This window comes from Pseudomonas sp. PLB05, from assembly GCF_021106615.1.
Taxonomy (GTDB): Bacteria; Pseudomonadota; Gammaproteobacteria; order Pseudomonadales; family Pseudomonadaceae; genus Chryseomonas; species Chryseomonas benzopyrenica.
In genome coordinates this window covers 57,016-112,580 of sequence record NZ_JAJOHO010000005.1, presented here as the reverse complement: position 1 = coordinate 112,580, position 55,565 = coordinate 57,016, and the positions used below count along the sequence as shown (strand labels likewise).

The 55,565-nt window shown below is 65.1% G+C and carries 55 protein-coding genes and 1 tRNA gene (2 of these 56 only partly in view); 29 read left to right on the top strand and 27 right to left on the bottom strand.

What is annotated here, in order from left to right; all coding sequences use genetic code 11:
- Positions 1-151: the beginning of an AsmA family protein gene (locus LRS53_RS20575; RefSeq protein ID WP_231357146.1), read on the bottom strand. 2,075 nt of this gene lie to the left of the window's left edge; only the first 151 of its 2,226 coding nucleotides appear in the window; the start codon lies at positions 149-151; the stop codon falls past the left edge of the window.
- 296 nt (positions 152-447) lie between these two features.
- Here LRS53_RS20575 and LRS53_RS20570 point away from each other — a divergent pair, with 296 nt between their 5' ends.
- The 9 genes from LRS53_RS20570 to LRS53_RS20530 all read left to right on the top strand — a co-directional run bounded on the left by LRS53_RS20570 (position 448) and on the right by LRS53_RS20530 (position 7,881).
- Entirely contained in the window at positions 448-2,112 is a 1,665-nt protein-coding gene (locus LRS53_RS20570) for an OFA family MFS transporter (RefSeq protein ID WP_017639564.1), read from the top strand.
- 144 nt (positions 2,113-2,256) lie between these two features.
- Positions 2,257-2,850: an imidazoleglycerol-phosphate dehydratase HisB gene (gene hisB, locus LRS53_RS20565; protein ID WP_007159790.1), complete on the top strand. Its 594-nt coding sequence runs from the start codon at positions 2,257-2,259 to the stop codon at positions 2,848-2,850.
- Positions 2,850-3,488 carry an imidazole glycerol phosphate synthase subunit HisH gene (gene hisH / locus LRS53_RS20560; RefSeq protein ID WP_007159789.1) on the top strand — a complete coding sequence of 213 codons (639 nt, stop codon included), beginning with the start codon at positions 2,850-2,852 and terminating at the stop codon, positions 3,486-3,488. The genes hisB and hisH overlap by 1 nt, the downstream gene beginning before the upstream one ends.
- Complete coding sequence (locus tag LRS53_RS20555; protein WP_231357145.1) at positions 3,488-3,745, top strand: DUF2164 domain-containing protein; 258 nt, start codon at positions 3,488-3,490, stop codon at positions 3,743-3,745. Before hisH ends, LRS53_RS20555 begins: the two co-directional genes overlap by 1 nt.
- A 31-nt stretch (positions 3,746-3,776) precedes the next feature.
- The gene (gene hisA, locus LRS53_RS20550) at positions 3,777-4,514 is read left to right on the top strand and encodes a 1-(5-phosphoribosyl)-5-[(5-phosphoribosylamino)methylideneamino]imidazole-4-carboxamide isomerase (RefSeq protein ID WP_027597481.1); all 738 of its coding nucleotides are present in this window, start codon (positions 3,777-3,779) and stop codon (positions 4,512-4,514) included.
- Positions 4,515-4,524: 10 nt separating this feature from the next.
- Positions 4,525-5,307 carry an imidazole glycerol phosphate synthase subunit HisF gene (hisF, locus tag LRS53_RS20545; protein WP_007159785.1) on the top strand — a complete coding sequence of 261 codons (783 nt, stop codon included), beginning with the start codon at positions 4,525-4,527 and terminating at the stop codon, positions 5,305-5,307.
- 29 nt (positions 5,308-5,336) lie between these two features.
- Entirely contained in the window at positions 5,337-6,095 is a 759-nt protein-coding gene (locus LRS53_RS20540; RefSeq protein WP_231357144.1) for a substrate-binding periplasmic protein, read from the top strand.
- Between the two features lie 49 nt (positions 6,096-6,144).
- Positions 6,145-6,906 (top strand): substrate-binding periplasmic protein, encoded by a 762-nt coding sequence (locus LRS53_RS20535; RefSeq protein ID WP_173149748.1) that lies wholly within the window; start codon positions 6,145-6,147, stop codon positions 6,904-6,906.
- A 213-nt stretch (positions 6,907-7,119) separates the two neighbouring features.
- On the top strand, positions 7,120-7,881 hold the full coding sequence (locus tag LRS53_RS20530) for a substrate-binding periplasmic protein (RefSeq protein WP_064306834.1): 762 nt from the start codon (positions 7,120-7,122) through the stop codon (positions 7,879-7,881).
- Between the two features lie 24 nt (positions 7,882-7,905).
- On the opposite strand, the gene LRS53_RS20525 is transcribed toward LRS53_RS20530, so the two are convergent.
- The 4 genes from LRS53_RS20525 to LRS53_RS20510 form a co-directional block, all read right to left on the bottom strand.
- Positions 7,906-8,661: a divergent polysaccharide deacetylase family protein gene (locus LRS53_RS20525; RefSeq protein ID WP_231357143.1), complete on the bottom strand. Its 756-nt coding sequence runs from the start codon at positions 8,659-8,661 to the stop codon at positions 7,906-7,908.
- Between the two features lie 2 nt (positions 8,662-8,663).
- Positions 8,664-10,007: a S41 family peptidase gene (locus LRS53_RS20520; RefSeq protein ID WP_231357142.1), complete on the bottom strand. Its 1,344-nt coding sequence runs from the start codon at positions 10,005-10,007 to the stop codon at positions 8,664-8,666.
- 29 nt (positions 10,008-10,036) lie between these two features.
- Positions 10,037-11,320, bottom strand: a complete 1,284-nt coding sequence (locus LRS53_RS20515; RefSeq protein WP_017639554.1) for a murein hydrolase activator EnvC family protein — start codon at positions 11,318-11,320, stop codon at positions 10,037-10,039.
- 133 nt (positions 11,321-11,453) lie between these two features.
- Entirely contained in the window at positions 11,454-12,065 is a 612-nt protein-coding gene (locus tag LRS53_RS20510) for an NAD(P)-dependent oxidoreductase (RefSeq protein ID WP_231357141.1), read from the bottom strand.
- 183 nt (positions 12,066-12,248) lie between these two features.
- Here LRS53_RS20510 and LRS53_RS20505 point away from each other — a divergent pair, with 183 nt between their 5' ends.
- From LRS53_RS20505 to secB, 3 genes are read left to right on the top strand one after another with little or no spacing between them, the layout of a single operon-like run.
- Positions 12,249-12,668 (top strand): rhodanese-like domain-containing protein, encoded by a 420-nt coding sequence (locus LRS53_RS20505; protein ID WP_017639552.1) that lies wholly within the window; start codon positions 12,249-12,251, stop codon positions 12,666-12,668.
- A gap of 41 nt (positions 12,669-12,709) precedes the next feature.
- Entirely contained in the window at positions 12,710-12,964 is a 255-nt protein-coding gene (gene grxC, locus LRS53_RS20500) for a glutaredoxin 3 (RefSeq protein WP_184288855.1), read from the top strand.
- A 27-nt stretch (positions 12,965-12,991) separates the two neighbouring features.
- On the top strand, positions 12,992-13,456 hold the full coding sequence (gene secB / locus LRS53_RS20495) for a protein-export chaperone SecB (protein ID WP_007159775.1): 465 nt from the start codon (positions 12,992-12,994) through the stop codon (positions 13,454-13,456).
- 75 nt (positions 13,457-13,531) lie between these two features.
- Here secB and rarD read toward each other — a convergent pair whose 3' ends face one another.
- The 5 genes from rarD to LRS53_RS20470 all read right to left on the bottom strand — a co-directional run bounded on the left by rarD (position 13,532) and on the right by LRS53_RS20470 (position 18,881).
- On the bottom strand, positions 13,532-14,452 hold the full coding sequence (gene rarD, locus LRS53_RS20490; protein WP_231357140.1) for an EamA family transporter RarD: 921 nt from the start codon (positions 14,450-14,452) through the stop codon (positions 13,532-13,534).
- A 295-nt stretch (positions 14,453-14,747) separates the two neighbouring features.
- The gene (locus LRS53_RS20485) at positions 14,748-15,722 is read right to left on the bottom strand and encodes a serine/threonine protein kinase (protein ID WP_231357139.1); all 975 of its coding nucleotides are present in this window, start codon (positions 15,720-15,722) and stop codon (positions 14,748-14,750) included.
- A 110-nt stretch (positions 15,723-15,832) separates the two neighbouring features.
- Positions 15,833-17,722, bottom strand: a complete 1,890-nt coding sequence (locus tag LRS53_RS20480) for a PhoX family protein (protein WP_231357138.1) — start codon at positions 17,720-17,722, stop codon at positions 15,833-15,835.
- Positions 17,723-17,788: 66 nt separating this feature from the next.
- On the bottom strand, positions 17,789-18,502 hold the full coding sequence (locus LRS53_RS20475) for a ComF family protein (protein ID WP_231357254.1): 714 nt from the start codon (positions 18,500-18,502) through the stop codon (positions 17,789-17,791).
- An 82-nt stretch (positions 18,503-18,584) separates the two neighbouring features.
- A complete protein-coding gene (locus tag LRS53_RS20470) occupies positions 18,585-18,881 on the bottom strand; it encodes a hypothetical protein (protein WP_007159771.1) in 297 nt (98 codons plus the stop codon).
- Between the two features lie 112 nt (positions 18,882-18,993).
- On the opposite strand from LRS53_RS20470, the gene LRS53_RS20465 reads away from it, so the two are divergent.
- Together LRS53_RS20465 and LRS53_RS20460 are read left to right on the top strand one after the other, a co-directional pair.
- Positions 18,994-19,695: an alpha/beta fold hydrolase gene (locus LRS53_RS20465; RefSeq protein ID WP_184288847.1), complete on the top strand. Its 702-nt coding sequence runs from the start codon at positions 18,994-18,996 to the stop codon at positions 19,693-19,695.
- Between the two features lie 70 nt (positions 19,696-19,765).
- Complete coding sequence (locus LRS53_RS20460; protein WP_231357137.1) at positions 19,766-20,353, top strand: cupin domain-containing protein; 588 nt, start codon at positions 19,766-19,768, stop codon at positions 20,351-20,353.
- Here the strand turns inward: LRS53_RS20460 and LRS53_RS20455 are convergent.
- Complete coding sequence (locus LRS53_RS20455) at positions 20,350-20,772, bottom strand: DUF1810 domain-containing protein (protein WP_173149736.1); 423 nt, start codon at positions 20,770-20,772, stop codon at positions 20,350-20,352. The genes LRS53_RS20460 and LRS53_RS20455 overlap by 4 nt on opposite strands.
- A 71-nt stretch (positions 20,773-20,843) precedes the next feature.
- Positions 20,844-22,178, bottom strand: coding sequence for an MFS transporter (locus LRS53_RS20450; protein ID WP_017639543.1), 1,335 nt, complete (start codon positions 22,176-22,178; stop codon positions 20,844-20,846).
- A gap of 164 nt (positions 22,179-22,342) precedes the next feature.
- Between LRS53_RS20450 and LRS53_RS20445 the strand changes: the two genes are divergently transcribed.
- The 12 genes from LRS53_RS20445 (at position 22,343) to LRS53_RS20390 (ending at position 37,364) form a co-directional block, all read left to right on the top strand.
- Entirely contained in the window at positions 22,343-22,666 is a 324-nt protein-coding gene (locus tag LRS53_RS20445) for a thioredoxin family protein (protein WP_231357136.1), read from the top strand.
- 146 nt (positions 22,667-22,812) lie between these two features.
- Complete coding sequence (locus LRS53_RS20440) at positions 22,813-24,618, top strand: phenylacyl-CoA dehydrogenase (RefSeq protein ID WP_017639541.1); 1,806 nt, start codon at positions 22,813-22,815, stop codon at positions 24,616-24,618.
- A gap of 187 nt (positions 24,619-24,805) precedes the next feature.
- Positions 24,806-26,575: an acyl-CoA dehydrogenase C-terminal domain-containing protein gene (locus LRS53_RS20435; RefSeq protein ID WP_231357135.1), complete on the top strand. Its 1,770-nt coding sequence runs from the start codon at positions 24,806-24,808 to the stop codon at positions 26,573-26,575.
- Positions 26,576-26,933: 358 nt separating this feature from the next.
- Entirely contained in the window at positions 26,934-27,092 is a 159-nt protein-coding gene (locus LRS53_RS20430) for a YqaE/Pmp3 family membrane protein (protein ID WP_231357134.1), read from the top strand.
- 258 nt (positions 27,093-27,350) lie between these two features.
- Positions 27,351-30,887, top strand: a complete 3,537-nt coding sequence (locus LRS53_RS20425; protein WP_231357133.1) for a response regulator — start codon at positions 27,351-27,353, stop codon at positions 30,885-30,887.
- A 3-nt stretch (positions 30,888-30,890) separates the two neighbouring features.
- A complete protein-coding gene (locus LRS53_RS20420; RefSeq protein ID WP_231357132.1) occupies positions 30,891-31,709 on the top strand; it encodes a CheR family methyltransferase in 819 nt (272 codons plus the stop codon).
- A 1-nt stretch (position 31,710) separates the two neighbouring features.
- Positions 31,711-32,298, top strand: coding sequence for a chemotaxis protein CheB (locus tag LRS53_RS20415; RefSeq protein WP_017639537.1), 588 nt, complete (start codon positions 31,711-31,713; stop codon positions 32,296-32,298).
- Complete coding sequence (locus tag LRS53_RS20410) at positions 32,291-33,487, top strand: hybrid sensor histidine kinase/response regulator (RefSeq protein WP_064306820.1); 1,197 nt, start codon at positions 32,291-32,293, stop codon at positions 33,485-33,487. The genes LRS53_RS20415 and LRS53_RS20410 overlap by 8 nt, the downstream gene beginning before the upstream one ends.
- Positions 33,488-33,583: 96 nt before the next feature.
- Entirely contained in the window at positions 33,584-34,402 is an 819-nt protein-coding gene (locus LRS53_RS20405) for an NAD-dependent epimerase/dehydratase family protein (RefSeq protein WP_231357131.1), read from the top strand.
- Between the two features lie 11 nt (positions 34,403-34,413).
- Positions 34,414-35,292: an SMP-30/gluconolactonase/LRE family protein gene (locus LRS53_RS20400; protein WP_231357130.1), complete on the top strand. Its 879-nt coding sequence runs from the start codon at positions 34,414-34,416 to the stop codon at positions 35,290-35,292.
- Between the two features lie 172 nt (positions 35,293-35,464).
- Positions 35,465-36,724, top strand: coding sequence for an acyltransferase family protein (locus LRS53_RS20395; protein ID WP_231357129.1), 1,260 nt, complete (start codon positions 35,465-35,467; stop codon positions 36,722-36,724).
- Positions 36,725-36,782: 58 nt separating this feature from the next.
- Entirely contained in the window at positions 36,783-37,364 is a 582-nt protein-coding gene (locus LRS53_RS20390; RefSeq protein ID WP_231357128.1) for a DUF4337 domain-containing protein, read from the top strand.
- Between the two features lie 97 nt (positions 37,365-37,461).
- Here LRS53_RS20390 and LRS53_RS20385 read toward each other — a convergent pair whose 3' ends face one another.
- From LRS53_RS20385 to rpsU, 5 genes are all read right to left on the bottom strand, one after another.
- Positions 37,462-38,229, bottom strand: coding sequence for a nuclease-related domain-containing protein (locus LRS53_RS20385; RefSeq protein WP_231357127.1), 768 nt, complete (start codon positions 38,227-38,229; stop codon positions 37,462-37,464).
- Between the two features lie 151 nt (positions 38,230-38,380).
- A tRNA-Ile gene (locus LRS53_RS20380) sits at positions 38,381-38,457 on the bottom strand.
- Between the two features lie 103 nt (positions 38,458-38,560).
- Positions 38,561-40,414, bottom strand: coding sequence for an RNA polymerase sigma factor RpoD (rpoD, locus tag LRS53_RS20375; protein ID WP_231357126.1), 1,854 nt, complete (start codon positions 40,412-40,414; stop codon positions 38,561-38,563).
- Between the two features lie 76 nt (positions 40,415-40,490).
- Positions 40,491-42,398: a DNA primase gene (gene dnaG / locus LRS53_RS20370; protein ID WP_231357125.1), complete on the bottom strand. Its 1,908-nt coding sequence runs from the start codon at positions 42,396-42,398 to the stop codon at positions 40,491-40,493.
- Between the two features lie 325 nt (positions 42,399-42,723).
- Positions 42,724-42,939, bottom strand: coding sequence for a 30S ribosomal protein S21 (gene rpsU / locus LRS53_RS20365; RefSeq protein WP_007159750.1), 216 nt, complete (start codon positions 42,937-42,939; stop codon positions 42,724-42,726).
- Positions 42,940-43,144: 205 nt separating this feature from the next.
- On the opposite strand from rpsU, the gene tsaD reads away from it, so the two are divergent.
- Complete coding sequence (tsaD, locus tag LRS53_RS20360; protein ID WP_064306811.1) at positions 43,145-44,170, top strand: tRNA (adenosine(37)-N6)-threonylcarbamoyltransferase complex transferase subunit TsaD; 1,026 nt, start codon at positions 43,145-43,147, stop codon at positions 44,168-44,170.
- 45 nt (positions 44,171-44,215) lie between these two features.
- On the opposite strand, the gene plsY is transcribed toward tsaD, so the two are convergent.
- Entirely contained in the window at positions 44,216-44,785 is a 570-nt protein-coding gene (plsY, locus tag LRS53_RS20355) for a glycerol-3-phosphate 1-O-acyltransferase PlsY (protein ID WP_231357124.1), read from the bottom strand.
- Positions 44,786-44,895: 110 nt separating this feature from the next.
- Here plsY and folB point away from each other — a divergent pair, with 110 nt between their 5' ends.
- Both folB and folK read left to right on the top strand, forming a co-directional pair.
- Entirely contained in the window at positions 44,896-45,249 is a 354-nt protein-coding gene (folB, locus tag LRS53_RS20350) for a dihydroneopterin aldolase (RefSeq protein ID WP_007159747.1), read from the top strand.
- Entirely contained in the window at positions 45,246-45,779 is a 534-nt protein-coding gene (gene folK / locus LRS53_RS20345; protein ID WP_231357123.1) for a 2-amino-4-hydroxy-6-hydroxymethyldihydropteridine diphosphokinase, read from the top strand. Before folB ends, folK begins: the two co-directional genes overlap by 4 nt.
- Before the next feature lie 423 nt (positions 45,780-46,202).
- Here folK and LRS53_RS20340 read toward each other — a convergent pair whose 3' ends face one another.
- From LRS53_RS20340 to pdxA, 9 genes are all read right to left on the bottom strand, one after another.
- Entirely contained in the window at positions 46,203-47,330 is a 1,128-nt protein-coding gene (locus LRS53_RS20340) for a multifunctional CCA addition/repair protein (RefSeq protein WP_231357122.1), read from the bottom strand.
- 52 nt (positions 47,331-47,382) lie between these two features.
- Positions 47,383-48,924, bottom strand: a complete 1,542-nt coding sequence (locus LRS53_RS20335) for a SpoVR family protein (protein WP_231357121.1) — start codon at positions 48,922-48,924, stop codon at positions 47,383-47,385.
- A complete protein-coding gene (locus tag LRS53_RS20330) occupies positions 48,921-50,192 on the bottom strand; it encodes a YeaH/YhbH family protein (RefSeq protein WP_231357120.1) in 1,272 nt (423 codons plus the stop codon). The genes LRS53_RS20335 and LRS53_RS20330 overlap by 4 nt, the downstream gene beginning before the upstream one ends.
- A gap of 76 nt (positions 50,193-50,268) precedes the next feature.
- Positions 50,269-52,191, bottom strand: coding sequence for a PrkA family serine protein kinase (locus tag LRS53_RS20325; RefSeq protein ID WP_231357119.1), 1,923 nt, complete (start codon positions 52,189-52,191; stop codon positions 50,269-50,271).
- Between the two features lie 365 nt (positions 52,192-52,556).
- Positions 52,557-52,886 (bottom strand): thiosulfate sulfurtransferase GlpE, encoded by a 330-nt coding sequence (gene glpE, locus LRS53_RS20320; protein ID WP_017640351.1) that lies wholly within the window; start codon positions 52,884-52,886, stop codon positions 52,557-52,559.
- Positions 52,883-53,704, bottom strand: coding sequence for a symmetrical bis(5'-nucleosyl)-tetraphosphatase (locus tag LRS53_RS20315; RefSeq protein ID WP_231357118.1), 822 nt, complete (start codon positions 53,702-53,704; stop codon positions 52,883-52,885). The genes glpE and LRS53_RS20315 overlap by 4 nt, the downstream gene beginning before the upstream one ends.
- An 8-nt stretch (positions 53,705-53,712) precedes the next feature.
- Positions 53,713-54,099 (bottom strand): Co2+/Mg2+ efflux protein ApaG, encoded by a 387-nt coding sequence (apaG, locus tag LRS53_RS20310; RefSeq protein WP_093254953.1) that lies wholly within the window; start codon positions 54,097-54,099, stop codon positions 53,713-53,715.
- A gap of 34 nt (positions 54,100-54,133) precedes the next feature.
- The gene (gene rsmA, locus LRS53_RS20305) at positions 54,134-54,925 is read right to left on the bottom strand and encodes a 16S rRNA (adenine(1518)-N(6)/adenine(1519)-N(6))-dimethyltransferase RsmA (protein WP_231357117.1); all 792 of its coding nucleotides are present in this window, start codon (positions 54,923-54,925) and stop codon (positions 54,134-54,136) included.
- 292 nt (positions 54,926-55,217) lie between these two features.
- Positions 55,218-55,565, bottom strand: the final stretch of a protein-coding gene (pdxA, locus tag LRS53_RS20300; protein WP_231357116.1) for a 4-hydroxythreonine-4-phosphate dehydrogenase PdxA. 648 nt of this gene lie beyond the right edge of the window; only the last 348 of its 996 coding nucleotides appear in the window; its start codon lies off the right edge, out of view; its stop codon occupies positions 55,218-55,220.

The following is a 55,565-nucleotide window of genomic DNA, read 5'->3' as shown; positions in this document are numbered from 1 at the left end:
GGTCGACGTTGGCCTTGTCGCGCGCCAGCTGGCGGAGCTCGTCCTTGTAGTCGTTGGGATCGACCAGATGGGTGAGGGCGAAGCCTGCGGCGACCAGCAGAAGCAGCAGGCCGACGAGGACTATACCCAGCACTTTGGCGAAAGCTTTCATGACGAGGAAATTCCTGTTCCGGCGGGCGATGGCGCGACTGGCCAGTATAGGGGCTTGGGCTGGCCGCGATGACATCGAGGTGTCGGCCCTGTGACAGCGGTGGTACTCGCCCGTTTCGTCGGCGGTCTTGCACCGCCCGTACCCTGGTAAATGAGCAGGGGTGGCAGTACGCCAGGGTGCGCTTTAATGTCGCGCACCTCTGGTCGGTTGACGCCGTTTCTTTGACTCGTTTACGGGGAAGCGTGCAGGGAATGTCTACCGGCCTGGACGCTATACACTAGAAAAGGGCTGAACCCATGAGCACTACTCTCACCGCTGGCGGCGCCGCTTCGGCACGTCCGGCTTTCCTGTCCAAGGAGCGCATCGTCGCCCGGCCCGGTTTCAACCGCTGGCTGGTCCCGCCGGCCGCTCTAGCTATCCACCTGTGCATCGGCATGGCCTATGGCTTCTCGGTCTTCTGGCTGCCGCTGTCCAAGGCGATCGGCATCACCGCCGCCGTGGCCTGCCCGGTCGAGATGGGCTTCTTCGAACAGATCTTCAGTGCCACCTGTGACTGGAAGATCTCCCAGCTCGGCTGGATCTACACCCTGTTCTTCATCTTCCTCGGCTGCTCGGCCGCCCTGTTCGGTGGCTGGCTGGAGCACGCCGGTCCGCGCAAGGCCGGCGTCGTCTCGGCGCTGTGCTGGTGCGGTGGTCTGCTGATCTCCGCCCTGGGCATCTATACCCACCAGATCTGGATGCTGTGGCTGGGTTCGGGCGTAATTGGCGGTATCGGTCTGGGCCTGGGCTACATCTCGCCGGTGTCGACCCTGATCAAGTGGTTCCCGGACAAGCGCGGCATGGCGACCGGCATGGCCATCATGGGCTTTGGTGGCGGCGCCATGGTGGGTGCACCCCTGGCCGATGCCCTGATGCGGCACTTCGCGTCGGCCACTGAAATCGGTGTTTGGCAGACCTTCCTGGTCATGGCGGTGATCTACTTCGTGTTCATGATGAGCGGCGCCCTGGGCTACCGCGTGCCGCCGACCGGCTGGAAGCCCGCCGGTTGGACGCCGTCCACCAAGAAGGCCGGCAGCAACATGATCACCAATCGCCACGTCCACGTGAGCAAGATCTGGGGCATCCCGCAATTCTGGCTGGTCTGGGCCGTGCTCTGCCTGAACGTGACCGCCGGCATCGGCATCATCGGCATGGCTTCGCCGCTCCTGCAGGAAGTCTTCGGTGGTCGTCTGCTGGGCAACGGCCTGGCCTACGGTGAACTCAGCGCCGATCAGCTCAAGCAGATCGCCGCCATCGCCGCCGGCTTCACCGGTCTGCTGAGCCTGTTCAACATCGGCGGGCGTTTCTTCTGGGCATCCTTTTCCGATTACATCGGTCGCAAGATGACCTACTTCGTCTTCTTCACCCTGGGTTTCGTGCTCTATGCCATCGTGCCCTGGACCGGTCACCTGGGCAGCGTGGCGCTGTTCGTCTTTGCCTTCTGCCTGATCCTGTCCATGTACGGCGGTGGTTTCGCCACCGTGCCGGCCTACCTCGCCGACCTGTTCGGTACCCAGATGGTCGGCGCCATTCACGGTCGCCTGCTCACCGCCTGGGCCGCCGCCGGCGTCTTCGGTCCGGTGCTGGTCAACTATCTGCGCGAGTACCAGCTGAGCATGGGCATCCCCCGCGCCCAGGTGTACGACATCACCCTGTACATCCTGGCTGGTCTGCTGGTGCTGGGCTTCCTCTGCAACCTGATGGTGCGCCCGGTGGCCGACAAGCACTTCATGACCGAGGCCGAACTCGCCGTCGAGCGCGCCAATGGCCACGACAGCAATGCCGGCAGCGCCCAGGTGCTGGAGTGGAGCGCCGATCCCAAGACCAAGCCGCTGGCCATCGCCGCCTGGCTGGCCGTGGGCATCCCGCTGGCCTGGGGGATCTGGATCACCCTGCAAAAGACCGCCGCGCTGTTCAGCTGAGTCACAGCCGAATCAAGCGGTAACGGGGCGTCCCCACGCGGGCGCCCCTGGCGGTGGGACGCCTCGTCCCGCCGCGCTTTCGATCCAGTCCTCGCGCCCCTATAATATCGGCCCTTTCGCCCACCGATTTTCGCGGAGCAGGCTATGGCCGAACGCAAGGCAACCGTCGAGCGCAACACCCTGGAAACCCAGGTCAAGGTATCCCTGGATCTGGACGGCACGGGCGCAGCGCGCTTCGACACCGGGGTCCCCTTCCTCGAGCACATGCTCGACCAGATCGCCCGCCACGGGCTGATCGACCTCGATATCCACTGCCGCGGCGACCTGCACATCGACGACCACCACACGGTGGAAGACATCGGCATCACCCTCGGTCAGGCCTTCGCCAAGGCGGTCGGCGACAAGAAGGGCATCCAGCGCTATGGCCATGCCTATGTGCCCCTGGACGAGGCCCTGTCGCGCGTCGTCATCGACTTCTCCGGCCGACCCGGCCTGCACTGGAACGTGCCCTTCACTCGCGCCACCGTGGGCCGCATGGACGTCGACCTGTTCCTCGAATTCTTCCAGGGCTTCACCAACCACGCCCAGGTGACCCTGCACGTCGACAACCTGCGCGGGGTCAATAGCCACCACCAGATCGAAACCGTGTTCAAGGCCTTTGGCCGCGCCCTGCGCATGGCCCTTGCCGAAGATCCGCGCATGGCCGGTGTCATGCCCTCCACCAAGGGGTGCCTGTGATGCAGACGGTAGCCGTCATCGACTATGGCATGGGCAACCTGCACTCCGTGGCCAAGGCCCTGGAGCATGCCGGTAGCCACCAGGTGCTGGTGACCGGCGATCCTGCGGTGATCCGCGAGGCGGACCGCATCGTCCTGCCCGGCGTCGGCGCCATCCGCGACTGCATGGCCGAGATCCGCCGCCAGGGCATCGATGAACTGGTCCGCGAAGTCAGCCAGGATCGTCCCTTCCTCGGCGTCTGCGTCGGCATGCAGGCGCTGATGCAGCGCAGCGAAGAGAACGGCGGGGTGGACTGCATCGGCCTGTTCCCCGGCGCCGTGCGGCGTTTCCCGGGTGGCATGCAGGAAGAGGGCGAGACCCTCAAGGTGCCGCACATGGGCTGGAACGAGGTCAGCCACGTGCTCGACCATCCGCTCTGGCACGGCATTCCCGATCGCGCCCGCTTCTATTTCGTGCACAGCTTCTATGTCGAGGCCGGCAATCCGCGCCAGGTGGTCGGTCGCGGCCATTACGGCCTGGACTTCGCCGCGGCGCTGGCCGACGGCTCGCGCTTCGCCACCCAGTTCCACCCCGAGAAGAGCGCCGACTGCGGTCTGCAGCTCTATGCCAACTTCCTCGCCTGGGATGGCCGCTGGTAATGGCGCGCAAGCCGCCCGCGCCGCTGGTCAGGCTCGAACCCGAGCAGACCCAGCGCCTGGTCACGGCCTTGCAGACCCTGCTGGACGATCGCTTCGAGGTCCGCCTGGGGCGGTTCGAAGTCGAGGAACTGCTGGATTTCTTCGCCCGCGAGTGCGGGCCGCTGTACTACAACAAGGCGGTTGCCGACGTGCAGACCCTGCTCAGGGAACGTGTCGACAGCCTGGAAAGCGACATCTGGACGCTGGAAAAGCCCTAGATCGCCCTCACCCCCGAGCCAAGGTATTGCCATGCTGATCATCCCCGCCATCGACCTCAAGGACGGTGCCTGCGTCCGCCTGCGCCAGGGGCGCATGGAAGATTCCACCGTGTTCTCCGACGATCCCGTGGCCATGGCCGCCCAGTGGGTCGACGGCGGCTGCCGTCGGCTGCACCTGGTGGATCTCAACGGCGCCTTCGAGGGCCAGCCGGTCAATGGCGAGGTGGTCACCGCCATCGCCAAGCGCTATCCCGGCCTGCCGATCCAGATCGGCGGCGGCATCCGCTCGCTGGAGACCATCGAGCACTATGTGCGTGCCGGCGTCAGCTACGTGATCATCGGCACCAAGGCGGTCAAGCAACCGGAATTCGTCGCTGAAGCCTGCCGCGCCTTCCCGGGCAAGGTCATCGTCGGCCTGGACGCCAAGGACGGCTTCGTCGCCACCGATGGCTGGGCCGAGGTCAGCGAACTGCAGGTCACCGACCTGGCTCGCCGTTTCGAAGCCGACGGCGTCAGCGCCATCGTCTACACCGACATCGCCCGCGACGGCATGATGCAGGGCTGCAACGTCCCGGCCACCCGCGCCCTGGCCGAAGCCACCAGCATCCCGGTGATCGCCTCCGGCGGCATCCACAACCTGGGCGACATCCAGAACCTGCTCGACGCCCGCAGCCCGGGCATCATCGGCGCCATCACCGGCCGGGCGATCTACGAGGGCACCCTCGACGTCGCCGAGGCCCAGGCGCTGTGCGACAACTTCAAGGTCTGAGGACTCAGTCATGGCGCTGGCGAAACGCATCATCCCCTGCCTGGACGTGGACAACGGCCGCGTGGTCAAGGGCGTCAAGTTCGAGAACATCCGCGATGCCGGTGATCCGGTGGAGATCGCCCGTCGCTACAACGAGCAGGGCGCCGACGAGATCACCTTTCTCGACATCACCGCCAGCCATCAGGGCCGCGACACCACCCTGCACACCGTGGAACGCATGGCCAGCCAGGTGTTCATCCCGCTGACCGTGGGCGGCGGCGTGCGCACCGTGCAGGACATCCGCAACCTGCTCAACGCCGGTGCCGACAAGGTCTCGATCAACACCGCGGCGGTCTTCACCCCCGAGTTCGTCGGCGAAGCCGCGGCGCGCTTCGGTTCCCAGTGCATCGTGGTGGCCATCGACGCCAAGCGCGTCAGCGGCCCCGGCGAAACCCCGCGCTGGGAGATCTTCACCCATGGCGGGCGCAAGCCCACCGGCCTCGACGCCGTGGCCTGGGCGCAGAAGATGGAAGGCCTGGGCGCGGGCGAGATCCTGCTCACCAGCATGGACCAGGACGGCATGAAGAACGGCTTCGACCTGGGCGTGACCCGCGCCGTCAGCGAGGCGGTGGGCATCCCGGTGATCGCCTCCGGCGGCGTCGGCAATCTGCAGCACCTGGCCGACGGCATTCTCGAAGGCAAGGCCTCTGCGGTGCTGGCCGCGAGCATCTTCCATTTCGGCGAATGCACCATTCCCGAGGCTAAACGGTACCTGGCCGAAAAAGGGATTGTGATACGCTCCACAAAATCTTAAGCACCGGCGGTGCCGGCAGGGAGAGGGGCGTGCGCAAGGGAATCTGGGCCTGCTTGGCCGGTTTGCTGCTGGTATCCACCACGGTCAGGGCGGAGCTTCCGGCGGGTTATCAGCTGACGCTGCTGACGGAAAACTTCCCGCCCTACAACTTCTCCGTCGATGGCAAGAACTTCGCCCGCGAGGGCGAGCTCAAGGGCATCGCCGTCGACATGGTGCGCGAGATGTGCCAGCGCGCCGGCATCTCCTACAACCTCACCCTGAGATTTCCCTGGGAGCGGATCTACGGCATGGCCCTGGATCAGCCCGACCACGGCGTCTTCGTCACCGCCCGGCTGCCGGAGCGCGAGGCCCTGTTCAAATGGGTCGGTCCCATCGGCCCGGACGACTGGGTCCTGCTCGGTCGCGCCGACAGCCACCTGCAGCTGCGCAGCCTGGACGATGTCCGCAAGCAGCAGCTCAGGATCGGCGCCTACAAGGGCGACGCCATCGCCGAGAGTCTCGTTCAGCAGGGCTTCCAGCCGGATCTTGCGCTGCGCGATCAGGAAAACGTGCAGCGCCTGGTCAAAGGACAGATCGATGTCTGGGCCACCGGTGATCCCGCCGGCCGCTATCTGGCCCGCCAGGAAGACGTGACCGGACTCAAGATGCTGCTGCGCTTCAACAGCGGCGAGCTGTTCCTGGCGCTGAACAAGCAGACCCCCGACGAGGTGGTACAGAAGCTGCAGAAGGCCCTCGACGAGATGCGCCAGAGCGGCGCGGTTCAGACCATCTTCAATCGTTATCTGTGATCCCGGCGGGCCGAGCGATCGGCGCGGACGGTCGCCTGAGGAGAGAGCTATGCGCAAGTCCTGGTTGGCCATCGCCGCCGTACTGTTGAGTTGCACCCTCGGCCTGGAGACAGCCCGGGCGGAATTGCCAGCGGGCTATCGCGTGGTACTGCTGACCGAGAACTTCCCGCCCTTCAACATGGCGGTGGACGACAAGAACTTCGCGCGTGACGATGCCATCGACGGCATCAGCGCCGATCTGGTGCGCGAGATGTTCAAGCGCGCCGGGATCGACTACAACCTCTCGCTGCGCTTTCCCTGGGATCGCATCTACAACCTGACCCTGGAAAGCCCCAACTACGCGCTGTTCTCCGTGTCGCGCACCGAGTCCAGGCTGCCGCTGTTCAAGTGGGTCGGGCCGCTGGGCAAGACCCGCAAGGTGTTCATGGCGCTGGCCGGCAGCACCCTCAAGGTGCCAGACCTGGCCACGGCAGCCCGGCTGCGCGTCGGTGCCTACAAGAATTCCGCTGTGAGCCTGATGATTCAGGAAAAGGGCATCGTCCCCATCGATGCCCTGCGTGATCAGGAGAACATCGCCAAATTGCAGAAGGGTGAGATCGACGTCTGGGCCACCACCGACGTGGTCGCCCGTTACCTGGCCAAGCAGCAGGGCGTCAGCAACCTGCAGACCCTGCTCAGCTTCCAGGAATCCGACCTCTACCTGGCCCTGAACAAGGACACCCCCGACGAGGTGGTGACCCGCCTACAGCAGGCCCTAGATGCCATGCGCCGCGAAGGCCTGGTCGACAGCATCACCAACAACTATCTCTAGTGCGGCGCCGCGTGGCGAGTTGCGCTGGAGGTGAGCATTCGCCAGCGTCCTGTCTGCACGCGAGGTACCAGGGATTCCGTATTGCCCGGCAGCTGGACGGGGCCGCGAAGCCTTGACGACCGCGGTGAGGCCAGCCGCAGTGAGCGCTGAACGTTGTAAAGGGATACTCAACGAAACCTCGGAAATGCGGCCTTGGGTCGCCAGGGAGTTGCAATGCAAAAGCTGTGGTTGCGTCTTGCGGGGGTACTGCTGGGTTGCACGCTGGGCTTGACCCAGGCCCGTGCCGAGCTGCCGGATTACTATCAGGTCGTGCTCCTGACCGAGAATTACCCTCCCTTCAACATGTCGGTCGATGACAAGAACTTCGCCCGCGATGACGCCATCGACGGTATCGCCACCGATGTCGTCCGCGAGATGTTCAGGCGTGCGGGCATCAAGTACAGCCTTTCGCTGCGCTTCCCCTGGGACCGCATCTATCGGCTGACCCAGGAGACGCCCAACTACGGACTTTTCTCCGTCGCCTACACCGAGGCGCGCAAGGATCAGTTCAAATGGGTGGGGCCCTTTGGCCGATCGAGCTGGACCCTGCAGGCGTTGCCTGGCAGCAAGCTGGACGTCAAGACGCTCAAGGATGCCGCCCGCTATCGCATCGGTACCTATCGCAACGATGTGATCAGCAAGACGCTGACCGCCCAGGGCATTCCGGTCATCGATGCCCTGCGTGATCAGGAGAACGTCGACAAACTGGTGAAAGGCCAGATCGATATCTGGGCCACCGCCGATCCAGTCGGTCGCTATCTCGCCAAGCAGCAGGGGGTGACCGGCTTGCAGACGCTGCTTCGCTTTAACGAAGTGGATCAGTATCTGGCGCTGAACAAGGACACGCCTGACGAAGTGGTGACACGCCTCAAGGCGGCCCTGGAGCAGATGCGCAAGGAAGGGGTGATCGACAGCATCACCAACAATTACCTCTGACGCCTGGAGGCCACCGGCCGGTCGCTAGCGATAGCGACCATCGCGACCATGCCCGGCCATGGCCTGATTGGCGCGCAGGGCGATCATCTGCGGCAGGTCGATCACCTCCACGCCCTGGGCCTTGAGCAGCGGCAACTGCTGGGCCAGCACCGCCAGAGTCGCCGGGTGCGGATGGCCGATTAGCACGGCGCTGCCCTGGCGCTTGGCCAGACGCACGCCTTCGGCCAGTTGCGCGGCCACGGCTGCCGGAGTCGCCTCGTTGTCCAGGAAGACATCGCGCGAGACGCTGGCCAGGCCGATCTTCTGGGCCTCCGCGGCGGCCACGGTGGCAGCGCTGGTGCGGCTGTCGAGAAACAGCAGGTGGCGCTCCTGCAGGACCTGCATCAACTCGGCCATGGCCAGTCGATCGGCGGTCATGCGACTGCCTTCGTGGTTGTTCACCCCATCCGCCTCGGGAACCCGTTCCAGCGCTCGATCGAGGCGTTGCAGGCGCTCGGCCGAGGACATTTCCGGATGCCAGGCATAGGGGCCGCCGGCCGGGTCCATGGGCAGGTGCAGCAACACGGTGCGCCCGGCGCGATGGGCCTGGGTAGCCAGCTCGGCGGCGTAGCGGGTCTCGGGGATGATGGCCAGGACCACCGGCGCGGGTAGCGCCAGGACCTGGCGATCCCGGGCCGGATTCTGGCCGAGGTCGTCGATGACGATGGTCAGCTGCGCGGTGGCGGCCTGGGCCAGACCGCTGGCCAGGGCGAGCGCCCCGGCCAGTAGCCAACGTCCCATCCTCACGGGGTATGGGTGACGTTGAGCCCCTTGAGCAGCGACAGCGCCTGGGAGAGCTGGAAGTCGTCATCCTGCGGCCGCGGACTCTGGTTGGGCGCCTTGCTGCCGGTGGGCCGATCGGCGCCGCCGTTGCCATTGCCCAGGTGACCGGCCAGATCCGCTTCGCGGAAGTATTCGTCGCCACCGCTCTGCGGGGTGACCTTGGCCGGCGCCACGGCGATGTCCGGGGTGATGCCCTGGGCCTGGATGGAGCGACCGTTCGGCGTGTAGTAGAGCGCCGTGGTGAGCTTGAGCGCCCGGTCGTTGTTGAGCGGCAGCACCGTCTGCACCGAGCCCTTGCCGAAGCTGTCGGTACCCATGAGGATGCCGCGCTTGGAATCCTGCAGGGCGCCAGCGACGATTTCCGCGGCCGAGGCACTGCCGCCGTTGATCAGCACCACCAGCGGTACCTTCTCGCTGGGATCGGCGGCATCGGCCGAGAAGCGCAGTTCGGAATTGGGCAGGCGACCCTTGGTGTAGACGATCAGGCCATGGGTCATGAAGGCATCGGCCACCTCGACCGCCGACTGCAGCACCCCACCCGGGTTGTTGCGCAGGTCGAGGATCAGGCCCTTGAGCTTGCCCTTGTTCTCCTGGCGCAGCTTGGCGAGCGCCTTGACCGTCTCTTCGCCGGTGTTGACCTGGAACTGCGAGATGCGCAACAGGCCATAGCCGGATTCGAGCACCTGGCTCTTGACGCTGTTGACCTTGATCACCGCCCGCGCCAGCTTGACGTCGAACGGCTGGCCACCACCGCGGACGATGGTCAGCACGATGGGGCTGCCCGGCTTGCCGCGCATCTTGTCGACGGCTTCGTTGATGGCCTGGCCCTTGGTTGGCTGGCCGTCGATCTTGACGATCAGGTCGCCCGGTTGCAGGCGCGCCTTGGCCGCCGGGGTGTCGTCGATGGGCGAGACCACCTTGATGAAGCCGTTTTCCTGGCCGACTTCCAGGCCCAGGCCGCCGAATTCACCGCTGGTGGTTTCCTGCAGCTCGGCGAAATCCTTGGGTTCCAGGTAGGCCGAATGCGGATCCAGGTTGCTGAGCATGCCCTTGATGGCGTTTTCCAGCAGGACCTTGTCGGACACCGGCTCCACATAGGCCGCCTTGATGCGGTCGAACACCTCGGCAAAGGTGCGCAGCTCGTCCAAGGGCAGCGGAGCGCTGGCCGGGGCCGCGGGCGCGGTGCCCGGTGCGACCGGCGTCACTGCAGCCGGCGTGCTCTGCGACGATTGCGCCTGGACGACTCCAACGCCGCTGAACAGCAGGGCGAGGACCAGGACGGTGGGACGAAAGCGATGCGGCATGTGCAGCTCCTAAACCGAGGTGTGTCGCACTATCCCTGAGCACGGCACCAGATGACCGGGTCCGTTGGGCGGCCCTGTTGGCGGATGGCGAAGTACAAGGCGGAGGCTTCCTGACCGCCGCTGGCGCCGACGGTCGCGATGGCATCTCCGGCCTTGACCACGTCACCTGCAGACTTGAGCAGGCTCTGATTATGTCCGTACAGGCTGAGATAGCCATTCCCATGATCGATGATAACCAGTTGGCCGGCGCCCCTTAGCCAGTCGGCGAAGACCACCCGGCCGTCGTGTACCGCCTTGACCCGGGTGCCGGCACCGGCGGCGATCAGGACACCGTCCCATTTCGCGCGGGGATCGTCGCCGCGGGCACTGCCGAAACGGGCCACCAGGCGACCATCGACCGGCCAGGGCAGCTTGCCGCGCGCATTGGCAAAGGCACCGCCATAGGCAGGTGCTGCACTAGACACCGCCAGCTCCGGGGCGTTCGAGGGGCGCGGGGCTTTCGGCTCGCTTTGCGCCTGGCGCCGTGCCGCTTCCCGCGCCTGGGCAGCGCGAGCTTCGGCCAGTTGCCGTTGGCGGGCCTCCTCGGCTTCGCGGGCCTGACGCGCGAGGGTTTCCTCGATGGTCTTGAGCACCTTGTTCAGGGCTGCCTGATCCTGCTCGCGGCTTTCGATCTCGCGACTCTTGTCGCGGTAGTCCGCATTGATCTTGGCCAGGGCTGCCTGGCGCTCCTTGCGCACCTCGGCCAGCTCCGCCTGACGCTTCTCCAGGTCTTCCCTACGCGCGACCAGCTCGCCCTGTTCCTGCTGGATGCCCTGTTCCACCTCGCGCAATTCGCGCAGGGTGTCGTTGAAGCTGGCGAGCTGATCCAGGCGGGTGCGATTCAGGTAGTTGTAGTAGGTGAGGGTGCGACTGACCTTTTCCGGATGCTCCTGATTGAGCAGCAGCTTGAGGTATTCCTGGCGCCCGCTCTGGTAGGCGGCGCGCACCTGCACGGCGATCAGCTTCTGTTGCTCAGCGCGAGACTGGTCGAGCTTCTTCTTGCGCCCGTCCAGCTCTTGCAGCTTTTTTTCGCCGTTCTCCAGCTGCTTCTGCAGCGAGTCGACCTGCTTTTCCAACTCGCCCATCTGGGTCTCGGTGCCCTGCAGCTGCTTCTGCACGCCGGACTTCTCGGCCTGCACCTGCTTGAGCACCTTCTGCATCTCCTGGATTTCCCGGCGGGTCTGCTCGATCTGCCGCTGGGTGTCGGCGCGGTCGTCGGCCAGGGCGGGAGCGAGAACGCTGGCAAGCAGGAAAAGGGCAAGAACAGGGCGCATGCGAGGTCGTACGTTTCAAGGGCGAAGCGCCTAGTATGCCCGTCACATCCAGCAAAAAAAACGGCAAGGCACGCCGTTCAGCGTTCACGGCCCGACCAGGCGGCCAGGCTGCGAACGAGGGGGCATTTCTGTTTCAGTAACCCACGGTGAAACGGGTGCGGTGGTGGACAGGCCGTTCGGCCTCGTCCAGCAGGGCCACGGCGAAGTCCTCGTAGGAGATATGACTGTCGCCGGCCGCATCGAACAGCAGGGCATCGTCGCCCAGACGGAAGCTACCGGTACGTTCGCCGGGCGCGAAGACCATCTGCGGACTGACGAAAACCCAATCGAGGTCGCTGACCCCGCGCAGGGCATCCAGGGTGGCGATGCCGGCTCCGGCTTCGCTGCGGTATTCCGCGGGAAAGGCAGGGGCGTCGAACAGTCGTGCGCCGTCCGGCAGGTGCAGGCTGGCGGCGCCACCCACGATCAGCAGGCGCGGGATGCCGGTGGCCCGGGCGAAGTCGATCAGGGTGCCTGGTGCGATGTCGGCGAATCTCAGGCTGCTGATCAACACCTCGTGACCGGCCAGGGCCTTGGCGGCTCGCGGATCGGTGACATCGCCGGCGACTACGGTCAGGCCGGCGCGGGACACCAGGCGCGCGGGATCCCGTACCAGGGTAGTGACTTGGTGGCCGCGGAAGAGGGCTTCGTCGAGCAGACGGCTGCCGACGTTGCCGGTGGCGCCGAGCAGGGCGATGGAGGTCATGGCTTGGATTCCTCGGAAATGAAGGGAAGCCAAGCCTAGGCAGAGCGGCGAAAGCCGCCAAGGAGGCAGTTTGAGATGAGCTGGTTACCTGCGGATAACCCGGGGTCGCCGAGGGTATGGCGCCATCGGGGGGCTGTGTATACTGGCCAGCATTTTTAGCCCTCCCTGGATAGCTCTTTCATTATGGAATTTCTCGGTCGGGTGGTCGAATTCGCCACCCATCATCCGCTTCTCGTCGCCGCCTTCCTCGCCATCGTCGCCCTGATGCTGTTCAACGAGACCCGTAGGGGCGGTCGCAGCCTGTCCACTGGCGAACTCACCAATCTGGTCAATCGCGAAGAGGGTGTGGTGCTCGACATCCGCCCGAGCAAGGACTTCGCCGCCGGGCATATCGTCGGGGCGCTGAACATCGCTCAGGAGAAAGTCGCCAGCAGCCTGTCTCTACTGGAGAAGCACAAGGCCAAGACCCTGATCGTGGTGGACAGTGCCGGCCAGCAAGCCGGTGCCGTGTGCGGCGAGCTGCAGAAGGCCGGCTTCACCGCCGCTCGACTGAATGGCGGTATCGCCACCTGGCGTGCAGAAAATCTGCCCCTGGTGAAGTGACCCCCTAGCGTGGCCGTTCCATCGGCCACTGGAGACCGCGCATGTCTGACGTCGTCATCTATACCAGCGCCTGGTGTCCCTATTGCCATCGTGCCAAGCACCTGCTCGATCGCAAGAACGTGGCCTATCGGGAAATTTCCGTTGACGGCCAGCCGGGGCTGCGCAGCGAAATGGCCCGCAAGGCCGGTCGCACCAGCGTGCCGCAGATCTGGGTCGGCAGCACCCACGTCGGCGGTTGCGACGACCTCTATGCCCTAGACCGAAGCGGGCGTCTCGATCCGCTGCTGTCCGCCTGACCAACACTCATCACTCAAGGCCCTACCATGACCGACCAAGCCAATGGCGCCCAGGAAGACGGCGCTCAGTTCTCTCTCCAGCGCATCTACATCCGCGACCTGTCCTTCGAAGCGCCCAAGAGCCCCGAGATCTTCCGTCAGGACTGGCAGCCCAACGTCAACCTGGACCTGGCCACCCGTCAGAAGACGCTGGGCGACGACTTCCACGAAGTGGTGCTGACCCTGACCGTGACCGTCAAGAACAACGAAGAGACCGCCTTCATCGCTGAAGTGCAGCAGGGTGGCATCTTCCTGATCAAGGGTCTGGACGCCGCGTCCATGGCCCATGCCCTGGGCGCCTTCTGCCCCAACATCCTGTTCCCCTACGCCCGTGAGGCGCTGGACAACATGGTGGTGCGTGGCTCCTTCCCCGCGCTGATGCTGCAGCCGGTGAACTTCGACGCCCTCTACGCCCAGGAACTGGCGCGCATGCAGACCGCTGGCGAAGCCTGATCGGCTCCACCGCGATGACGAACGCCCCTTGCGAGGGGCGTTCTGCTGTCTGGCCTCAGGTCTCTTGGGGAATGCCTAGGCCTTGTCTGCCTCTCGCTCGTGCGCCTTTGTGCTCGCTCTGAGCTTGCGGCTGGCGCGCCAGAGATCGAAGCTGAACACCGCAAGACCGGTCCAGATGCAGAGAAAGGCGAACAGCCGCTCACGGGGGAAGGGCTCGTCATAGAGCCAGACCGCCTGGATCAGCACCAGGGTCGGCGCCAGGTACTGCAGGAAGCCCAGGGTCGAATAGGGCAGCTTGCGCGCCGCGGCGTTGAAGCACAGCAGCGGGATCAGGGTGACCGGTCCGGCCAGCACGATCAGCAGGCCCAGGGATGACTGCCAGGTCTCGGCCTGCAAGCTCACCCCAGGGGTCAGCAGCGGCAGCGCGACCAGGGCGATCGGCACCAGCATCCAGCTCTCCACTACCATGCCCGGCAGCGCGGCCACCGGCGTCTGCCGCCGCACCAGGCCATAGAAGGCGAAGCTCAGCGCCAGAGCCAGGGAGACCCAGGGCAGCTGCCCCAGGGTCCACAGCTGCTGGGCCACGCCGAGCACCGCCAGGCCTACGGCGATCCATTGCAGCGGGCGCAGGCGTTCACCGAGGAGCACCAGGGCGAGCAGGATGTTGACCAGCGGATTGATGTAGTAGCCCAGGCTGGCCTCGACCACATGGGCGTTGTTGACTGCCCAGATGTAGACCAGCCAGTTGCAGGCCACCAGCGCGCCGGATACGGCCAGCCAAAGTAGCCGTTTGGGATGAGCGCGCAGCTCCGCCCACCAGCCGCGATGGCGCCAGACCAGCAGCAGCAGGGCGCTGAACAGGGCGGACCAGAGGATGCGCTGGAACAGGATCTCGGTCGCCGGCAGGGCCGCCAGCAGTTTGAAGAACAGCGGAAACAAGCCCCACAGCCCATAGGCGGTGAGGCCCAGGGCATAACCCTGGCGCAAGGCAGACATGAGGGATCCTTAGGCAGGCAACGTTCTTGTCCGGGCAGGATAGCTCAAGGGACGGCGGGATGTGGGCTGAGGTGGTGCGCTTGTGGTGTGACCGTCGCGACGGTCGATCGCGGCCATGGCGGTCCGCCAATGCGGCCGCTCGTACGAAAAGTCCGGTGCCTGTAGGAGCGGCCCATGGCCGCGATCAGTGTTGTAGCGTGGAAAACGGCGCAGCCTTTTCCACTGGAGAAGTCCTCACGAGGCGTACCCTCACCCCGGCCCTCTCCCAGGGGAGAGGGGTATTCGGGCGCCCAGGCTAGAACAGTCGCAACGGCGCCTCGTCCAGGGCGGCGCGCTGTTCGCGCAGGGTCAGGATCTGATCGCCCCAGTAGCGTTCGCTGCCGAACCAGGGAAAGCTCTTGGGAAAGGCTGGATCGTCCCAGCGGCGCGCCAGCCAGGCGCTGTAGTGCATCAGGCGCAGGGTGCGCAGCCCCTCGATCAGGGCCAGCTCGCGTGGCTGGAAATCGTGGAATTCCTCGTAGCCGTCCATCAGCTCGGACAGCTGCGTCAGTCGCTCCTGGCGATCGCCGGCCAGCAGCATCCAGAGATCCTGCATGGCCGGACCGTGGCGGCAGTCGTCGAGGTCGACGATGTGGTAGGCGTCATCGCGGCAGAGCAGGTTGCCCGGGTGGCAATCGCCATGCAGACGGATGACGTCGTAGCTGACGCTCTCGAAGAGTTCGTCGAGGCGCTGGAGCAGGTCGCGGGCCACCGATTCATAGGCGGGCAGCAGGCTCTTGGGAATGAAGTTGCCGGTGAGCAGGGTGTCCAGCGAAGCATGGCCGTAGCCCTGGACGTCCAGCGACTCACGGTGCTGGAAGGGCCGGCTGGCACCCACCGCATGCAGCCGACCCAGTAACTGGCCGAGGCGATGCAACTGGTTGAGATCACCCGGCTCCGGTGCGCGGCCACCGCGGCGGGGAAAGAGTGCGAAGCGAAAGCCGGCATGGGTGAACAGCGTCTGGCCGTCGCGCTGCAAGGGTGCGACCACGGGCACCTCGCGCTCCTCCAGTTCGGCGGAAAAGGCGTGTTCTTCCAGAATAGCCGCGTCGGTCCAGCGATCCGGGCGATAGAACTTGGCGATCAGCGGGGTCTCGGCTTCGATGCCGATCTGATAGACGCGATTCTCGTAGCTGTTGAGCGCCAGCACCCGGGCATCGCTGAGATAGCCCAGGCTTTCGATGGCGTCGATGACGAGGTCGGGACTCAGATTTTCGAACGGATGAGACATGGCGCGCTCCTCGGTCACGGGGGACGATGGCGATTGCCACCCTGCATCCGGGAGATGCTAGCGCATGCCCGAGCCCCATGGCGAAGGCTCGAGCGCTATCCGCTCGCCGGTCAGGCGCCGATCACCCCGCCGTCTTCCCGGGTGATGACCATCACCGAAGAGCGGGGCTGACCATCCGGTCGTTGCTCCGGGAACTGGGAACCGCCTTCCTCGCCGGGGTGCTGGATGCCGACGAACATCGTCCGGTAGTCCGGCGAGAAGGCCAGGCCGGTGACCTCGCAGCCGACCGGGCCGACCAGGAAGCGGCGCATCTCGCCGCTGCGCGGATCGGCGCAGAGCATCTGGTTGTTGCCCATGCCCTCGTAGTCGCCCTTGTTGCTGTACTTGCCGTCGGTGAGCACCCACAACCGGCCGGCGGCGTCGAAGCCCAGGCCATCGGGGCTGTTGAACATGTTCTCGGCATTGATCTGCTGGGAGCCGGCTTCCGGCGTGCCCGGGTGCACCTTGGGATTGCCGGCGATGACGAAGAGGTCCCAGTCGAAGCTCAGGGCCGCGGCATCGTCACCGCTCTCGCGCCAGCGCACGATCTGGCCGTAGAGGTTGTTGGCGCGGGGATTGGGGCCGCCCACCGGCATGCCGTCCTCGCCGCGCTTGGTGTTGTTGGTCAGGGTGCAATAGACCTGGCCGTCCTTGGGGCTGACGGCGATCCACTCGGGTCGGTCCATGCGCGTGGCGCCGACCTGGGTGCCGGCCTGACGGGCGTGGATGAGCACCTCGGCCTGGCTGGCGAAGCCGTTGGCGGCGGTGAGGCCGTTCTCGCCATGCACCAGCGGCAGCCACTGGCCGCGGCCCTTGGGACGGTTCGGGTCGCGGTCGCCCTCGTCGAAGCGGGCGACATAGAGGGTGCCGTGGTCGAGCAGGTCGCGATTGGCCTTGGGGTCGTCTTGCAGGCGGTCGCGGCTGACGAACTTGTAGATGAACTCGCCACGTTCGTCGTCGCCCATGTAGACCACCACGCGGCCATCACGGGTGCGGGCGAGGGCGGCGTTCTCGTGTTTGAAGCGACCCAGGGCGGTGCGCTTGACCGGCTTGGCCTGGGGATCGAAGGGATCGATCTCGGTGATCCAGCCGTGGCGGTTGAGTTCGTTGGGGTTCTGCGCCAGGTCGAAACGATCGTCGTGCAGGTGCCAGTCGTTCTCCACGCTGGCGTGCTTGACGCTGTAGCGCTTCTGGGCCGCATCGAATTTCAGGTTGGCGTCGCGACTGCCAAAGACATCGGTGAAGTTCTCTTCGCAGGTCAGATAGGTGTGCCAGGGCGTGGCGCCACTGGAGCAATTCTGGAAGGTGCCCAGCACCTCGCGACCAGCCGGATCGGCGACGGTCTTGAGCAGGGCGTGGCCGGCGGCCGGACCGCTGACGGCGATGGGCGTGTTGCCATGCACCCGGCGGTTGTAAGGCGAGCCCTGGACGAAGTGCCATTGGCCGTCCACGCGCTTCACCTCGATCACCGAAACGCCCTCGGCGGCCTGGGCCTTGCGGGTGTCTTCCAGGGACTTTGGCGGGGTGCCGTGGCTGAGCAGATAGCGGTAGTTGGTGTATTCGTTGTTGATCGCCATCAGCGCCCGGTCCGGATCGTCCGGGAAGGGATAGAAGGCCATGCCATCGTTGTTGTCACCGAACTGCACGGCCTGGTCGGCGGCGCTGGGGCTGCCATCGGGGCGGAAGGCCGGGCCATCGGTGTGCAGTGGCTGGCCCCAACTGATGAGCACGCTGGCGCGATAGCCGGGCGGCACCACCAGGGTGTCGGCGGTGGAAGCCGGGATGTTGGCGAAGCCGATCAAGGGATTGCCCGTGGCCTCGCTGACGGCATCGGCCAGGGCGCTCCGCCCGAGCAGGCCACCACCGAGGAACAGGGCGGCACCGGCGAGGGCACCCGCGCCGATGAAGCGTCGACGGCTGAGATGGACGAGGCGTTCGAGATCGGTCTGTTCGTTGTGCATGTTGATGGCTCCCTCACGGTGTGCAGGCGAGGCTAGTCAGACTAAATGACGTTTTGGTGACAGCCGCTAGCCGCCGGGTGGTGGTGTCCGCGCCAGGCAATAGACGTCGACCCGCCTGGCGCCAGCGCGCTTGAGCAGGCACGCCAGGCTATCGGCGGTGGCGCCGGTAGTGAGGACGTCGTCCACCAGGGCCAGATGGCGACCCTCCAGCTGGGCGTCCTGCACCAGGGCGAAGGCCTGTTTGAGATTGCGCCGCCGCTCGCTGGCGCTCAGGCCTTGCTGGCTGTGCTGTTCCTGCAGCCGCTGCAACAGTCCGCCATCCACCGGCAGTTGCAGGGCCTGGCCGAGCCAGTTGGCCAGCAGGGCGGCCTGGTTGAAGCCGCGCTGGTGCAGGCGCAAGGGTGAGAGCGGGACCGGCAGCAACAATTCCGGGCGTGGCTGGCCTTCGTCGAACAGGTGCTGCAGATGCCGCGCCAGCAGCGTCCCGGCCACGCGACCGAGACTGCCCTGGTCGCGATGCTTGAATCTGTTGATCAGGGTGTCGACTGGAAAGGCATAGCGCCAGGGCGCCAGTACCTGGTCGAAGGCCGGCGGCCCGGCCAGGCAGTTGCCGCAGAGCAGGCCGTCCACCGGCAGGGGCAGGGCGCAGCATTGGCAATGGGGCCCGAGCCAGGGCAATTCGCTGTCGCAGCCTTCGCACAGCGGCAGTCCGGCCGGAAGCCAGGCGGCGCAGAGGGCGCAACTGGTCCCGGGCCGCAGGCGTTGCCAGTGGCGCTTCATTACCTGGGAGAGCGGTGGGGGCATGACGGCATCCGTGCCGAGCGAGAGCCCTACTGTGCCAGGCGGCGCGCCTGGCGACCAGTCAGCCGCGGATCAGCCAGCTCATCACCATGAGGCCGAGAATCAGCCAGATGACGCCACCCACCACCGAGCGCGCCATGAAGGCCCGTACCGCGGCGTAGAGCAGCAACAGGCCGATGGCCAGGACCACGAAGCTGATATAGGAGTCGTCCATGCCGATGGAGCGGGCCATGCCATGGAGGAAGTCGTGCACGGCATCGGCAAGGCCGCCCAGGACCGAACCGAACAGATCGATGATGAAACGGATGACCTGGCCGAGCGCGGCGCCGAGCCAGTCGAAGAAGCCTTCAGTACGCATGGATGTTCCCGGATCCTTGGCAATGTCCCTTGGAACCCGCGAAGCCCGCCGGGTTCGCTGGTGATCCGCGCTACACTGCGCGTTTTCCGCAGTGTCTCTCAAGTTCCTAGTGATGACAGCTACCGACGCGCTACCTCTGATCCTGCTTCCCGGCCTGCTCTGTGACCAGCGTCTCTGGGCCATCCAGGCCGCCGACCTGGCCGATACCTGCCCGGTGCTTATCCCCGATCTCACCCGCGATCTGGGTATCGCCGCCCTGGCGCGCCGGGTGCTGGCCGAGGCGCCGCCGCGCTTCGCCCTGGGCGCCCTGTCCATGGGCGGCTATGTGGCCTTCGAGATTCTGCGCCAGGCGCCGGAGCGGGTGGTGCGGCTGGCGCTGTTCGACACCATGGCCAGCCCGGATGCCCCCGAGCGCGCCGCCCAGCGCCGCGCCATGCTTGACCTGGCCGAGCGCGGGCGCTTTCTCGGCATCAGTCCGCAACTGCTGCCGCGCCTGATCCACGCCTCGCGCCTGGGCACGCCGGTCGCTGACACCGTGCTGGCCATGGGCAAGGCGGTGGGCAAGGAAGCCTTCCTGCGTCAGCAGCAGTCCATCATCGACCGCCCCGACTCGCGGCCCACCTTGGCGCAGATCCGCATACCGACCCTGATCGTGGTCGGCGCCCAGGACCAGCTCACCCCGCCGGCTGAAGCCGAACTCATGCACGCCGGTATCCAGGACTCGCGGCTGGTGGTACTGGACAGCTGCGGCCACCTGCCGCCGCTGGAACTGCCGGAGCGGACCACGGCGCTGCTGCGGGAATGGCTGGCCTGACCCCTCGTCGCGGGCGCTGAACCCGGGCGGCAGGCGGGCCTCCATTGGCAAAGCCTTGAGGGAGTCCCGTATGCCGCGTCGTCCACCGCTGTCCGTCCTTTCCCTGGTGCTTGGCCTCGCCCCCACTGCCGTGGCCCTGGCCGCGCCGGTGGGGACCGGTCAGCCCGAGCACCTGCACTTCGCCGATGACGGCGTCATCCCCAACAGCCGCCTGCCCGTGCTCCTCTATCGCCAGGTTCCTCTGGAAGGAACCGACCGCACGGCGGCGCTGGAGCGACTGTTCGCCGACAACGCCTGGCCGCCGCAGTGGCGCTATGGCGTCTACGACTACCATCACTATCACCCCAATGCCCATGAGGCCCTGGGTGTGGCCCGTGGTCAGGCGACCCTGCGTCTGGGCGGCGAGCAGGGGCAGGATGTGGCGGTGACCGCGGGTGATGTGGTGGTACTGCCGGCGGGTACCGGGCACCGCAATCTGGAGTCCAGTGCGGACTTCCTGGTGGTGGGCGCCTATCCGCCCGATCAACAGGACTTCATCACCCAACGCGCCGATCCGGCCGCCCATGCGCGTTCGGTCGAACTGATCGCCCAGGTGCCCTTGCCCACGAGCGACCCGGTGAGCGGGCGCGAGGGCGCGCTGCCCACGCTGTGGCGCTAACAGAGTCGCGTCAGGGTGGCTTCGTCTGGCTGGCCGGCGAAAAAGGTCTTCAGCGCCTGGCGAAAGGGCTCGGGGTCTTCGGCCACGGCGGCGAAGAGGGTCAGGCTGGAGTGAAACTTGAGATCGTCCGGCTGCCCGAACAGCGCCGTGGCGGACAGCTCAGGATGTTCCAGTGCCGCCGCGGTGATCTCGCGCAGTCGCGATCCCAGCAGCGGATGTGCAAGGTAGGCACTGGCCTCGTCGCGGGAGGCGATGGCGTAGTGCTGGGCGGTCTCGCTGCGCCCCAGTCCCTGGATCTGCGGAAAGATGAACCACATCCAGTGGCTGCGCTTGCGCCCGGCGCGGATCTCCGCCAGGGCGGTGGCATAGGTGTCGGCCTGGGCGTCGAGGAAACGTTGCAGATCGTGAGTGGCGGGCATGGGGGAAACTCCGGGCCTTTTGCCTATCGGCAGGTCAGCCCGGAGGAAGTGCCGGCCAAGGGACGAGCGGTCTAGCTGCGGATCGTCTGGTAGCGAGCCTCAGCGCCGTCGCCGGCCTCGTCCAGATCGATCCGCGAGGTCTCCGGCAGGCTCAGGCCACCGACCAGGCCGAGTAGGGCGACCAGGATCAGGTAGAGCGCCGGTGAGAGATTGCTGCCGGTGGCGCCGATCAGCCAGGTCGCCATCAGTGGCGCGGTGCCGCCGAAGATGGTGTAGGCCAGGTTGTAGGTGATGGCGCCCGCGGTGTAGCGGGTGCGGGTCGGAAAGATCTCGCTGAGCAGCGGCGCGGTCACCACGTTGCACAGCACCGCGCCGGCGCCCAGCAATAGGGAGCCCAGCAGGGCACTGCCGAATTGGCCGCTGCTGGCCAGCAGCAAGGCCGGATAGACGCCTACCGCCAATACTAGGCTGGCCAGCACCGTGGTCATGCGCCGCCCGATGCGATCGGTGACGCGCCCCAGCACCGGACAGGCGGCCGCGGCGGCGAACAGGGTGATCAGGCTGATGGCCAGGGCCGCGGCCCGGTCGAAGCCGCCGGCCAGTTGCAGGTAGGTGGAGAAGTAGGTGGTGAACATATAGAAGGACAGCGCCGTCAGCGAGATGAAGGCGCCCAGGCGCAGGATCGAGCGACCCTGCAGCCGGAGCGTCTCGCCCAGCGGCGAATGGCTGACCTCATGGTCGGCTTCCAGCGCCTGGAAGGCCGGCGTCTCGTCCAGCTTCAGGCGCAGGTAGAGGCCGATCAGACCCAGCGGCGCGGCGGCCAGGAAAGGGATGCGCCAGCCCCAGTCGGCCATGACCGCGGCGCCCAGCAGCCGCTCCAGGCCCCAGGCGGTCAGGGCGGCGCTGGCGAAGGCGAGAAAGGTCGAGACCGGCACGAAGCTGCCATAGCGTCCGCGACGATCGCGCGGCGAATGCTCCATCACGTAGGCGCAGGCGCCGGCGTATTCGCCCCCGGCGGAAAAGCCCTGGGCGCAACGGATCAGCGTCAGCAGGATCGGTGCCCAGATGCCGATGGTGGCGTAGCTGGGCAGGATGCCGATCAGGGCGGTGGCGCCGGCCATGATCAGGATGGTCAGCGCCAGGGTACGCTTGCGGCCGATGCGGTCGCCCAGCAGGCCGAAGACGATGCCGCCCAATGGGCGAAAGGCGAAGGCCACGGCAAAGACGGCAAAGGTCTTGAGCAGGCCGGCAGTGGCATCCCCACTGGGAAAGAAGTGCGCCGCGAGCAGAGTGGCGAGAAAGCCGTAGAGGGCGAAATCGAACCATTCGACGAAGTTGCCGATGGACGCGGCGGAGATGACCTTGCGCAGGGTGGCGGGTGAAACGGGGGTCGCTGTCTGGCTCATGGCGGGCCTCAGGAAAGGGAGGAGACGGAGGCAGAAATGAAGCGCCTGGTTTTATTGTCATGAAGTCGGGGCGTACCGCAGGATCGACCCTAGTCCTTTTCCCGTGATCGAGCAGTCCCGCCAGCGACTTGTCCACCGTTGGAACCGACTTCAGGAGCCCAACCATGCCCATGACCACCACCTATGCGGAGCGGGAACCCGCCCGCGCCGACGTCGATGCCCTGCCCGGGGTGACCCTGCTGGAATTCGGCGCACCCTGGTGCGGCCACTGTCGCGCCGCCCAGCCGCTGCTTGCCACGGCCCTGGCAGAGCATCCCACCGTGCGCCATCTCAAGATCGAGGATGGCTCCGGGCGCCGCCTGGGGCGCTCTTTCCGCGTCAAGCTCTGGCCGACCTTGATCGTCGTCAAGGAAGGCCAGGAGCTGGCGCGGCTGGTACGTCCGACCGGGGCGGCAGAACTGCGCGAAGCCCTGGCCCTGGCGGACTGACCGGTCGTTCCGCTCGTCCTCGCCGCGCTTGACAAGGCCGGGGCTGGAACATTAGTTTCAAACGACTGTTTAAACGCCCTGGCGGCGGGTCCGTAGCGACGCTGCCGCCACCCTCGACAACAAGCATTCGCAAAGAGGTAACAGTCATGCCCGATTACAAAGCCCCCCTGCGGGACATCCGCTTCGTTCGCGACGAACTCCTGGGCTATGACGCGCACTACCAGAGCCTGCCCGGTTGCGGCGATGCCACCCCCGACATGGTTTCCGCCATCCTCGAAGAGGGCGCCAAGTTCTGCGAACAGGTCCTAGCGCCGCTCAATCGCATCGGCGACCAGCAGGGCTGCACCTGGAGCGAAGAGGGCGTGAAGACCCCCGATGGCTTCAAGGAAGCCTATGCCCAGTTCGTCGAGGGCGGCTGGCCGAGCCTGGCGCACAACCCGGCCCACGGTGGCCAGGGCCTGCCCGAGTCCCTCGGCATCTCCCTGTCGGAAATGGTCGGCCAGGCCAACTGGTCCTGGGGCATGTACCCCGGCCTGTCCCACGGTGCCATGAACACCCTGGAGCAGCACGGCACCGACGAGCAGAAGCATACCTACCTGGAAAAGCTGGTGACCGGCGAATGGACCGGCACCATGTGCCTGACCGAACCCCACTGCGGTTCCGACCTGGGCATGCTGCGCACCAAGGCCGAGCCGCGTGCGGACGGCAGCTACGCCATCACTGGCACCAAGATCTTCATCTCCGCCGGTGAGCACGACATGGCCGAGAACATCGTCCACATCGTGCTGGCCCGCCTGCCCGATGCCCCTGCCGGCACCAAGGGCATCTCGCTGTTCATCGTGCCCAAGCGCCTGCCCGACGCCAGCGGCGCGGCCGGTGAGCGCAACGCCGTGCACTGCGGTTCCCTCGAACACAAGATGGGTATCCACGGCAACGCCACCTGCGTGATGAACTTCGACGGCGCCACCGGTTTCCTGATCGGCCCGCCGAACCGTGGCCTGAACTGCATGTTCACCTTCATGAACTTCGCTCGCGTCGGTACCGCTCTGCAGGGTCTGGCCCATGCCGAGGTAGCCTTCCAGGGCGGTCTGAAGTATGCCCGCGAGCGTTTGCAGATGAGATCCCTGACCGGTCCCAAGGCCCCCGAGAAGCCCGCCGATCCGATCATCGTGCACCCCGACGTGCGCCGCATGCTGCTGACCATCAAGGCCTTCGCCGAAGGCAGCCGGGCGATGATCTACTACACCGCCAAGCTGGTGGACATCCTCAAGTACAGCCAGGACGAGGAGCAGAAGCAGCAGGCCGAGACCCAGATGGCCTTCCTCACCCCCATCGCCAAGGCCTTCATGACCGAGGTCGGCTTCGAGGCGGCGAGCCACGGCGTGCAGATCTATGGCGGCCACGGCTACATCGCCGAGTGGGGTATGGAGCAGAACCTGCGCGATGCGCGCATCGCCATGCTCTACGAGGGCACCACCGGCATCCAGGCCATCGACCTGCTGGGTCGCAAGGTACTGATGACCCAGGGTGAGTCGCTCAAGGCCTTCACCAAGGTGGTGCACAAGTTCTGCCAGGCCCAGGCCGAGAATGCCGACCTCAAGGCCTTCGTCGAGCCGCTGGCCAAGCTGAACAAGGAGTGGGGCGAGATCACCCTCAAGGTCGGCATGGCCGCCATGAAGGATCGCGAGGAGGTGGGTGCCGCCGCCGTCGACTACCTGATGTACTCCGGCTATGTCTGCCTGGCCTACTTCTGGGCCGACATGGCCCGGGTCGCCGCCGAGAAGCTGGCCGCCGGTACCGACGAGGCCGCCTTCTACCAGGCCAAGCTGGCCACCGCGCGCTTCTACTATGAGCGCCTGCTGCCCCGTACCCGCGCCCATGCCGAGGCGTTGCTGGCCGGCGCCGGCAGCCTGATGGCCCTGGCCGAGGAAGACTTCGCGCTCGGTTACTAAGGGCACGAAGCTCCTCTGAAAACCCCGCTCCGGCGGGGTTTTCGCTTTTTCACGCATGCGAAAAAGCCAGCCGGCGCGGACTTCCGATCGGCTGACCGTCAGGTCAGATCATGAACCTATGTCTCCCTTCCGGTTCGGTCTTACACTCGAGTCATACCGACAAGAACACCTTCCGAGGAGACTCGACATGGCTGACTACACCCCGCCGCTTCGCGATATCCGTTTCGTGCTGGATGCCGTCCTCAAGGTCAAGGACCGCTGGAGTCAGTGGCCTGCCCTGGCCGAGGTGGTGGACGGCGAGACCGCCGATGCCATCCTCGAAGAAGCCGGCAAGCTGTGCGCCCAGGAACTGGCGCCGCTCAATCGTAATTCCGATGAAGAAGGCTGCCACTGGAAAGACGGCGAAGTGACCACCCCCCAGGGTTTCCGCCAGGCCTACCAGGCCTTTGCCGAAGGTGGCTGGGTCGGGGTCGGTGGCGATCCCGAATACGGCGGCATGGGCATGCCCAAGGTGCTTACCGCCCAGGTCGAGGAGATGATGCACGCCAGCTGCCTGGCCTTCGGTCTTTATCCGATGCTCAGCGCTGGCGCCTGCCTGGCCCTGCACGCCCATGGCAGCGAGGCGCTCAAGCAGGCCTACCTGCCCAACCTCTACAGCGGCCAGTGGGCCGGCTCCATGTGCCTGACCGAGCCCCATGCCGGCACCGACCTGGGTCTGATCCGCACCCGCGCCGAGCCCCAGGCCGACGGCAGCTACCGGGTCACCGGCACCAAGATCTTCATCACCGCCGGCGAGCACGACCTCACCGAGAACATCATCCATCTGGTGCTGGCCAAGCTGCCCGATGCTCCGGCCGGCTCTCGGGGCATCTCGCTGTTCCTGGTGCCCAAGATCCTGGTGGACGAGGCGGGCGCCCTGGGCGCGCGCAACGCCGTGGCCTGCGGCTCGCTGGAACACAAGATGGGCATCAAGGGCGCCGCCACCTGCGTGATGAACTTCGACGGTGCTGTGGGCTATCTGGTGGGCGAGGTCAACAAGGGCCTGGCCGCCATGTTCACCATGATGAACTACGAGCGCCTGGGAGTTGGCATCCAGGGCCTGGGGTCGAGCGAGCGCTCCTACCAGAATGCCCTGGCCTATGCCCGCGAGCGCCTGCAGAGCCGCTCGCCTGCCGGTATCCAGCAGGCCGCCAAGAACGCCGATCCCATCATCGTCCATCCCGATGTCCGGCGCATGCTGCTGACCATGAAGGCCCTGAACGAAGGCGGCCGGCTGTTCTCCAGCTATGTCGCCCTGCAACTCGACACCGCCAAGTACAGCCCCGAGCCCGTCGAGCGCGAACGCGCCGAAGCCCTGGTGGCGCTGTTGACCCCGGTCGCCAAGGGCTTCCTCACCGATCTCGGCCTGGAGCTTTGCGTGGCGGGTCAGCAGGTGTTCGGCGGCCATGGCTACATCCGTGAATGGGGCCAGGAGCAGTTGGTGCGTGACGTGCGCATCACCCAGATCTACGAGGGCACCAACGGTATCCAGGCGCTCGACCTGGTCGGCCGCAAGCTGGCCGGCAGTCGTGGCGCCCTCTACCGGCCCTTCAGCGAAGAGGTCCATGGCTATCTCGCCAGCCTGCCGGCGGACAGCGAATTCGCCGCGCCCCTGCGCCAGGCGCTGGATCAACTGGACGGCGCGACCGAGTGGCTGCTGCAGGCGGGTACCACCGACCCTCATGAGCTCGGCGCCGCCTCGGTGGATTACCTGCATCTGTTCGGCTATGTCGCCTATGCCTATCTCTGGGCACGGGCCGCGGCTGCCGCGGCGGATCAGGAAGCCAGCTTCGCCGAAGCCAAGCTGGCTACCGCACGCTTCTATTTCGCCCGTCTGCTGCCGCGCACCCTGAGCCTGGCCGCCGCCGTGCGCAGTGGCGCCCAGCCGCTCTACGCCCTGGCTGAGGAGGGCTTCTAAGCTGTTGACCGGCAAGGTGAAAAGCCATGCCGTGTAAGCTTTGGCTTACATGACGTCGCCGCGATAAGCCATCGCCTAGTCCATGGGAGCTGCGTAATCTACACCCATCGGATCGCGGTACAGGATGTACCCAGCGCTCCAGATGATTTCAAGGAAATGTGGCCAGGATGGCCCCCCGGCAAGGATGTCGGGCAGAGACTTACAGGGATAGATGGCCAAGGATTGGCGGCCCGACAAGGATGTCGGGTTAAGTCTGCGAAACCCCGCTTCGGCGGGGTTTTTTATTGCCTGCCGGAACCTGATTCGGGCGTACCAGTCTTAGAGGCATCTTCTTGCCCACCCACTACTGGAGCCTGAAATGGACCTCATCCGCCTTATCTTTGCCATCATCCTCCCTCCCGTGGGCGTCTTCCTGCAGGTTGGCCTCGGCGGAGCCTTCTGGCTGAACATCCTGTTGACGCTGCTGGGTTACATTCCGGGTATCATCCATGCCGTCTGGGTGATTGCCCGTCGCTGACCAGAGGCGCGGACGCGCGTTGCGTGTCTCGATCGATCAGTTGAGCTGCGAGCCCGCTGCAACGGAGGCGACGACGCCAGCGCCGCTGGTGTCCATGTCCGGCCAGCGCGTGTTCTGCAGGCTTTTCGAGAGAACCCTGCCAAGGCGTGGCAGGGTTCCGATCGGTCTTCGGTCGTGCCTCGGCGGATGACGGCAACCCCGCAGATAGAGGCCTAGTCGCCGCCGACCGTTTCGTCCTGTACAAGGCTTTCAGACCTCATGAATCGCGAGTCGCCCCTCGATCAGAAGCTCTTCAGCCAGATCCTCAAGCGCAATCTTTCCCTGCCCCTGAGTATCGGTGTCTTCAGCGCGATCTTCTTCATCGCCATCATCTATTACCTACTGAAGGTCACGCAGTGGGTCGAGCACACCGACCGCGTCATCAGCGAGGCCAACGCCAACTTCCGCTTGGTGGTCGATCTGGAAACCGGGATGCGCGGCTATCTGCTGAGCGGCAATACCAGCTTTCTGCAGCCTTATGAGCGCGCCCTGCCCAATGTCGAGCCGCAACTCGATGAGCTGAAGAATCTGGTCAGCGACAGTGCCGTGCAGATTCGCCGACTGGAGCGGATCGAGGCGGTGCACCGCGAGTGGCGCCAATACGCCAGCCAGGTGATCGAGGCGCGCCGCATTGGGGGGGATTTCCAGACACCGCTGAGCGATGGTCAGGGCAAGAATCGCATCGACAGCATCCGTCGCGACTACACCGACTTCATCGCCTACGAAGAGCAGATGCGCGCCGAGCGCACCCAGACGGCCAGCCGCATGACGGTGATCTTCGTCGCCGCCTTCCTCATCGTCAGCCTGCTGTTGTCGGGCATCATGGCCTTCTTTGGTCGCCGGGAACTCATGCGGCTCTCCGCGACCTATACCCGGCTGCTCGATCAGCAGGCCGAGCACACCGACAACCTGGAGCGGCAGAGCTGGTTCCGCTCCGGCCAGAATCAGCTGTCGGAAGCGGTCATCGGCCAGGCGTCGCTGGCGCCGCTGGGCCAGAGCATCCTGCAATTTCTGGCGCGCTATCTGGGCGCCGCGGCCGGCGCGCTCTATGTGCGTCTCGACGATGGCAGCCTGGAGCGCGTCGCCGACTATGCCCTGGACGACGAGGGGCGCCGCCGTCGCCAGCGCCTGACACCGGGCGAGGGCCTGGCCGGTCAGGCCGTCCTGGACGGTCGCCCCATGGCGCTCGACCAGCTGCCCGTCGACTACCTCAAGGTCAACTCGGCGCTGGGTGAACGCCAGGCCAGCGCGGCGCTCATCGTACCCATCGAGAACGATGGCCGGGTAAATGGCGTGGTGGAACTGGGTTTCCTGCGTGCTCTGCGTCCGCAGGACGAAGAACTACTGACCCTGATCGCCGATTCCATTGGTTCCTCGGTGGAAGCCGCGCGCTATCGCCAGCGCCTGCAGCAGGTACTGGCGGAAACCCAGCAGCTCAACGAAGAGCTGCAGGTGCAGCAGGAAGAGTTGCGCACCGCCAACGAAGAGCTGGAAGAGCAGTCCCAGGCGCTCAAGGAATCCCAGGTCCATCTGGAACAGCAGCAGGCCGAACTGGAGCAGACCAACGAGCAGCTGTCCGAGCAGGCCCAGGAACTGCTGCAACAGCGCGATGTGCTGGATGACCGCAACAATCGCCTGAACGAGGCCCAGCAATTGCTGGAGGACCGTGCGCGTGAGCTGGAGCGGGCCAGTCAGTACAAGTCCGAATTCCTGGCGAACATGTCCCACGAGCTGCGCACGCCGCTGAACAGCTCGCTGATCCTGTCCAAGTTGCTGGCGGACAACCCGGCCGGCAACCTGAGCGGCGAGCAGGTGCGCTACGCCGAGTCCATCTATTCGGCGGGCATCGATCTGCTCACCCTGATCAACGACATTCTCGACATCTCCAAGGTCGAGGCCGGCATGCTGGAGATCCGCCCGGAGCAGATGTCCGTGCGCCGCCTGGTGGAAGCCCTGAAGACCGCCTTCGAGCCGGTGGCCCAGAACAAGGGCGTTGGCTTTGAGGTGGAGCTGGACGCGCAGATGCCAACGTCCTTCTTCAGCGATCGGCAACGGGTCGAGCAGATCCTCAAGAACCTCCTGTCCAACGCCTTCAAGTTCACCGAACACGGCCAGGTTACCCTGCGCCTGTCCCTGGAGGATGGCCAGCCCAGCTTCGCCGTCAGGGATACCGGCATCGGTATCGCCGCCGAGCAGCAGGAGCTGATCTTCGAAGCCTTCCGCCAGGCGGACGGCGCCATCACCCGTCGCTATGGCGGTACCGGGCTCGGGCTGTCGATCTCCCGCGACCTGGCGCTGTTGCTGGGCGGTACGCTGAGCGTCACCAGCCAGCCGGGCGAGGGCAGTACCTTCACCCTGCGTCTGCCGCTGGAATACCAGGAAGCCGCTGCGCCCACTCTGCCAGTGACGCCGATGAGTGCGCCTGCCGTGGCTACCACTCCGGTGTCCGTGCCCACGCCCCTGGCGACCCTGGCCGCTACACCGCGTCCGCCCGCGCCGGCGCCGGTCACCGAGGCGGCGGCACCCGTGGGTGCCGCCTTCGCCGACGACCGAGACAACTGGCCCTATCCGGATCGCCGGGTGCTGGTGATCGAGGACGAAGTGCCCTTCGCCCAGATCCTCTTCGATCTCGCCCATGAGCTGAAGTACAGCTGCCTGGTCGCCCATCGTGCCGAGGAAGGCTTCGCCATCGCCCTGGAATACCGCCCCGACGCCATCCTGCTGGACATGGGGCTGCCGGATCATTCCGGCCTCACGGTGCTGGAGCGGCTCAAGGAAAATCCGCTAACCCGCCATATCCCGGTGCACGTGGTCTCGGCCTCGGATCGCATCGAGACCGCCATGCACATGGGCGCGGTCGGCTACGCCATCAAGCCCACCACCCGCGACGAATTGCGCGAGGCCTTCACCCGCCTGGAAGCCAAGTTCGCCGCCGGCATCAAGCGGGTGCTGCTGGTGGAGGACGATGCCCTCCAGCGCGACAGCATCGCCAAGCTGATCGGCGACGTGGACGTGGAGATCACCGCGGTGGAGATGGGCAGCCAGGCCCTAGAGCTGCTGCGCGACGAGGTCTACGACTGTATGGTCATCGACCTCAAGCTGCCCGACATGGAGGGCGGCGAATTGCTCGAACGCATGGCCAGCGAAGACATCTGCTCCTTCCCGCCGGTCATCGTCTACACCGGTCGCAGCCTGACCCGCGATGAAGAAGCGGCGCTGCTCAAGTATTCGCGCTCCATCATCATCAAGGGCGCGCGCTCGCCGGAGCGTCTGCTGGACGAGGTGACCCTGTTCCTGCACAAGATCGAGGCCGACATGCCGCTCGATCGCCAGCGCATGCTGGAAAGCGCCCGCAGCCGCGAAAAGGCCTTCGACGGCCGCACCCTGCTGCTGGTGGACGACGACGTGCGCAACATCTTCGCGCTCACCAGTGCCCTGGAGCAGAAGGGCGCCAAGGTGGAGATCGCCCGCAACGGCCTGGAAGCGCTGGAGAAGCTCGACAACAGCGACACCATCGACCTGGTGCTTATGGACATCATGATGCCGATGATGGACGGCTACGAAGCCATGCGCGAGATCCGCAAGCGGCCGCACATGAAGAAGCTGCCGATCATCGCCATCACCGCCAAGGCCATGAAGGACGATCAGGAACGCTGCCTCGCCGCCGGCGCCAGCGACTACCTGGCCAAGCCCATCGACCTGGACCGGCTGTTCTCGCTGATCCGCGTCTGGATGCCGTCCTTGGAGCGGCTGTAGGTCATGAACGAACGGCTGCAGGACATCGAGCTGAGGTTGTTGCTGGAAGGCATCTTCCTGAGATACAGCCACGACTTCCGCAATTACTCGAAGGCCTCGCTTAAGCGCCGGGTGCTGCAGGCGCTGACACGCTTCGACTGCCCGAGCATCTCGGCGCTGCAGGAGCGGGTGCTGCGCGATCCGGCGCTGTTCGCCGAGCTGCTGCAATTCATCACTATCCCGGTGAGCGAGATGTTTCGCGATCCGGGTTACTTCCTCGCCCTGCGTCAGCAGGTGGTGCCGGTGCTGCGCACCTATCCTTCGCTCAAGGTATGGATCGCCGGCTGCAGCACCGGCGAGGAAGTCTTCTCCATGGCCATCCTGTTCCAGGAAGAGGGGCTGCTCGACCGCACGCTCTTCTATGCCACCGACATCAATCCGCGCTCCATGGAAAAGGCTCGCCAGGGCATCTTTCCGCTGGAGCGGATGCGCGCCTACACCGCCAGCTACCAGAAGGCCGGCGGTACCCGCGCCTTTTCCGACTATTACACCGCGGCCTACGACGGCGCCCTGTTCGACAAGTCGCTGATCGCCAACGTGACCTTCGCCGACCACAGCCTGGCCACCGACAGCGTCTTTTCCGAGACCCAGCTGGTGTCCTGCCGCAACGTGCTCATCTACTTCAACAAGAATCTGCAGAATCGGGCGCTCGGCCTGTTCCACGAGTCCCTGAGTCACCGCGGCTTTCTCGGCCTGGGCAGCAAGGAGTCGCTGGACTTCTCCGCCTATGCCAGTCACTTCGAGCCGGTGGTGAAGCAGGAACGGCTGTTCCGCAGGCTCTAGCATGTTCCCGCCCCGCAAACCCTTGCGCCTCATCGTCATCGGAGCCTCGGCCGGCGGGCTGCAGGTGCTGCTGCGCCTGCTCTCGCCTCTGCCGGCCAGTTTTCGCCTACCGCTGGCGGTGGTGCTGCACCTGCCGGACGACCGCAATTCGCGCCTGGCCGAGTTGTTCCAGGCGCGGCTGGCCCTGCGGGTACGCGAAGCCGAGGACAAGGACGCTATACTGCCCGGCACCCTGTATTTCGCGCCGCCGGGTTATCACCTGCTGGTGGAGGACGACTTCACCCTGTCGCTGTCACGCGACGAGCCGGTGCAGTTTTCCCGGCCGTCCATCGATGTCTTGTTCGAAAGCGCGGCCGATGCCCTGGGCGAGCAGGTCTGCGGCGTCCTGCTCACCGGTGCCAACCACGACGGCGCCAGCGGCCTGCATGCCCTGGCTCAGAACGGCGCGGTGACCGTCGTCCAGTCGCCGCAATCGGCCGAGGTGCCGACCATGCCCGAGGCGGCGTTGAAGAGATTCCACCCGGATTTCGTGCTGGATGTGCCGGGCATCCATCTATTGCTCACCGAGCTGGAACGCGACCATGGCTGATGTACCCGTCGAACAGGCGAAGATCCTGCTCGTAGACGACCTGCCGGAGAATCTCCTGGCACTGGAAGCCCTGCTGCGCAGCGAGGCGCTGGAGATCTTCCAGGCCACCTCCGCCGAAGCCGCGTTGGAGCTCCTGCTGATGCACGAATTCGCCCTGGCGATCCTCGATGTGCAGATGCCGGGCATGAACGGCTTCGAACTGGCGGAGATGATGCGCGGCCTGGAAAAGACCCGGCACATTCCCATCGTCTTCGTCAGCGCCGCCGGTCGCGATCTCAACTATGCCTTCAAGGGCTACGAGAGCGGTGCGGTGGACTTCCTGCACAAGCCCCTCGACGTCCATGCGGTCAAGAGCAAGACCCGGGTCTTCGTCGACCTCTACTGGCACCGCAAGCGCCTGGCCGAGCAACTGGTGGCCCTGGAACAGAGTCGTCAGGAGCAGGAGATCCTGCTGGCCGAGTTACGCCAGACCCAGGTGGAGCTGCAGCAGGCGGTGCGCACCCGGGACGACTTCATGTCCATGGTTTCCCATGAACTCAAGACCCCGCTCAATACCCTGATGCTCGAAGCCCAGCTGCGCCGCATGTACCTGGACAAGGGCAAACTGGAAGCCTTCACCCCCGACAAGCTGGCCGGCATGGCCGAGCGCGACGAGCGGCAGATCCAGCGCCTGGTGCACCTGATCGACGACATGCTCGACATCTCGCGCATCCGCACCGGCAAGCTGTCCATCCGTCCCACGCAATGCGATCTCGCCGCCCTGGTCAACACCGTGGTGGACAGCTTCGCCTCGCAATTCGCCGCCGCCGGCTGTCCGGTGGAGCTGCACGCCGAAAGCCCGGCGCCCGGCTTCTGGGACGAATTCCGCATCGAGCAGGTGATCACCAACCTGCTGACCAACGCCATGAGATACGGTGCCGGCCGCCCGGTGGAAATCTCCCTGCGCTGCGACGGGACCGAGGTGGAACTCAGCGTCAAGGACCATGGCATCGGCATCCCGGTGGAGCACCAGGCGCTGATCTTCCGCCAGTTCGAGCGCGCCAGTGGTACCGAGAACATCGCCGGCCTGGGCCTCGGGCTCTATATCGCCGACCAGATCGTCAAGGCGCACCGCGGCAGTCTGCACGTGGAAAGCATCGCCGGACAGGGCGCGACGTTCAGGCTAAGGCTGCCCTGCCTGTCCGCTTAGGTAGCATTGACAGGACTCCAGGCGCTCGCGAGAATCGTGAAAAGAGGTGGGATGTCGTACCTCTTGCCAGATAACTCCATAAGAAGGCGCCTAGTCATGTCCGAAGTTTCCTCGTCTCGTTTCCATCGACTCCTGCTCACCGGCGCCGCCGGCGGCCTGGGCAAGGAGCTGCGCCAGCGGCTCAAGCCCCATGCCGAGATCCTGCGCCTGTCCGATATCGCGCCGATGGATGCGGCTCAAGGGCCAGCGGAAGAGGTAGTCATCTGCGACCTGGCGGACAAGGCCGGCGTCCATGCCCTGGTGGAAGGCGTCGATGCCATCCTGCACTTTGGCGGCATCTCCACCGAGCACGCCTTCGAGCCCATCCTCGAAGCCAACATCCGCGGCACCTTCAACCTCTATGAGGCCGCACGGCGCCACGGGGTGAAGCGCATCGTCTTCGCCAGCTCCAACCATGTCATCGGCTTCTACCGCCAGGACCAGCGCATCGACGCCAGCGTGCCCCAACGTCCAGACAGCTACTACGGCCTGTCCAAGGCCTTTGGCGAAGACCTGGCGACGTTCTATTTCGACCGCTATGGCATCGAGACGGTGAGCATCCGCATCGGCTCCTCCTTCCCCGAGGCGCAGAACCGCCGCATGCTCGCCACCTGGCTGAGCTACGAGGACCTGACCGACCTCATCCTGCGCAGCCTGAATACCCCCGACGTCGGCCACACCATCGTCTATGGCGCCTCCAACAACCGCGACAGCTGGTGGGACAACCGCCTGGCCGCGCACCTGGGCTTCCAACCCAAGGACAACTCCGAGCAGTTCCGCGCCAAGGTCGAGGCCCAGCCCATGCCGGCGGCGGACGATCCGTCCCTGGTCTACCAGGGCGGTGCCTTCGTCGCCACCGGCCCCTTCGACGACTGAGGGTGCCCGTCATGACCGCTGAACTACTGGTCGATGCCCGCAACGCCACCGGCGAGTGCCCGGTGTGGCACGTCGCCGAACAGGCGCTCTACTGGGTCGATATCCCTGCCAAACGCTTGCACCGCTGGACCCCGGCGGGTGCCCTGGACAGCTGGAGCGCACCGGAGATGCTCGCCTGCATCGCCGCCCGCGAGGGTGGCGGTTGGCTCGCCGGTCTGGAAAGCGGCCTCTTCGCGCTGCAGGCCGAAGCCTCCGGCCAGCTCAGCGGGGAGCGCCTGGTCACCCTCGACCATGCGCAGCCGGCCATGAGATGCAACGACGGTCGCTGCGATCGCCAGGGCCGTTTCCTGGTGGGCACCATGGTGCAGGACATGGCCCAGGGCGCGACTGCTGGGCGCCTCTACAGCCATACCGCAGGAGAGGGTGCCCGATTGCTGCTGGACGATCTCATCGTCCCCAACGGCCTGGCCCTGAGTCCCGATGGCCGCACCCTCTACCTGTCCGACTCCCATCCCAGCCGTCAGCTGATCTGGGCCTTCGATTACGATCCCGAGACGGGCATCCCCAGCAATCGGCGACTGTTCGTCGACATGAACGCCCATCCCGGCCGGCCCGACGGCGCCGCGGTGGATGTGGACGGCTGCTACTGGATCTGCGGCAACGATGCCGGCCTGATCCATCGCTTCACCCCGGACGGCCGCCTGGACCGCTCCCTGGCCGTGCCGGTCAAGAAGCCGGCCATGTGCGCCTTTGGCGGGCGCAACCTGGACACCCTGTTCGTCACCTCCATCCGCCCGGGCGGGGATCTCGCCGACCAGCCCCTGGCCGGCGGGCTGTTCGCCCTGGATCCCGGGGTGCAGGGTTTGCCCGAGCCCACCTTCGCGGGCTGAGCGGCAGGCGAACTCAGCTGCAGCAGGACTCCTGGAGGGAGGAGTCCTGGCTCGCCCGCTGACCGGCGCCTGATAGTCCAGGACACCAGTTGTCATGCTTTTGTCATGAGTGGCGGCAGGGGTTGAGTCCGGGCGGCTTATAATCAAGGCCTACCCGCCGCAAATCGCCGCCATGACCCCTTCACCCGCGCTCCGCCCCACCGCCCGTTACTACGGCCTGGAATGGCTGAGATTCCTCATGGCGCTGTACATGGTCGTCTACCACCTGGGCGGGCTCTACAGCGATCTGCCGGATGCCTTCCGCCGCCTGGCCGGCATGGGCTTCTTCGCCACCAGCACCTTCTTCCTGCTCTCCGGCTTTCTGCTGGCCCATGTCAGCCTGGATCGCCAGGGCGCGCTCAAGGGCAGCTCCCGTGGCTTCGTCCTGCGCCGGCTGTGCAACCTCTATCCCATCCACCTGCTGACCCTGCTGGTCGCGCTGGGACTGTCCTACTGGCTGTCCCAGGATTCCTGGCTGGAACACGGGGTGCCGGTCTACTACAACCAGCATCCCTATCTGCAGCTGGAGGAGGGCGGCGCGCTGGACGAGATGCTGCCGCTGTCCTGGCTGGCCGCCACTACCCACGTGCTCCTGCAGCTGCTCCTGCTGCAATCCTGGGAGCCGCGCTTTCTCTGGCTCAACGGCGCCGCCTGGTCGATCTCGGCGCTGCTGTTCTTCTACCTGCTGTTCCCGCTGCTCGGCCCGTGCCTAATGCGCTTGCGTCGCTGGGCCCTGGCTGCCGTCGTGCTCTGGGGGCTCTATCTGCTCGGTCCGCTGGTCGCCACCTGGGCCCAGGCCTTCGATACCGTCACCGTGGGCGTCATCCACCGCAATCCGCTGATCCGCCTGCCGGAATTCCTGCTTGGCATCCTGCTCTATCGCGCCGTGCAGGAGCCCTGGGTGGCCGAGACGACCCAGCGCCTACGCCTGCCGCTGCTGCTGTTCGGCCTAACCGGCCTGTGGCTGGGCGCCCTGCTGCTGGAAGGCGATGGCCGCCGCTGGTTCTACCTGGTCCACAACGGCCTGCTCACGCCCTTCCAGGCAGCGGTGCTACTGGCTTGCGCCACCTTCGGCGAACCCGGTCGCGCCGGCGTGCGCCGCCTGGCCCAGCGTCTCGGCGAGGCTTCGCTGTGCATCTTCGCCGTCCACACCCCGCTGATCGGCGTGCTCGAACCCTGGACCCGCACCCTGCTGGGCTGGATGCACCTGGCCGGCGACAGCCTGGAAGACCTGGCCGAAGACGTCGGCGAGGCGCTGGCCCTGCCCATCCCCATACCCGGCTGGATGCTGCCGCTGCACCTGGTGCTCATCGTCCTGCTCGGCCTGGCCATGCAGCGCTGGGTAGCCGGCCCGCTGCGCCGCTGGCTGCAGGCGCGCTTGCCCAGCTCTTAAGAAGGCCTTAAGCCAGCCTGACTAGCCTCGCCGCAGGAATCCGCAGCGGAGCTGAGCCTTGTCCAGCGAATACGAAGTCCACGGCCCCCACGACCACGAGGTGGAGCACGCCGCCCACGGCGCCCATCGCCGCGACAGCCTTACCGGCCGCATCGCCGTCACCACCGCCATCCTCGCGACACTAGGCGCGCTCTGCGCCTATCAGGGCGGCAACGCCGAGAGCCTGGCGCTCTACTACAAGAACGAAGAAGCCATCGCCAAGACCGAAGCCGCCAACCAGTGGGGCTACTACCAGGCCAAGGGCGAAAAACAAAACCTCGCCGACTTGGGCGCCGCCCTCGCGACCAACCCCGACACTGCCCAGCGCTTCACCCAGGACAGCCAGCGCTACGCCCAGCAAAAGGCCGAGATCCGCACCAAGGCCGAAGCCCTGGAAGTGAAGGTTCAAGCCAACGAAGCCCTGAGCGAAACCCAGCTCCACCGCCACCACCGCTGGGCCCAGGCCACCATGCTGATGCAAGTCGCTATCTCCCTGGCCGCCATTACCCTGCTGACCCGGCGGCGTTGGTTGCAGGCGGCGGTCTATGGCGTGGCGGGGGCAGGGGTGGTAGTTGGAGTGTTGGCGTTGCTGCACGTCTAGCCATTTAGGCATTGCCAAATAGCGACTACCAGGCGCTCTCAAAAGGCACGACTTGCTACGACGACAGAATTGGCTTTACTAGAAGCATGGCTGCGTGTTAAAGACTCTGCATTGTTCGGCACTTAGGGAACCCCGAACAGCCCCAGAACTGCAGCCCTGCTTTCGGGCCAGACTTCACTGTACGAATCAGCAGCGCACTGCCACATTTCGGGCATTGTCGGTCGACTGTCGGATCGCTACGGCGCTTAAGGTTTTGCACATGCTCGCGGTGTGTAGCGAGGGTTGGCGCACGGCGGCCGTTTTGCAGGGCTTGCAGCATGGCGTCGACTTCAGCCTCTTTGAAGACCGCCTGCTGGAATGACTTGATGTAGCGGATAAAGCCGACACCCTGGATCACATTGGCCGGCATCTTGGTCTTGAAGGTGCTACCGCCCACGAAGGTGATGACCGAATGCAAATGCTCCGGGTTGATGCCCAAGGCGGCTTCCAGCGCCTTGAGGTGCTTGTAGTTCTGCCTCAGCGGATTCTGAAATTTGAAAGTGTGCCTGTAGAGCTTCTGCGTCCACTGCGCCTGGCGTTCGCTGCCAAAGATCCAGCCGCTCAGGTTCTTCGTTTCCACCACGAAGATGCCGTAGCGCGACAGGAAGACATGATCGATCTGAGTGGTGCCATCAAGCGTAGGTAGAGTGACATTGTGCAGACGACGATAGGTCTGTTTGTCGAGCTGCCAATGGGCAAAAAGGCGTACCAGTAGCTCACCCAGATAGCCTTTCACCCAGGGTGATTTGAGCAGGCCGATGACGAAGGCGAGTGGCAGCAGCCAGAACAGCGTCGGCGCAGGGGGCGCCAGAAGGGAGAAGTCCATTTCCCAGATCCCGCAGATAGCAGCACGAGCTGTAAGACTAGATCAGGCAGGAGCGAGCTGCGGTGCCGTTCGGAGGGGATTAGCGACCGGCTTTCGGATAAACCCAGATCCCAGGCATGAAAAAGCCGCGCAACGCGCGGCTCCTGAAAGCTGGTGGGCCCACACGGACTCGAACCGTGGACCAAAGGATTATGAGTCCTCTGCTCTAACCAACTGAGCTATAGGCCCTATAGCGCGGTGGAGTATACCGGGGTGGGGGAGGATCGCCAAACCCTTGTCGGGCATAAAAAAACCGGAGCCTGGGCTCCGGTTTCTGGTGCAGCGTGGCGCCTTACTCGTCGAGGAAGGAGCGCAGGTGTTCGCTGCGGGAAGGGTGGCGCAGCTTGCGCAGGGCCTTGGCTTCGATCTGGCGGATACGCTCGCGGGTGACGTCGAACTGCTTACCCACTTCTTCGAGGGTGTGGTCGGTGTTCATGTCGATGCCGAAGCGCATGCGCAGGACCTTGGCTTCACGAGCGGTGAGGCCGGAGAGCACGTCGCGGGTGGCTTCCTTGAGGCTTTCGCTGGTGGCCACTTCGATCGGGGACTGCATGGTGCTGTCCTCGATGAAATCGCCCAGGTGCGAATCCTCGTCGTCGCCGATGGGCGTCTCCATGGAGATCGGTTCCTTGGCGATCTTGAGCACCTTGCGGATCTTGTCCTCGGGCATCTCCATGCGCTCGCCCAGCTCTTCCGGGGTCGGCTCGCGACCCATCTCCTGCAGCATCTGGCGGGAGATCCGGTTCAGCTTGTTGATCGTCTCGATCATGTGCACCGGAATCCGAATGGTGCGCGCTTGGTCGGCGATGGAGCGGGTGATGGCCTGGCGAATCCACCAGGTGGCATAGGTGGAGAACTTGTAGCCACGGCGGTATTCGAACTTGTCCACCGCCTTCATCAGGCCGATGTTGCCTTCCTGGATCAGGTCGAGGAATTGCAGGCCGCGGTTGGTGTACTTCTTGGCGATGGAGATCACCAGGCGCAGGTTCGCCTCGACCATTTCCTTCTTGGCGCGGCGAGCCTTGGCCTCGCCGATGGACATGGCGCGGTTGATGTCCTTGATCTGCGAGACTTTCAGCTCGTAGTCACGCTCAAGTTCAGCCAGCTGGGCCTGCTTGGCCTGGATGTCGGCCTGGAAGCGCTCGAGACCCTCGGCGTACTTGGGCTTGCCCTTGAGCAGGCCGGCGGTCCATTCGGTGTTGGTCTCGTTGCCCGGGAAGTGGCGCAGGAAGTCGGCACGCGGCATGCGCGCATCGCGCACGGCCAGCTGCATGATGGCGCGCTCGAGGCCACGCACGCGCTCCAGGGACTCGCGCACGCGGGTCACCAGGGCTTCGTACTGCTTGGGCACCAGCTTGATCGGCGAGAACAGCAGGGCCAGGGCAACGAAATCTTCCACGGCGTGATCGTTATCGCGGCCGTGCTTCTTCAGTGTCTTCTTGGTCTTTTCCAGCTGCTCGGCGACCGCGCCGAAACGGAGGCGAGCCTCTTCCGGATCCGGACCACCGTCGCCTTCTTCCTCGTCGGCGTCGTCGCTTTCTTCCTCTTCGTCCTTCTCGTCGTCCACGGCCTTGGCATCGGTGGCCTTGTTCGGGACGGGCAGCTCATTGCTCTCGTTCGGCAGGGTGCCGTCGTCGGGATCGATGTAGCCGGCGAAGACGTCGGACAGGCGACCGCCTTCGGTGGTGACGCGGGTGTATTCGCTGAGGATGTAATCGACGGTGCCCGGGAACTGGGCGATGGCGCCCATGACTTCGCGGATGCCTTCCTCGATGCGCTTGGCGATCTCGATCTCGCCTTCGCGGGTCAGCAGTTCCACGGTACCCATTTCACGCATGTACATGCGCACCGGGTCGGTGGTACGGCCGACATCGCTCTCCACCGCGGCCAGGGCGGCGGCGGCTTCTTCGGCGGCGGCTTCGTCGGTATCCGTTTCGGCCAGCAGCAGGGCATCGGCGTCCGGCGCGGTCTCGAATACGTTGATCCCCATGTCATTGATCATGCGGATGATGTCTTCCACCTGTTCCGGATCTGAAATATCCTCCGGTAGGTGGTCATTGACCTCCGCGTAAGTCAGGTAACCCTGCTCACGACCGCGGGCGATCAATTCTTTCAGACGGGATTGCTGTTGCGCTTTTCCGGACATAGGTACCCTTCCACTGAAGGCTTAGGCGGGCAAAAATAGCTGAACATTATAGCCGGTTAGACGGTGGTCGTGCCAGTTAGGTCACGGACCCCGCCGGACGGCTGAGGAGTTCGCGTAGGCGGTCCTTGTCTTCGGAGCTCAGTTCGCTCTGTCGCGCCTTGCGTAGGAGTTGCTCCAGCGAGCGATCACGCTGGCTGGCGGCTAACCTCGTTATGGTGTCGAAAAACTGTTGTTCAAGGTTGTCGCCGGCAATCAGCCATTCTTTTTCCGCCAGGGCGCGCAAGAGACGTCCCTGCTCGGTGCCATGCCAGCGGGCGATGAGCGCCAGGGTGCTCTGTCCCGGCTTCTTCTGCAGCGCCTCGACCAGGGCCACCAGCAACTGGGCGTACTGATCGCTTTCCTCGGCCAGGTCGCGGGCGTCCTGCACCGCCTGTGCCAGGGTGGGGTGGTGCAGCAGGCTGCGTAGCGCGGCCAGCACCGGCGTTTCTACCTTGACTGGTGGCTGGCGCGGGATGCGTTCGCCGCCGCCCTTGCCGTTGAAATCCTTTTTCCAGCCCTTGCCGTCACGCCCGCCCTTGCCTTCACGGCGGGGCGTCCACTGCTGCTGCGCCGGGGCTTCCTCGGCATGGGCGTAGGCGTAGTCGCCATAGTCCATGGGTGGGGCATCCTGCGGCGGCGCGGCGGGCGCCAGCTGGCTCAGGGCGTCGTTGCCGAGGCCGGTGAGTTCGCTCAGGCGCTGGCGCATCAGCAGTCGCAGGTTATTGCCGGGAATCTTCTCGATCAGCGGCGCTGCCAGGGTGGCCAGGTGCGCCTTGCCCTCCAGTGTCGCCGGATCCGCCTCGATCATGAGCTGCTGGAAGAAGTACTCGGCCAGCGGCTGGGCCTGCTGGACGAAGCGCGCCTGGAAGGCGTCCGCGCCCTCGGCACGGACCAGGGTATCCGGGTCTTCGCCTTCGGGCAGGAACAGGAAGCGCACCCGGAAGCCATCCTTGAGCACCGGCAGTGCCGATTCCAGGGCGCGCCAGGCGGCACTGCGGCCGGCCTGGTCGCCGTCGAAGCAGAACAGGATGCTCGGCACGATGCGGAACAGCCGCTTGATGTGCTCTTCGCTGGTGGCGGTGCCCAGGGTGGCCACGGCATTGCGGATGCCTTGCTGGGCCAGGGCGATGACGTCCATGTAGCCTTCCACGACCAGGATCTCGTCCAGGTCGCGGTTGTGCTTGCGCGCCTCGAACAGCCCGTAGAGTTCCTGGCCCTTGTGGAACACCGGGGTCTCCGGCGAGTTGAGGTACTTGGGCTTGTCGTCGCCCAGCACCCGACCGCCAAAGGCGATGACCCGGCCACGGCTGTCGCGGATGGGGAAGATCACCCGGTCGCGAAAACGATCGTAGCGTTTGCCGCTCTCGGCGTTTTCCACCAGCAGACCGGCGTCGAGCATAGCCTTCTGCTGCAGGTCGTCGCCGCCCAGGTGCTTGCCCAGGTTGTCCCAGCCGGGCGGGGCGAAGCCCAGGCCGAAATCGCGGGCGATCTCGCCGGTGAGGCCGCGCTTCTTCAGGTAGTCCACCGCCGCCTGGCGCTTGGGGTGGTTGCGCAGCGCCAGGCGATAGTATTCGGCGGCGGCGGCCAGCAGCGGGTAGAGCGGGGAGTCGGTGGGTTGCCGCGGCTTGCGCCGACCGCCGCTCTCTTCGCGCGGCACGTCCACGCCGGCCTTCTTGGCCAGCTCCTCGACCGCCTCGGGAAATTCGAGGTTGTCGTGGTCCATGATGAAGCCCAGGGCGTTGCCGCCGGCGCCGCAGCCGAAGCAGTAGTAGAACTGCTTGTCGGGGCTGACGCTGAAGGAGGGGGTCTTCTCGTTGTGGAAGGGGCAGCAGGCCATCCAGTTCTTGCCGGCCTTCTTGAGCTTCACCCGCGCGCCCACCACCTCGACGATGTCGGTGCGATTGAGCAGGTCGTCGATGAAGCCTTGCGGGATGAGTCCGGCCATGGTCAGCGTCTGGATAGAAAGGCGAAGAGCGGAGGATGGAGCAGGCCAGATGGCCAGGAGGGCAGTCTAGTGCGGTGCCTCAGAAGTTATCTACACAATTTTGGCGGTGCTTTTTCGTCCTGGACGGCGTTGCTACTCCTCGCCATAGCCCTGCTATGACTCGTCGCAGCGCCTTGCCCAAGCCAAAAAATCACTCGCCAAATCTTGCGCGAACTTCTGAGGCACCGCACTACGCCAGAGGACGCCAGGGTGAAACGGGAAGGCCAGAAACAGACAACCCGACCAGGGGTCGGGTTGTTTGATGACGCCAAAGAAGCGCTGTAACTCAGTACAGGCGCTCGCGACGGCGCTGCTCGCGCTGTACTTTCTTGGCGTGGCGCTTGACCGCGGCGGCAGCTTTACGCTTGCGCTCGGCGGTGGGCTTTTCGTAGAACTCGCGGCTACGAACTTCGGCCAGTACACCGGCCTTCTCGCAGGAACGCTTGAAACGACGCAGCGCTACGTCGAAGGGTTCGTTTTCTTTGACTTTGACGTTGGGCATCCAGGTCGTACCTTCAAATTTACCGAGGTTTAATCCAACGCTAGCGGCAAAAGGGCACGGGAAGCGTCGGTTTTTAAGGGTTGCGGATAGTAACGCTTCAACTGCCCCGCTGCCAAGCCCCGGCGGACGAAAAGCGCTGGCCGGTGCTGGAAGCGGCGCTTATCATGCGCAGCCTGACATCTTATACCCTCGAAGGCTTATCTCCATGCGTGTTCTGGGACTGGAAACGTCCTGCGATGAAACCGGCGTCGCCCTCTACGACAGTGAACGCGGCCTGCTGGCCGATGCGCTGTTCAGCCAGATCGATCTGCATCGCGTCTATGGTGGCGTGGTGCCGGAGCTGGCCTCGCGCGATCACGTCAAGCGCATGCTGCCGCTGATCCGCGAAGTGCTGGAGGAGGCGGGCAGCCGTCCTGAAGACGTGGACGCCATCGCCTATACCGCCGGCCCCGGCCTGGTCGGTGCCCTGCTGGTGGGCGCCGCCTGTGCCCAGGCGCTGGCGTTGGCCTGGGGCGTACCCGCCCTGGGTGTCCATCATATGGAAGGGCATCTGCTGGCGCCCATGCTCGAAGAGCAGCCGCCGCAGTTTCCCTTCGTCGCCCTGCTGGTCTCCGGTGGCCACACCCAGCTGGTACAGGTCGATGGCATCGGCCGCTATACGGTGCTGGGCGAATCCCTGGACGATGCCGCCGGCGAGGCCTTCGACAAGACCGCCAAGCTGCTGGGCCTGAGCTATCCGGGGGGACCGGAGATCGCCCGCCTGGCCGAGCGTGGGGTGACGGGGCGCTTCGTCTTTCCGCGGCCCATGACCGATCGGCCCGGTCTGGAATTCAGCTTCAGCGGTCTCAAGACGTTCACCCTCACCACCTGGCAGCGCTGCAAGGCCGCCGGTGACGATAGCGAGCAGACCCGTTGCGACATCGCCCTGGCCTTCCAGACGGCGGTGGTCGAGACCCTGGCGATCAAGTGCAAGCGCGCGCTGAAGCAGACCGGACTCAAGTCGCTGGTGATCGCCGGTGGCGTCAGTGCCAACCGCGCCTTGCGCGAGAACCTGGAGCAGATGCTCGGCGAGCTGGGTGGCCATGTCTTCTATGCCCGGCCGCGCTTCTGCACCGACAATGGCGCCATGATCGCCTATGCCGGTTGCCAGCGGCTGCTGGCCGGCCAGCAGGAAGGCCCGGCCATTGCCGTCAAGGCGCGCTGGCCCATGGAGCAGTTGGCGGCGCTCTGAGACGGGCGGAGGGCGTCGCCGGGTAATCCCCGTGCGGCGCCAGGATCAAAAATGACGCTCGGTCCCCTGGCGCAGCGCGCGCAGATTGTGTCTGTGGCGAATCAGGATGAGCAGGGCGAGCAGCAGCATCGGTGCCAGCAGGTCCGGGCGCTGCCAGGCGAACAGCGGCAGGATGCCGAGCACCGCGACCAGGGACGCCAGGGAGGCGATCCTCAGGCGGGCGAACACCGCGGCCCAGAGCACTAGGCCCAGCATGGCTGCAGGCGGATAGAGCCCCAGCAGCAGACCGGCCGCGGTGGCGACACCCTTGCCACCGCGGAAGTGGAAATACAGCGGATAGAGATGGCCGACCACGGCGGCCAGCCCGATCCAGGCCTGTTGCAGGGGCGCAAGGCCCAGTTGGTGGGCGATGAGCACGGGAATCAGACTCTTGCTCAGGTCGCCGGCGAGGGTCAGCAGCGCCAGCTTGCGTCCGGCCAGGCGCAGCATGTTGCTGGCGCCGGGATTGCCGGAGCCGTCGTGACGCGGGTCGCGGGTGCCGAACAGGCGACTGAGCAGCACGGCGAAGGACAGCGAGCCCAGCAGGTAGGCCAGCAGGAGCAGCAGCCAGAACATGGTAGGGTTCCGCGCCAGGAGAAGGCTCGATTCTACCGACAGCCCGCCGCCCGACGATAGGCCGGCGGTGACGATCACACAGAGCACGACAAAGGTGCGAGGCAAAGGCAGTGGACAAGGTTTTCATCGAGGGGCTCGAGGTCGACACCGTGATAGGGGTGTACGACTGGGAGCGTGACATCCGGCAGTGCCTGCGCATCGATCTCACCATGGGCTGGGATATCCGCGCGGCTGCCGCGAACGACGAACTCGAACACACCCTGAACTATGCGGCGGTGGCCGAGCGCATCACCGCCTTTGCCCACGAGACCGCCTTCGAACTGGTCGAGACCTTCGCCGAGCGCCTGGCCGCCTTGCTGCAGGCGGAATTCAAGCTGCCCTGGCTGCGCCTGCGCATCACCAAGCCCGGCGCGGTGCCGACCGCCCGTGGCGTGGGCGTGGAGATCGAGCGGGGGCAGGCGTGACCCGGGTCTATCTGGGGCTGGGCAGCAACATCCAGCGCGAGCAGCATCTGGGCATGGCCCTGGACGAACTCGCGACGCTGCTGACCGACCTGCAGTGCTCGCCGGTGTTCGAAAGCGAGGCGGTGGGTATCCGCAGTGCGCCTTTCTTCAACCTGGTGGTGGCGGGTGACACCGAGCTCGATCCCGCGACCCTGAGTCAGAGACTCAAGGCCATCGAAACCCGCAGCGGTCGTTATGCGCCGGATCGCCAGGGCCTGCCGCTGGATATCGACATCCTGCTGCATGGCGACCTGAGCGGCGAGTTCGATGGCCTGACCCTGCCGCGCGCCGAGATCCTGCGCAACGCCTTCGTGCTCTGGCCGCTGGCCTTGCTGGCCGGTGAGCGGCGGCATCCGGACAACGGTCGGAGTTTTGACGAGCTGTGGCAGGAGATGCGCGACCAGACCACCCAGGTGCTGCGGCCGGTATCCTTTAGCTGGAAGGGTATGGCGTTGACGCCGGCAGCGTTGCTTGGCGCCAAGCTGGCGTAATGCGGTGGTCGTTGGGCTTCGCTGCGCTCAGCACCAATCTACGGAAACCCGGCTTGCGCTTGGCCTTCCTCTCCCTGCCGTAGGTTGGGTTGAGACGGCAGCATCGTCGAAGCCCAACGCTGCTTCGTGGTAGGGGTGTTGGGCTTCGCTGCGCTCAGCACCAACCTACGGGAACCCGGCTTGCACTTGGCCTTCCTCTTCCTGCCGTAGGTTGGGTTGAGACGGCACCATCGTCGAAGCCCAGCGGAGCTACGGGGTAGGGGTGTTGGGCTTCGCTGCGCTCAGCGCCAACCTACGGGAACCCGGCTTGCGCTTGGCCTTCCTCTCCCTGGCGTAGGTTGGGTTGAGACGGCTCTATCGTCGAAGCCCAACAGGCGGCATGCATGGCGGCCATTGTTGGGCCTCGCGGCGCTCAGCGCCAACCTACGAGAGCTGGGCCAGGGCGTCGAGGCGGGCCTGCTTGAGGGCCTCACCCAGGGCGGCACCCTTGAAGCCCTGGGCGACCAAGGGCTGGACCTCGACCCCGCGCAACACCTCGGCTGCCTGGCGCAGCAGGGTCAACGGTGGTTCGCCCTCGTCGGTCCTTACCGCCGCCGCACAGGTGCAGGCCTGGAGGAACTCCTCGAAGCGCGCCGGACGCCGCAAGACGTCGAAACCCTGCAGCAGCTCGAACCAGGCCTCGGGCGTCAGCTGCCGGGCCTGCAGGGCCGTGGACCAGTGGCGCGCCAGCAACAAGGCCAGTTCGGCGGGTTCGCGCGGGACCTTGAGGCGGGCGTTGATGGCCGCGTGCTCCTCTTCCGGTACGTCCAGCAGCAGGCAGGCCCAGCGCACGTTCAGCGAGGCCTGGACCTCGGCGCTCTGGCGCAGGGTGGCATAGACCCGGGCGCCGGGTTCGGGTTGCTCACCGGCGAACCCGGCAGCTACCTCCGGCAGGAGCGCCGCCAGGGCGCCGCAGTCGTGCAGCACCCGAATGAAGACATCGGGTCGCTCTTCGAGCAGGGCGCGCGAAATTTCCTTCCACAACCGCTCGGCGGTCAGGGCATCCAGCTCGCCGCTGGCGACCATCTCCTGCATCAGCAGCAGCGTTTCGGGCGCCACCTGGAAACCCAGGCTGCAATAGCGGGCGGCGAAACGGGCGACGCGTAGCACGCGCAATGGATCTTCGGCGAAGGCGGGCGAGACGTGGCGCAACAGGCGTGCCTGAAGATCCGCGCGCCCGCCATAGGGGTCGATGACCTGGCCATCGTCGTCTTCGGCCATGGCATTGACAGTCAGGTCGCGACGGATCAGATCCTGTTCCAGGGTGACATCGGGCGCGGCGTGGAAGGTGAAGCCGCCGTAGCCGCGCCCGCTCTTGCGTTCGGTACGGGCCAGGGCGTATTCCTCACCGGTCTGGGGATGCAGGAACACCGGGAAATCGGCGCCCACCGGGCGATAGCCCTGGGCGGCGAGGGCTTCGGCGGTGGCGCCCACCACGACCCAGTCGACTTCGGTCACCGGTCGGCCGAGCAGGCGATCCCGTACGGCGCCGCCCACCTTGTAGATTTGCATAGAAAAAGACCTCCTTGCGGAGGTCTAGGATAGCCCGAAAGCCTGACTCGGCTCAGATCGGCGAAGCCAGATCCAGACGCCGGTCATGATCGCGGCTCTCGTGGCGGGGCGGAACCTGGAAGCTGTGGGTGACATCTTCGCCCCTCATGCTTTCCAGGCGAATGTCGAACCCCCAGAGTCGGTGCAGGTGCTTGAGCACCTCGTCCGTGGAGTTGCCCAACGGCTTGCGGTCATGCTGGAAATGGCGAAGGGTGAGCGAACGATCGCCACGCCGGTCCACGTTCCAGATCTGCACATTGGGCTCGCGATTGCCCAGGTTGTACTGGGCCGCAAGTTGCTCGCGGATCAGGCGATAACCAGCGTCGTCGTGGATGGCCGCTACCTCCAGTTCGTCGCGCTGATCGTCATCGAGAATGCTGAACAGCTTGAGGTCGCGGATCACCTTGGGTGAAAGGTACTGCAGGATGAAGCTCTCGTCCTTGAAGCTCTTCATGGCGAAGGTGACGGTGGCCAGCCAGTCGCTGCCGGCGATGTCGGGGAACCAGCGGCGGTCTTCCTCCGTGGGGTCCTCGCAGATGCGGCGGATGTCGCGGAACATGGCGAAGCCCAGGGTGTAGGGGTTGATGCCGCTGTAGTAGGGACTGTCGAAGCCCGGCTGGTAGATCACCCCGGCGTGGGATTGCAGGAATTCGAACATGAAGCCTTCGGTGACCAGGCCCTCGTCGTAGAGATCGTTGAGCAGGGTGTAGTGCCAGAAGGTGGCCCAGCCTTCGTTCATCACCTGGGTCTGGCGCTGGGGATAGAAGTACTGGGCGATCTTGCGCACGATGCGGATCAGCTCGCGCTGCCAGGGCTCCAACAGCGGCGCGTGCTTTTCCACGAAATAGAGGATGTTTTCCTGGGGTTCGCTGGGGAAGCGCGCCCCTTCGTCATGGGCCTCCTTGCCGGCCATCTTGGGAATGGTCCGCCAGAGGTCGTTGACCTGCCGCTGCAACTGCTCTTCGCGCTCCTTCTGCCGCTGGCGTTCCTCGGCGGCGGAAATGGGGTAGGGCCGCTTGTAGCGATCCACCCCGTAGTTCATCAGCGCATGGCAGGAATCCAGCAGCTCTTCCACGGCATCGATGCCATGGCGTTCCTCGCACTGGGTGATGTACTGCTTGGCGAACACCAGGTAGTCGATGATGGAGCTGGCATCGGTCCAGGTGCGGAACAGGTAGTTGCCCTTGAAGAAGCTGTTGTGGCCATAGCAGGCGTGGGCGATCACCAGCGCCTGCATGGTCATGGTGTTCTCTTCCATGAGGTAGGCGATGCAGGGATCGGAGTTGATCACGATCTCGTAGGCCAGGCCCATCTGGCCGCGGCTGTAGTGCTTCTCAGTGTGCAGGAAGTGCTTGCCGTAGGACCAGTGGTTGTAGCCGATGGGCATGCCGACGGAGGCATAGGCATCCATCATCTGCTCGGCGGTGATCACCTCGATCTGGTTGGGATAGGTGTCCAGCGCATAGCGCTTGGCGATCCGGGCGATCTCCCGGTCGTAGGTCTGGATCAGCTCGAAGGTCCATTCCGAGCCGGTGGAGATGGGCTCACGTTTCATGACACGAGTCTCCGCTGGAACAATTCGCGGAACACGGGATAGATATCCCCCGCCGAGACGATCTGCTGCTGCGAGAAGGAATCCGGGAAGGCGCCGCGGACGTTCTCGTATTCGTACCACAACGCCTGGTGCTCGCGCGGGGTGATCTCCACATAGGTGTAATACTGCATGAACGGCAGGATCTGCTTGGTCAGGATCTCCCGGCAGATGGGCGAGTCGTCGTTCCAGTTGTCGCCGTCGGAGGCCTGGGCGGCATAGAGATTCCACTCGTTGACCGGATAGCGCTCGGCCATGACCTCCTGCATCAGCTTGAGGGCGCTGGAGACGATGGTGCCGCCGGTTTCCCGGGAGTAGAAGAATTCCTCTTCATCCACTTCCTTGGCACTGGTGTGGTGGCGGATGAACACCACCTCAATGCGCTCGTAGTTCCGCTTGAGAAACAGGTAGAGCAGGATGTAGAAGCGCTTGGCGATGTCCTTGGTGGCCTGGGTCATGGAGCCGGAGACGTCCATCAGGCAGAACATCACCGCCTTGGAGCTGGGGCTGGGCTGCTTGGACAGCAGGTTGTACTTGAGGTCGAAGGTGTCGAGGAAGGGCACCTTGTCGATGCGCGCGCGCAGCCGTTCGATCTCGGCCTCCAGCGCCTGGATGTCGCCCAGGTTGTCGGGCTCCTCCACCCGCAGTCGCGCCAGTTCCGCCTTGGCTTCGCGCAGCTTGTTGCGGCTGCCGCCGGAGAGGGCGATGCGCCGGGCGTGGGAGGCGCGCAGGGTGCGGATGATGTTGATGCGGGCCGGATTGCCCTCGTTGCTGATGCCGGCGCGTACGGTCTTGAAGGTGTCGGTGCCGGTCAGCTGCTTTTTGACCAGGTTGGGCAGCTCCAGGTCCTCGAACATGAAGTCGAGGAATTCGTCCTGGGTGATCTGGAAGGCGAATTCGTCCATGCCTTCGCCGCTGTTGCTGGCCTTGCCTTGGCCCTGACCGCCGCCACCCCCCTGGGGGCGCGGGATGCGTTCGCCGCTGACGAATTCCTTGTTGCCCGGGTGGACGATGGTCTGGCGCCCGCCCTTGCCTTGGTACAGCGCAGGCTCGTCGATGTCACGGGCAGGAATGCTGATCTGCTCGCCGTGCTCCATGTCGGTGATGGAGCGCCGACTCACGGCTTCCTCGACCGCCTTCTTGATGTGCTCACGATAGCGCCGCAGGAAACGCGTGCGGTTCACCGTGCTCTTGTTCTTGCCGTTTAGACGCCGGTCGATGACATAACTCATACAGGCCCTCCGGGCTATTGCAGGACGCCACGACGACGCGGCAGGCGCGTCGTCGCGGGTTCAGCCTCAGGCTGCCTTACTGCGACTTGCGTACCCGTGAATACCACTCGGACAGCAGTCGCACCTGCTTCTCGGTGTACCCGCGCTCCACCATGCGGGTCACGAAGTCGCTGTGCTTCTGCTGATCTTCCTTGCTGGCCTTGGCATTGAAGCTGATGACCGGCAGGAGCTCCTCGGTGTTGGAGAACATCTTCTTCTCGATCACCGCGCGCAGCTTCTCGTAGGACAGCCAGCTCGGATTCTTGCCGTTATTGTTGGCACGGGCGCGCAACACGAAGTTGACGATCTCGTTGCGGAAATCCTTCGGATTGCTGATACCGGCCGGTTTCTCGATCTTCTCCAGTTCCTCGTTGAGAGAAGCGCGATTGAGAATCTCGCCGGTTTCCGGATCGCGGTATTCCTGATCCTGGATCCAGAAGTCTGCGTAGAGCACATAGCGGTCGAAGATGTTCTGGCCGTATTCGCTGTAGGACTCGAGGTAGGCGGTCTGGATCTCCTTGCCGATGAACTCCACATAGCGTGGCGCCAGGTATTCCTTGATGAATCTCATGTAGCGTTCGCGGGTCTCGGCCGGGAACTGCTCGGCTTCGATTTGCTGCTCCAGCACGTAGAGCAGGTGCACCGGGTTGGCGGCGATCTCGTTGGCGTCGAAGTTGAACACTCGCGAGAGGATCTTGAAGGCGAAGCGCGTGGACAGGCCGTTCATGCCCTCGTCGACGCCGGCGCTGTCGCGGTATTCCTGGATCGACTTGGCCTTGGGATCGGTGTCCTTGAGGTTTTCGCCGTCGTAGACACGCATCTTCGAGTAGATGTTGGAGTTTTCCGGTTCCTTGAGGCGCGAGAGCACCGAGAACTGAGCCAGCATCTTCAGGGTGTCCGGCGCGCAATGGGCGTCGGCCAGGGAGCTATTGACCAAGAGCTTGTCGTAGATGTGGATCTCGTCGGAGACACGCAGGCAGTAGGGCACCTTGACGATGTAGATCCGGTCGATGAAGGCCTCGTTGTTCTTGTTGTTGCGGAAGGTGTGCCACTCGGATTCGTTGGAGTGGGCCAGGATGATGCCGCTGTAGGGCAGGGCGCCGAGGCCTTCGGTGCTGTTGTAGTTGCCTTCCTGGGTCGCGGTCAGCAAGGGGTGCAGGACCTTGATCGGGGCCTTGAACATCTCCACGAATTCCATCAGGCCCTGGTTGGCACGGCACAGGGCGCCGGAATAGCTGTAGGCGTCCGCATCGTTCTGCGGGTATTCCTCCAGCTTGCGGATGTCCACCTTGCCCACCAGGGCGGAGATGTCCTGGTTGTTCTCGTCGCCCGGTTCGGTCTTGGCGATGGCGATCTGGTTGAGGATGGACGGGTAGAGCTTGACCACCTTGAACTTGCTGATGTCACCGCCGAATTCCTGCAGGCGCTTGGCCGCCCAGGGCGACATGATGCTGCGCAGGTAATGGCGAGGGATGCCGTAGTCCTCTTCGAGGATCTGACCATCTTCGTCGGGATTGAACAGCCCCAGCGGCGATTCAAACACCGGCGAGCCCTTGATGGCGTAGAAGGGGACCTTCTCGATCAGGTGCTTGAGTTTCTCCGCGAGGGAGGATTTGCCGCCACCCACTGGACCGAGCAGATAGAGGATCTGCTTCTTCTCTTCCAGGCCCTGCGCCGCATGGCGGAAGTAGGACACGATCTGCTCGATGCAGTCTTCCATGCCGTGGAAGTCGGCAAAGGCCGGATAGCGGCGGATGACCTTGTTGGAAAAGATGCGGGACAGGCGTGAGTCGCTGGTGGTGTCCACCAGTTCGGGTTCGCCGATGGCCATGAGCATGCGCTCGGCGGCACTGGCAAAGGCGGTACGATCCTTCTTGCAGATCTCAAGGTATTCCTGAAGGGAATACTCTTCCTGGCGAGTCGCTTCAAAACGCCCCTGGAAGTGACTGAAAATGCTCATGACGTCTCCTCGCTGGATACCCTGGACCAGCTTGGAATCGATGCCTGGAGCCTTGCCTTGCTGCCGATGGGGAGCGGTCATGCCGGGCGACGAAAGATAACGTCTCTAATACCTTCGCGGTCGTCTTGCCTAATCGATCCTTACACGCTTGCAGAGAAGGGTTGGGTTTCGAGAGACGCACGAAGGAGACCGATGGAAACGGTCCCCCTGGAATTCCCCCGAATCTCCAGTGGTTACACCGATGGTCCAAAGCCGGTTATCGAGCCCGCCGTTTCCGGAGGGCCTGATTCCAGAATAGTCCTATCTGCGAGATGTGGAAGAGCCAATTCGGTTTATTCTTGTAACCACAGCGTCAAGCCGCTGTGTTAAACGCCCGCGCCGCTTTCGGTCTGCTCGGGATAGAGGGTGCGCCAGTTTTCGAAGCCGCCGTCGACGCTGTAGACCTGGCTGAAGCCCTGGCCGGCGAGAAAGGCCGCCGCGCTTTGGCTGGAATGGCCGTGGTAGCAGAACACCAGTAGCGGCGCGTCGAGATCGGCGGCGGCGATGAAGTCATGGATGTTCTGGTTGTCGATCCGCTGGGCGCCGGCGACGTGCAGGGTGGCATAGCTGTGCGGATCGCGGATGTCGACGATCCGGGCGCCCTCACTGCGCAGTTCCAGGGCCCGTTCCGGGGAGATACAGGTGAATTCGCTCATTTCTTCTCCTTGCAACTGCAGAGATGACGGCGGTTGCCGTCGACGTCGAGCAGGGTCATGTCGCCGCCCCAGACGCAGCCGCTGTCGAGGGCCTCGACATTGGGCGCTGCGCAGCGACCCTTGAGCGCGGCCCAGTGGCCGAACAGGATGCGCACGTCGCGGGTCAGCCGATGCTCGTGGCTGAACCAGGGGGCGAAGCCGGCCGGCGCACTGTCCAGGCCTTCCTTGCTCTTGAATTCCAGCCGACCTTCCGGACTGCAGAATCTCATGCGCGTCAGGTAGTTGGTGATCAGGCGCAAGCGGTCCTGGCCCTGGAGATCATCTTGCCAGAGCGCCGGTTCATTGCCATACATCTGCTCGAGAAAGGACACATGGGCCTCATCATCGCGCAGCACGGCCTCCACTTCGCCGGCCAGGCTCTTGGCCTGGGTCAGCGTCCATTGCGGTGGCAGGCCGGCGTGGACCAGCACGCAGTTGCGTTCGGCATCGTGCTGGATCAGCGGCAGGTGGCGCAGCCAGCTCAGCAGTTCGTCGCGATCGGGAGCGGCGAGGATGTCGCTCAGGGTGTCCTGCTTTTTCAGCCTGGCGCCGCCAAGGGCCACCGCCAGCAGGTGCAGGTCGTGGTTGCCCAGGACGCTGACCACCGAATCGCGTATCGCGTACAGGTATCTCAGGGTATCCAACGACTGAGGTCCGCGGTTGACCAGATCACCTACCAGCCAGAGGCGGTCCTGCGCGGGATCGAAGCGGACCTCGTCGAGGAGGCATTTGAGCGGGTCGAGGCAACCTTGCAGGTCACCAACGGCGTACAGCGTCATTGGCAGTCCTAGTGTAGCGAGCCCGGTACGGCCAGGCGGAAGGTGGGGATGGCAGCGTCGAAGAGGTGGCCATCGCTGGCGACCATCTGGTAGCTGCCCCTCATGCTGCCGACCTGGGTCGGCATCAGGGTGCCGCTGGAATAGCTGTGGGTTGCGCCCGGGGCGATCAGCGGCTGCTCGCCCACCACGCCCGGCCCACGCACTTCCTGCACCTCGCCATTGCCGTCGGTGATGATCCAGTGGCGGCTGAGCAGTTGCGCCGGCAGCTGGCCGTCATTGCGGATGCTCACATCGTAGGCGAAGGCGTAGCGCTCCTGGCTGGCGCTGGATTGTTCGGGCAGGTAGCGGGTGGTGACCTGCACGGTGATGAGGTAGCGCGGATCGGGCTCGGTCACGAAAGGATTCTCTGCGGATACGGGTGGAAAGGCTTCAGCTGGACGCCAACTGGTTGGCCAGGCGCACATAGGCGGCCAGGTCCAGCTGCTCGGGGCGTAGCCCGGGATCGACGTCGGCGGCTTCGATGGCGGCGCTGTCCAGGGTGCCCTTGAGGGTGTTCCTGAGGGTCTTGCGGCGCTGGCCGAAGGCCTCGCGGACGACGCGTTCGAGCAGGACCGGGTCACGGGCCACGTGGGGGCGCTCGGTATGAGGCACCAGGCGGACGATGGCCGAATCCACCTTGGGTGGCGGATTGAAGGCGCCCGGACCGACGTTGAACAGGTGCTCCACGCGGCAGTGATACTGCACCATGATCGACAGCCGGCCCCAGTCGCCATTGCCGGGCACCGCCGCCAGGCGTTCCACCACTTCCTTCTGCAGCATGAAGTGCATGTCGGCGATGATGTCGGCGAAACTGAGCAGGTGGAAGATCAGCGGCGTGGAGATGTTGTAGGGCAGGTTGCCCACCACCCGCAGTCGATCGCCCGCGGCGATGCTGGAGAGGTCGTATTTCATGGCGTCACCCTGGTGCAGGGTGAACAGCGGATTGAGGCCGAACTTGAGTCTGAGCAGGGGAAGCAGGTCCTGGTCCAGCTCGATGACATCGAGCCGGGCGCCGCTGCCGAGCAGCCCTTCGGTAAGGGCGCCCTGGCCCGGGCCGATTTCCAGCAGTCGCTCGCCGGGTCGCCCGTGGATGGCGCGAAGGATGTGATGGATCACCCCGGCGTCGTGCAGGAAGTTCTGGCCGAACCTCTTGCGGGCGCGGTGTTGGTAGAGCTCGGTCATCAGGTGCTCCGGCGCAGGCAGCGGGCCTGCGATTTCAAGACGGCAAAGACCTACCAGTTTAGCAGACCCTTGACCGTCACCGGAGCGCTCAGAGGCTGTTCATAACCTGCTACGCGTCGGCCAAACTGCGTTGAAAAGACCCTGGAAGGCCAGCCCCACCTAGGCGGCCCCGTCGTAAATGCTCATTTACCATTCGTAAACTCGCGCGCGAGCCCGATCCGCTTCCTCAGGACTTTTTGCGGGGCCGCCCAGGCCTTGTTTGTCTCTAGCTCGCGAGGTTGTGAATAGTCTCTTAAGTCACCGAGCGGCGATGGGCCGCCATGCTGTAGGCGGTGTCGAGGGCGACCTTCAGACTGCCGGTGTCGATGTGACCGCTGCCGGCCAGGTCGAGGGCGGTGCCGTGGTCGACCGAGGTACGGATGATCGGCAGACCCAGAGTCACGTTGACCGCGGCGCCGAAGCCCTTGTGCTTGAGCACCGGCAGGCCCTGGTCGTGGTACATGGCCAGGACGGCATCGCAGTGCTGGAGATGCTTGGGGGTGAAGAGGGTGTCGGCGGGCAGCGGCCCGACCAGGTCGAGGCCTTCGGCGCGCAGGCTGTCCAGCGCCGGCTCGATGATCTCGAGCTCTTCGCGGCCCAG

Coding starts and splice junctions, on each gene's coding strand:
- LRS53_RS20570 (WP_017639564.1), top strand. CDS start 448: ATGAGCACTACTCTCACCGCTGGCGGCGCCGCTTCGGCACGTCCGGCT.
- hisB (WP_007159790.1), top strand. CDS start 2,257: ATGGCCGAACGCAAGGCAACCGTCGAGCGCAACACCCTGGAAACCCAG.
- hisH (WP_007159789.1), top strand. CDS start 2,850: ATGCAGACGGTAGCCGTCATCGACTATGGCATGGGCAACCTGCACTCC.
- LRS53_RS20555 (WP_231357145.1), top strand. CDS start 3,488: ATGGCGCGCAAGCCGCCCGCGCCGCTGGTCAGGCTCGAACCCGAGCAG.
- hisA (WP_027597481.1), top strand. CDS start 3,777: ATGCTGATCATCCCCGCCATCGACCTCAAGGACGGTGCCTGCGTCCGC.
- hisF (WP_007159785.1), top strand. CDS start 4,525: ATGGCGCTGGCGAAACGCATCATCCCCTGCCTGGACGTGGACAACGGC.
- LRS53_RS20535 (WP_173149748.1), top strand. CDS start 6,145: ATGCGCAAGTCCTGGTTGGCCATCGCCGCCGTACTGTTGAGTTGCACC.
- LRS53_RS20530 (WP_064306834.1), top strand. CDS start 7,120: ATGCAAAAGCTGTGGTTGCGTCTTGCGGGGGTACTGCTGGGTTGCACG.
- LRS53_RS20525 (WP_231357143.1), bottom strand. CDS start 8,661: ATGGGACGTTGGCTACTGGCCGGGGCGCTCGCCCTGGCCAGCGGTCTG.
- LRS53_RS20520 (WP_231357142.1), bottom strand. CDS start 10,007: ATGCCGCATCGCTTTCGTCCCACCGTCCTGGTCCTCGCCCTGCTGTTC.
- LRS53_RS20515 (WP_017639554.1), bottom strand. CDS start 11,320: ATGCGCCCTGTTCTTGCCCTTTTCCTGCTTGCCAGCGTTCTCGCTCCC.
- LRS53_RS20510 (WP_231357141.1), bottom strand. CDS start 12,065: ATGACCTCCATCGCCCTGCTCGGCGCCACCGGCAACGTCGGCAGCCGT.
- LRS53_RS20505 (WP_017639552.1), top strand. CDS start 12,249: ATGGAATTTCTCGGTCGGGTGGTCGAATTCGCCACCCATCATCCGCTT.
- grxC (WP_184288855.1), top strand. CDS start 12,710: ATGTCTGACGTCGTCATCTATACCAGCGCCTGGTGTCCCTATTGCCAT.
- secB (WP_007159775.1), top strand. CDS start 12,992: ATGACCGACCAAGCCAATGGCGCCCAGGAAGACGGCGCTCAGTTCTCT.
- rarD (WP_231357140.1), bottom strand. CDS start 14,452: ATGTCTGCCTTGCGCCAGGGTTATGCCCTGGGCCTCACCGCCTATGGG.
- LRS53_RS20485 (WP_231357139.1), bottom strand. CDS start 15,722: ATGTCTCATCCGTTCGAAAATCTGAGTCCCGACCTCGTCATCGACGCC.
- LRS53_RS20480 (WP_231357138.1), bottom strand. CDS start 17,722: ATGCACAACGAACAGACCGATCTCGAACGCCTCGTCCATCTCAGCCGT.
- LRS53_RS20475 (WP_231357254.1), bottom strand. CDS start 18,502: ATGAAGCGCCACTGGCAACGCCTGCGGCCCGGGACCAGTTGCGCCCTC.
- LRS53_RS20470 (WP_007159771.1), bottom strand. CDS start 18,881: ATGCGTACTGAAGGCTTCTTCGACTGGCTCGGCGCCGCGCTCGGCCAG.
- LRS53_RS20465 (WP_184288847.1), top strand. CDS start 18,994: ATGACAGCTACCGACGCGCTACCTCTGATCCTGCTTCCCGGCCTGCTC.
- LRS53_RS20460 (WP_231357137.1), top strand. CDS start 19,766: ATGCCGCGTCGTCCACCGCTGTCCGTCCTTTCCCTGGTGCTTGGCCTC.
- LRS53_RS20455 (WP_173149736.1), bottom strand. CDS start 20,772: ATGCCCGCCACTCACGATCTGCAACGTTTCCTCGACGCCCAGGCCGAC.
- LRS53_RS20450 (WP_017639543.1), bottom strand. CDS start 22,178: ATGAGCCAGACAGCGACCCCCGTTTCACCCGCCACCCTGCGCAAGGTC.
- LRS53_RS20445 (WP_231357136.1), top strand. CDS start 22,343: ATGCCCATGACCACCACCTATGCGGAGCGGGAACCCGCCCGCGCCGAC.
- LRS53_RS20440 (WP_017639541.1), top strand. CDS start 22,813: ATGCCCGATTACAAAGCCCCCCTGCGGGACATCCGCTTCGTTCGCGAC.
- LRS53_RS20435 (WP_231357135.1), top strand. CDS start 24,806: ATGGCTGACTACACCCCGCCGCTTCGCGATATCCGTTTCGTGCTGGAT.
- LRS53_RS20430 (WP_231357134.1), top strand. CDS start 26,934: ATGGACCTCATCCGCCTTATCTTTGCCATCATCCTCCCTCCCGTGGGC.
- LRS53_RS20425 (WP_231357133.1), top strand. CDS start 27,351: ATGAATCGCGAGTCGCCCCTCGATCAGAAGCTCTTCAGCCAGATCCTC.
- LRS53_RS20420 (WP_231357132.1), top strand. CDS start 30,891: ATGAACGAACGGCTGCAGGACATCGAGCTGAGGTTGTTGCTGGAAGGC.
- LRS53_RS20415 (WP_017639537.1), top strand. CDS start 31,711: ATGTTCCCGCCCCGCAAACCCTTGCGCCTCATCGTCATCGGAGCCTCG.
- LRS53_RS20410 (WP_064306820.1), top strand. CDS start 32,291: ATGGCTGATGTACCCGTCGAACAGGCGAAGATCCTGCTCGTAGACGAC.
- LRS53_RS20405 (WP_231357131.1), top strand. CDS start 33,584: ATGTCCGAAGTTTCCTCGTCTCGTTTCCATCGACTCCTGCTCACCGGC.
- LRS53_RS20400 (WP_231357130.1), top strand. CDS start 34,414: ATGACCGCTGAACTACTGGTCGATGCCCGCAACGCCACCGGCGAGTGC.
- LRS53_RS20395 (WP_231357129.1), top strand. CDS start 35,465: ATGACCCCTTCACCCGCGCTCCGCCCCACCGCCCGTTACTACGGCCTG.
- LRS53_RS20385 (WP_231357127.1), bottom strand. CDS start 38,229: ATGGACTTCTCCCTTCTGGCGCCCCCTGCGCCGACGCTGTTCTGGCTG.
- rpoD (WP_231357126.1), bottom strand. CDS start 40,414: ATGTCCGGAAAAGCGCAACAGCAATCCCGTCTGAAAGAATTGATCGCC.
- dnaG (WP_231357125.1), bottom strand. CDS start 42,398: ATGGCCGGACTCATCCCGCAAGGCTTCATCGACGACCTGCTCAATCGC.
- rpsU (WP_007159750.1), bottom strand. CDS start 42,939: ATGCCCAACGTCAAAGTCAAAGAAAACGAACCCTTCGACGTAGCGCTG.
- tsaD (WP_064306811.1), top strand. CDS start 43,145: ATGCGTGTTCTGGGACTGGAAACGTCCTGCGATGAAACCGGCGTCGCC.
- plsY (WP_231357124.1), bottom strand. CDS start 44,785: ATGTTCTGGCTGCTGCTCCTGCTGGCCTACCTGCTGGGCTCGCTGTCC.
- LRS53_RS20340 (WP_231357122.1), bottom strand. CDS start 47,330: ATGCAAATCTACAAGGTGGGCGGCGCCGTACGGGATCGCCTGCTCGGC.
- LRS53_RS20335 (WP_231357121.1), bottom strand. CDS start 48,924: ATGAAACGTGAGCCCATCTCCACCGGCTCGGAATGGACCTTCGAGCTG.
- LRS53_RS20330 (WP_231357120.1), bottom strand. CDS start 50,192: ATGAGTTATGTCATCGACCGGCGTCTAAACGGCAAGAACAAGAGCACG.
- LRS53_RS20325 (WP_231357119.1), bottom strand. CDS start 52,191: ATGAGCATTTTCAGTCACTTCCAGGGGCGTTTTGAAGCGACTCGCCAG.
- glpE (WP_017640351.1), bottom strand. CDS start 52,886: ATGAGCGAATTCACCTGTATCTCCCCGGAACGGGCCCTGGAACTGCGC.
- LRS53_RS20315 (WP_231357118.1), bottom strand. CDS start 53,704: ATGACGCTGTACGCCGTTGGTGACCTGCAAGGTTGCCTCGACCCGCTC.
- rsmA (WP_231357117.1), bottom strand. CDS start 54,925: ATGACCGAGCTCTACCAACACCGCGCCCGCAAGAGGTTCGGCCAGAAC.